The 56,891-nt window shown below is 52.0% G+C and carries 53 protein-coding genes and 1 riboswitch; of the genes, 33 read left to right on the forward strand and 20 right to left on the reverse strand.

Annotated features, from left to right (window positions below):
* Nucleotides 1–103: 103 nt before the first annotated feature.
* Nucleotides 104–988: a CDP-diacylglycerol--serine O-phosphatidyltransferase gene (gene pssA / locus BM185_RS14160; protein WP_091965111.1), complete on the reverse strand. Its 885-nt coding sequence runs from the start codon at nucleotides 986–988 to the stop codon at nucleotides 104–106.
* Nucleotides 989–1,118: 130 nt separating this feature from the next.
* Nucleotides 1,119–2,135, reverse strand: a complete 1,017-nt coding sequence (gene ilvC, locus BM185_RS14165; protein ID WP_091965201.1) for a ketol-acid reductoisomerase — start codon at nucleotides 2,133–2,135, stop codon at nucleotides 1,119–1,121.
* Nucleotides 2,136–2,253: 118 nt separating this feature from the next.
* Here ilvC and ilvY point away from each other — a divergent pair, with 118 nt between their 5' ends.
* Nucleotides 2,254–3,138: an HTH-type transcriptional activator IlvY gene (gene ilvY, locus BM185_RS14170; protein ID WP_091965113.1), complete on the forward strand. Its 885-nt coding sequence runs from the start codon at nucleotides 2,254–2,256 to the stop codon at nucleotides 3,136–3,138.
* 56 nt (nucleotides 3,139–3,194) lie between these two features.
* Here the strand turns inward: ilvY and ilvN are convergent, their stop codons facing one another.
* The 5 genes from ilvN to rluD all read right to left on the reverse strand — a co-directional run bounded on the left by ilvN (nucleotide 3,195) and on the right by rluD (nucleotide 10,242).
* Nucleotides 3,195–3,686: an acetolactate synthase small subunit gene (ilvN, locus tag BM185_RS14175; protein WP_091965115.1), complete on the reverse strand. Its 492-nt coding sequence runs from the start codon at nucleotides 3,684–3,686 to the stop codon at nucleotides 3,195–3,197.
* 2 nt (nucleotides 3,687–3,688) lie between these two features.
* Nucleotides 3,689–5,410: an acetolactate synthase 3 large subunit gene (locus BM185_RS14180; RefSeq protein ID WP_091965117.1), complete on the reverse strand. Its 1,722-nt coding sequence runs from the start codon at nucleotides 5,408–5,410 to the stop codon at nucleotides 3,689–3,691.
* 407 nt (nucleotides 5,411–5,817) lie between these two features.
* Nucleotides 5,818–8,397, reverse strand: a complete 2,580-nt coding sequence (gene clpB, locus BM185_RS14185; RefSeq protein ID WP_091965119.1) for an ATP-dependent chaperone ClpB — start codon at nucleotides 8,395–8,397, stop codon at nucleotides 5,818–5,820.
* Nucleotides 8,398–8,521: 124 nt separating this feature from the next.
* Nucleotides 8,522–9,283 carry a peptidoglycan editing factor PgeF gene (pgeF, locus tag BM185_RS14190; RefSeq protein ID WP_091965121.1) on the reverse strand — a complete coding sequence of 254 codons (762 nt, stop codon included), beginning with the start codon at nucleotides 9,281–9,283 and terminating at the stop codon, nucleotides 8,522–8,524.
* Nucleotides 9,280–10,242, reverse strand: a complete 963-nt coding sequence (rluD, locus tag BM185_RS14195) for a 23S rRNA pseudouridine(1911/1915/1917) synthase RluD (protein WP_091965123.1) — start codon at nucleotides 10,240–10,242, stop codon at nucleotides 9,280–9,282. Before rluD ends, pgeF begins: the two co-directional genes overlap by 4 nt.
* A 165-nt stretch (nucleotides 10,243–10,407) precedes the next feature.
* Here rluD and BM185_RS14200 point away from each other — a divergent pair, with 165 nt between their 5' ends.
* Both BM185_RS14200 and BM185_RS14205 read left to right on the forward strand, forming a co-directional pair.
* A complete protein-coding gene (locus BM185_RS14200; RefSeq protein WP_091965203.1) occupies nucleotides 10,408–11,244 on the forward strand; it encodes an outer membrane protein assembly factor BamD in 837 nt (278 codons plus the stop codon).
* Between the two features lie 3 nt (nucleotides 11,245–11,247).
* Nucleotides 11,248–12,972, forward strand: a complete 1,725-nt coding sequence (locus BM185_RS14205; RefSeq protein ID WP_091965125.1) for a protein adenylyltransferase SelO — start codon at nucleotides 11,248–11,250, stop codon at nucleotides 12,970–12,972.
* A gap of 27 nt (nucleotides 12,973–12,999) precedes the next feature.
* Here the strand turns inward: BM185_RS14205 and BM185_RS14210 are convergent, their stop codons facing one another.
* Nucleotides 13,000–14,622 (reverse strand): NAD+ synthase, encoded by a 1,623-nt coding sequence (locus BM185_RS14210; RefSeq protein ID WP_091965127.1) that lies wholly within the window; start codon nucleotides 14,620–14,622, stop codon nucleotides 13,000–13,002.
* Nucleotides 14,623–14,735: 113 nt separating this feature from the next.
* Between BM185_RS14210 and BM185_RS14215 the strand changes: the two genes are divergently transcribed.
* Nucleotides 14,736–15,002, forward strand: coding sequence for a PP0621 family protein (locus BM185_RS14215; protein WP_091965129.1), 267 nt, complete (start codon nucleotides 14,736–14,738; stop codon nucleotides 15,000–15,002).
* Here BM185_RS14215 and thiO read toward each other — a convergent pair.
* The gene (thiO, locus tag BM185_RS14220; protein ID WP_091965131.1) at nucleotides 14,999–16,099 is read right to left on the reverse strand and encodes a glycine oxidase ThiO; all 1,101 of its coding nucleotides are present in this window, start codon (nucleotides 16,097–16,099) and stop codon (nucleotides 14,999–15,001) included. The genes BM185_RS14215 and thiO overlap by 4 nt on opposite strands.
* A 17-nt stretch (nucleotides 16,100–16,116) precedes the next feature.
* Nucleotides 16,117–16,290: a hypothetical protein gene (locus BM185_RS14700; RefSeq protein WP_177203580.1), complete on the reverse strand. Its 174-nt coding sequence runs from the start codon at nucleotides 16,288–16,290 to the stop codon at nucleotides 16,117–16,119.
* A gap of 92 nt (nucleotides 16,291–16,382) precedes the next feature.
* Between BM185_RS14700 and BM185_RS14225 the strand changes: the two genes are divergently transcribed.
* Nucleotides 16,383–16,724 carry a HopJ type III effector protein gene (locus BM185_RS14225; protein WP_091965133.1) on the forward strand — a complete coding sequence of 114 codons (342 nt, stop codon included), beginning with the start codon at nucleotides 16,383–16,385 and terminating at the stop codon, nucleotides 16,722–16,724.
* 42 nt (nucleotides 16,725–16,766) lie between these two features.
* Here the strand turns inward: BM185_RS14225 and thiC are convergent, their stop codons facing one another.
* Entirely contained in the window at nucleotides 16,767–18,668 is a 1,902-nt protein-coding gene (gene thiC, locus BM185_RS14230; protein ID WP_091965135.1) for a phosphomethylpyrimidine synthase ThiC, read from the reverse strand.
* A gap of 77 nt (nucleotides 18,669–18,745) precedes the next feature.
* Nucleotides 18,746–18,847: riboswitch (TPP riboswitch) on the reverse strand.
* A gap of 132 nt (nucleotides 18,848–18,979) precedes the next feature.
* On the opposite strand from thiC, the gene BM185_RS14235 reads away from it, so the two are divergent.
* Nucleotides 18,980–19,504 (forward strand): hypothetical protein, encoded by a 525-nt coding sequence (locus tag BM185_RS14235; protein ID WP_091965137.1) that lies wholly within the window; start codon nucleotides 18,980–18,982, stop codon nucleotides 19,502–19,504.
* Here the strand turns inward: BM185_RS14235 and BM185_RS14240 are convergent.
* Both BM185_RS14240 and BM185_RS14245 read right to left on the reverse strand, forming a co-directional pair.
* Entirely contained in the window at nucleotides 19,501–21,588 is a 2,088-nt protein-coding gene (locus tag BM185_RS14240; protein ID WP_091965139.1) for a sensor histidine kinase, read from the reverse strand. The genes BM185_RS14235 and BM185_RS14240 overlap by 4 nt on opposite strands.
* Nucleotides 21,585–22,979 (reverse strand): sigma-54-dependent transcriptional regulator, encoded by a 1,395-nt coding sequence (locus BM185_RS14245; RefSeq protein ID WP_091965140.1) that lies wholly within the window; start codon nucleotides 22,977–22,979, stop codon nucleotides 21,585–21,587. The genes BM185_RS14240 and BM185_RS14245 overlap by 4 nt, the downstream gene beginning before the upstream one ends.
* 228 nt (nucleotides 22,980–23,207) lie before the next feature.
* Between BM185_RS14245 and BM185_RS14250 the strand changes: the two genes are divergently transcribed.
* The 25 genes from BM185_RS14250 (at nucleotide 23,208) to BM185_RS14370 (ending at nucleotide 46,738) form a co-directional block, all read left to right on the forward strand.
* Nucleotides 23,208–24,014, forward strand: coding sequence for an ABC transporter substrate-binding protein (locus BM185_RS14250; protein WP_218149458.1), 807 nt, complete (start codon nucleotides 23,208–23,210; stop codon nucleotides 24,012–24,014).
* 2 nt (nucleotides 24,015–24,016) lie between these two features.
* Entirely contained in the window at nucleotides 24,017–24,724 is a 708-nt protein-coding gene (locus BM185_RS14255) for an ABC transporter permease (protein WP_091965142.1), read from the forward strand.
* Entirely contained in the window at nucleotides 24,724–25,368 is a 645-nt protein-coding gene (locus BM185_RS14260) for an ABC transporter ATP-binding protein (RefSeq protein ID WP_091965145.1), read from the forward strand. The genes BM185_RS14255 and BM185_RS14260 overlap by 1 nt, the downstream gene beginning before the upstream one ends.
* A gap of 14 nt (nucleotides 25,369–25,382) precedes the next feature.
* On the forward strand, nucleotides 25,383–25,955 hold the full coding sequence (mobA, locus tag BM185_RS14265; protein ID WP_177203581.1) for a molybdenum cofactor guanylyltransferase MobA: 573 nt from the start codon (nucleotides 25,383–25,385) through the stop codon (nucleotides 25,953–25,955).
* Nucleotides 25,956–26,121: 166 nt separating this feature from the next.
* The gene (gene mobB, locus BM185_RS14270; protein ID WP_245751777.1) at nucleotides 26,122–26,673 is read left to right on the forward strand and encodes a molybdopterin-guanine dinucleotide biosynthesis protein B; all 552 of its coding nucleotides are present in this window, start codon (nucleotides 26,122–26,124) and stop codon (nucleotides 26,671–26,673) included.
* Nucleotides 26,670–27,959: a molybdopterin molybdotransferase MoeA gene (gene moeA / locus BM185_RS14275; RefSeq protein ID WP_091965151.1), complete on the forward strand. Its 1,290-nt coding sequence runs from the start codon at nucleotides 26,670–26,672 to the stop codon at nucleotides 27,957–27,959. The genes mobB and moeA overlap by 4 nt, the downstream gene beginning before the upstream one ends.
* Nucleotides 27,956–28,753: a cyclic pyranopterin monophosphate synthase MoaC gene (moaC, locus tag BM185_RS14280; protein ID WP_091965153.1), complete on the forward strand. Its 798-nt coding sequence runs from the start codon at nucleotides 27,956–27,958 to the stop codon at nucleotides 28,751–28,753. The genes moeA and moaC overlap by 4 nt, the downstream gene beginning before the upstream one ends.
* Nucleotides 28,754–28,755: 2 nt before the next feature.
* Nucleotides 28,756–29,220 (forward strand): molybdopterin synthase catalytic subunit MoaE, encoded by a 465-nt coding sequence (gene moaE / locus BM185_RS14285; RefSeq protein WP_091965156.1) that lies wholly within the window; start codon nucleotides 28,756–28,758, stop codon nucleotides 29,218–29,220.
* 2 nt (nucleotides 29,221–29,222) lie between these two features.
* Entirely contained in the window at nucleotides 29,223–30,227 is a 1,005-nt protein-coding gene (moaA, locus tag BM185_RS14290) for a GTP 3',8-cyclase MoaA (protein WP_091965158.1), read from the forward strand.
* A complete protein-coding gene (locus tag BM185_RS14295; RefSeq protein WP_091965160.1) occupies nucleotides 30,228–31,007 on the forward strand; it encodes a DUF2868 domain-containing protein in 780 nt (259 codons plus the stop codon). It begins immediately after the preceding gene.
* A 107-nt stretch (nucleotides 31,008–31,114) separates the two neighbouring features.
* Nucleotides 31,115–31,351 (forward strand): thioredoxin family protein, encoded by a 237-nt coding sequence (locus BM185_RS14300; RefSeq protein WP_091965162.1) that lies wholly within the window; start codon nucleotides 31,115–31,117, stop codon nucleotides 31,349–31,351.
* 101 nt (nucleotides 31,352–31,452) lie between these two features.
* Nucleotides 31,453–32,235 (forward strand): universal stress protein, encoded by a 783-nt coding sequence (locus BM185_RS14305; RefSeq protein ID WP_091965164.1) that lies wholly within the window; start codon nucleotides 31,453–31,455, stop codon nucleotides 32,233–32,235.
* Nucleotides 32,236–32,311: 76 nt separating this feature from the next.
* Nucleotides 32,312–33,379: an ACR3 family arsenite efflux transporter gene (arsB, locus tag BM185_RS14310; RefSeq protein WP_091965166.1), complete on the forward strand. Its 1,068-nt coding sequence runs from the start codon at nucleotides 32,312–32,314 to the stop codon at nucleotides 33,377–33,379.
* 146 nt (nucleotides 33,380–33,525) lie between these two features.
* Nucleotides 33,526–35,484: a methyl-accepting chemotaxis protein gene (locus tag BM185_RS14975; protein WP_091965168.1), complete on the forward strand. Its 1,959-nt coding sequence runs from the start codon at nucleotides 33,526–33,528 to the stop codon at nucleotides 35,482–35,484.
* Between the two features lie 214 nt (nucleotides 35,485–35,698).
* Nucleotides 35,699–36,808, forward strand: coding sequence for a 4Fe-4S dicluster domain-containing protein (locus BM185_RS14320; RefSeq protein ID WP_091965170.1), 1,110 nt, complete (start codon nucleotides 35,699–35,701; stop codon nucleotides 36,806–36,808).
* A gap of 125 nt (nucleotides 36,809–36,933) precedes the next feature.
* Nucleotides 36,934–39,417, forward strand: a complete 2,484-nt coding sequence (locus BM185_RS14325) for a molybdopterin-dependent oxidoreductase (protein ID WP_091965171.1) — start codon at nucleotides 36,934–36,936, stop codon at nucleotides 39,415–39,417.
* Between the two features lie 28 nt (nucleotides 39,418–39,445).
* Entirely contained in the window at nucleotides 39,446–40,207 is a 762-nt protein-coding gene (locus tag BM185_RS14330) for a 4Fe-4S dicluster domain-containing protein (RefSeq protein WP_218149459.1), read from the forward strand.
* Nucleotides 40,204–41,397, forward strand: coding sequence for an NrfD/PsrC family molybdoenzyme membrane anchor subunit (gene nrfD, locus BM185_RS14335; protein ID WP_091965173.1), 1,194 nt, complete (start codon nucleotides 40,204–40,206; stop codon nucleotides 41,395–41,397). The genes BM185_RS14330 and nrfD overlap by 4 nt, the downstream gene beginning before the upstream one ends.
* A gap of 82 nt (nucleotides 41,398–41,479) precedes the next feature.
* On the forward strand, nucleotides 41,480–42,400 hold the full coding sequence (locus BM185_RS14340; protein ID WP_177203582.1) for a TorD/DmsD family molecular chaperone: 921 nt from the start codon (nucleotides 41,480–41,482) through the stop codon (nucleotides 42,398–42,400).
* A gap of 5 nt (nucleotides 42,401–42,405) precedes the next feature.
* Nucleotides 42,406–42,945: a hypothetical protein gene (locus BM185_RS14345; protein ID WP_091965177.1), complete on the forward strand. Its 540-nt coding sequence runs from the start codon at nucleotides 42,406–42,408 to the stop codon at nucleotides 42,943–42,945.
* A gap of 5 nt (nucleotides 42,946–42,950) precedes the next feature.
* On the forward strand, nucleotides 42,951–43,436 hold the full coding sequence (locus BM185_RS14350) for an FKBP-type peptidyl-prolyl cis-trans isomerase (RefSeq protein ID WP_091965179.1): 486 nt from the start codon (nucleotides 42,951–42,953) through the stop codon (nucleotides 43,434–43,436).
* On the forward strand, nucleotides 43,429–44,187 hold the full coding sequence (gene modA, locus BM185_RS14355; protein WP_091965181.1) for a molybdate ABC transporter substrate-binding protein: 759 nt from the start codon (nucleotides 43,429–43,431) through the stop codon (nucleotides 44,185–44,187). Before BM185_RS14350 ends, modA begins: the two co-directional genes overlap by 8 nt.
* Nucleotides 44,188–44,868: a molybdate ABC transporter permease subunit gene (gene modB / locus BM185_RS14360; protein ID WP_091965183.1), complete on the forward strand. Its 681-nt coding sequence runs from the start codon at nucleotides 44,188–44,190 to the stop codon at nucleotides 44,866–44,868.
* Nucleotides 44,865–45,965: an ABC transporter ATP-binding protein gene (locus BM185_RS14365; protein ID WP_091965185.1), complete on the forward strand. Its 1,101-nt coding sequence runs from the start codon at nucleotides 44,865–44,867 to the stop codon at nucleotides 45,963–45,965. The genes modB and BM185_RS14365 overlap by 4 nt, the downstream gene beginning before the upstream one ends.
* A 149-nt stretch (nucleotides 45,966–46,114) precedes the next feature.
* A complete protein-coding gene (locus BM185_RS14370; RefSeq protein WP_091965209.1) occupies nucleotides 46,115–46,738 on the forward strand; it encodes an alternative oxidase in 624 nt (207 codons plus the stop codon).
* A 17-nt stretch (nucleotides 46,739–46,755) separates the two neighbouring features.
* Here BM185_RS14370 and BM185_RS14375 read toward each other — a convergent pair whose 3' ends face one another.
* The 4 genes from BM185_RS14375 to BM185_RS14390 form a co-directional block, all read right to left on the reverse strand.
* Entirely contained in the window at nucleotides 46,756–47,307 is a 552-nt protein-coding gene (locus BM185_RS14375; protein ID WP_218149460.1) for a DUF2231 domain-containing protein, read from the reverse strand.
* Nucleotides 47,304–48,749, reverse strand: coding sequence for an ethylbenzene dehydrogenase-related protein (locus BM185_RS14380; RefSeq protein WP_091965189.1), 1,446 nt, complete (start codon nucleotides 48,747–48,749; stop codon nucleotides 47,304–47,306). The genes BM185_RS14375 and BM185_RS14380 overlap by 4 nt, the downstream gene beginning before the upstream one ends.
* 87 nt (nucleotides 48,750–48,836) lie before the next feature.
* Complete coding sequence (locus BM185_RS14385; protein WP_177203583.1) at nucleotides 48,837–49,997, reverse strand: MalY/PatB family protein; 1,161 nt, start codon at nucleotides 49,995–49,997, stop codon at nucleotides 48,837–48,839.
* Nucleotides 49,998–49,999: 2 nt separating this feature from the next.
* Entirely contained in the window at nucleotides 50,000–51,628 is a 1,629-nt protein-coding gene (locus tag BM185_RS14390) for a methyl-accepting chemotaxis protein (RefSeq protein WP_091965193.1), read from the reverse strand.
* 141 nt (nucleotides 51,629–51,769) lie between these two features.
* Between BM185_RS14390 and BM185_RS14395 the strand changes: the two genes are divergently transcribed.
* Nucleotides 51,770–52,171, forward strand: coding sequence for an acyl-CoA thioesterase (locus tag BM185_RS14395; protein WP_091965195.1), 402 nt, complete (start codon nucleotides 51,770–51,772; stop codon nucleotides 52,169–52,171).
* Here BM185_RS14395 and BM185_RS14400 read toward each other — a convergent pair.
* Both BM185_RS14400 and BM185_RS14405 read right to left on the reverse strand, forming a co-directional pair.
* Nucleotides 52,168–52,647 (reverse strand): hypothetical protein, encoded by a 480-nt coding sequence (locus BM185_RS14400; protein WP_091965197.1) that lies wholly within the window; start codon nucleotides 52,645–52,647, stop codon nucleotides 52,168–52,170. The genes BM185_RS14395 and BM185_RS14400 overlap by 4 nt on opposite strands.
* Nucleotides 52,648–52,721: 74 nt before the next feature.
* Entirely contained in the window at nucleotides 52,722–54,908 is a 2,187-nt protein-coding gene (locus BM185_RS14405; protein WP_177203584.1) for a tRNA(Met) cytidine acetyltransferase TmcA, read from the reverse strand.
* 207 nt (nucleotides 54,909–55,115) lie between these two features.
* Here BM185_RS14405 and thpD point away from each other — a divergent pair, with 207 nt between their 5' ends.
* Nucleotides 55,116–56,030, forward strand: a complete 915-nt coding sequence (gene thpD / locus BM185_RS14410; RefSeq protein WP_245751778.1) for an ectoine hydroxylase — start codon at nucleotides 55,116–55,118, stop codon at nucleotides 56,028–56,030.
* 77 nt (nucleotides 56,031–56,107) lie between these two features.
* Here the strand turns inward: thpD and BM185_RS14415 are convergent.
* Nucleotides 56,108–56,891 (reverse strand): AMP-binding enzyme (locus BM185_RS14415; protein WP_425434222.1); only part of this gene is annotated, 784 nt, incomplete at its 5' end.

Raw genomic sequence — 56,891 nt, forward strand, 5'->3', positions numbered from 1 at the left:
CTTCCTTGCCTTCCCTTGCCAAGCGCTTTTTCAAGACCTCCCCGACAAGAGAGGCGTATTATAGGCACAATTCTTACAGATGCAAGACCTTGAAGAAAAAAAATTACAATCCAGATTTTTTCGTGGCCAACACTCTTTTTCTAAACAGGGCGCGCAAAGGACCAGAGGCGCCATAAGCCAGGAAAATACCAAGTAATATCAGGGGGGGCTCCATGGCAATAATGGCAATCACTAGCACCAGCGCCAGCAGCACCATGAAAGGTACTCGACTTTTAAGGTCAATATCCTTAAAGCTGTAATAGCGGACATTACTGACCATCAGCAAGCCTACAGCAGCAATCACCAGAGCTACCAATACCTTGGCGGCCATCCACTCAAAATCAAAGTCATGCAGCACCCAAATAAGGGCTGCAACTATCGCTGCAGCTGACGGGCTGGGCAGACCGATAAACCATTTTTTATCGACATCGCCGATCTGCACATTGAAACGTGCCAAGCGTAGGGCAGCACCAGCCACATAAACAAAGGCTGCAATCCAGCCGAACTGCCCAAGGTCCTGTAGCATCCAAGTGAAGGCAACCAAAGCGGGCGCCACACCAAAGGACACCATATCGGCTAAGCTATCATATTCAGCACCGAAAGCACTTTGGGTATTGGTCATTCGAGCAACACGGCCATCCAGGCCATCCAAAACCATAGCGACAAAAATCGCCACAGCAGCATGTCCAAAATCGCCATTCATCCCAGCGACTATGGCATAAAAACCTGAAAAGAGTGCGGCGGTAGTAAATAGGTTGGGTAGTAAGTAGATCCCTTTGTGGCGTACTTTTTCACCATTGATCTCCGCTTCCTCCACCACCTCTTCAATGACGTCACCAACCATTTTTTGGGCGCGGGTGGTAAACTCTTCTTCTTTCTTATTGGTATCAGAAGAAGTTTCTGGTTTTTCTGGCTGGTTCGATTCAGCTTCTTGCTTGTCAACTGACATGGATACTACCTGTATTAGTGATAATCAATCACTTTCATTCTACACTCTCTGCCCTTCCCTGCTAAGTTTCTATCCGGAAATAAAAAAAAGCGCAGCCGAAGCCGCGCTTTTTAATGAACTGCCTAACTAATCAGTTCTTGTCTTTGTCGACCAGCTTATTGGCAGCAATCCAGGGCATCATGCCACGCAGTTTCTCACCAACGACTTCAATTTCGTGAGCAGCATTGTTACGACGACGTGCCGTCATGGAAGGATAGTTAGCAGCACCTTCCTGGATAAACATCTTGGCATATTCACCGTCCTGAATGCGCTTCAGGGCGTTGCGCATGGCTTCACGCGACTGCTCGTTGATCACTTCAGGGCCAGTTACGTACTCACCATACTCGGCATTATTAGAGATGGAGTAGTTCATGTTGGCAATACCGCCTTCGTACATCAGGTCAACAATCAGTTTTAGCTCATGCAGACATTCGAAGTAGGCCATTTCAGGTGCATAACCGGCTTCAGTCAGGGTTTCAAAACCGGCTTTAACCAGCTCAACTGCACCACCACAAAGAACTGCCTGCTCACCGAAAAGGTCGGTTTCAGTTTCATCTTTGAAGGTGGTTTCAATGATACCTGAACGACCACCACCAACGCCTGAAGCGTAGGACAGAGCAACTTCTTTCGCCTTGCCAGAAACATCCTGGAAAACAGCAATCAGATCAGGAATACCACCACCCTTCACAAATTCAGAACGCACTGTGTGGCCAGGTGCTTTAGGGGCGATCATGATGACATCCAGGTCTTTACGTGGAACCACCTGGTTGTAGTGAATGGAGAAACCATGAGCAAAAGCCAGAGTTGCACCCTGCTTGATGTTAGGCTCAATTTCTTCTTGATACAGCTGGCCCTGGAACTCATCTGGAGTCAGGATCATAACCAAATCAGCGGCAGCAACCGCCTCGGGCACATCAGCAACTTTCAGTCCGTGGGCTTCTGCCTTGGCACGCGAAGAAGAACCAGCACGTAAACCAACAGTCACATCAACGCCCGAGTCTTTTAGGTTACAAGCGTGAGCGTGCCCCTGAGAACCGTAACCAATGATGGCTACCTTTTTGCTTTTGATGATTGAAAGGTCACAGTCTTTATCGTAGTAAACAGTCATTGCCATGAGTGGTATCTCCTAATTTGAACGGATGTTTGCAATGCAGGCAGATTAATAGATTCACTTTGTTGCGTAAACTGATATATTTTCAATACAGCATTGCATAGAGCGCAACACTATGGACATACGTCTACTCAAACACTTCTTAACTCTGGCAGAAACCCTGCATTATGGGCGAGCTGCTGACCTTTGCCATCTCAGTCCTTCCGCGCTGAGTCGCAGTATCAAGCAGTTAGAAGCGACTCTGGCCGTCACTCTCTTCAACCGCGACAACCGACATGTTGAACTGACCGCTGAAGGACGAATTTTCCAAAAATATGCACGCGAGAGCCTCAGCCAGTGGGACAGCTTAAGAAACACCCTCCTCAGTGAAGCACAAGAACTGCAAGGTGAAGTCAGTGTTTACTGTTCTGTCACAGCCAGCTATAGCTTTCTCTATGACCTGCTGCGGCAGTTTCGCAGTCAGCACCCACGCATTGAAATCAAGTTGCATACCGGCGACCCAGCAGCAGCCATCAGCCAGGTATTGAAAGGGGAAGAAGATATAGCCATTGCTGCTCGTCCCAACCAGCTTCCAGCAGGACTAGCCTTTCGTTCCATCGGCTTATCACCCCTGGTTTTTATCGCACCGCAACAGGATCCCTGGATTTCTCCTTTGCTGGAACCTGATTTGGAAGCCATTGATTGGTCAGCCATTCCCATGATCCTTTCGGAGCGTGGTTTGGCCAGAGAAAGAGTTGATGAGTGGTTTCGTCAAAAAGCCATCAAGCCCAATATCTATGCGCAGGTCAGTGGCAACGAAGCTATTGTCAGCATGGTGAGTCTGGGTCTGGGCGTTGGCGTCGTACCCAAAATCGTCCTCGACAACAGCCCCTTGGCTGACCGGGTGCAATTGCTGGATATCACCCCCCGATTGGCCGCCTATGATGTGGGTGTTTGTGCTTTGGAAAGAAAATTACGCAGCCCTTTGATTCAGGCCTTTTGGTCGCAGATCCAGACCTAAAAAAACCCTGCACAACCGCAAAAGCTGGCAGGGTTTGATTACGGTGGGCTTAGTGATTAAAGGCTTAGCACCTTCTCACCACGGGCAATACCAGAAACACCCGTGCGCACCACTTCCAGCAGAGTATTGCTACCCAGTGCATTAATGAAGGCATCCAGTTTCCCGGCATCACCAGCCAACTGGATAGTGTAGATGCTAGGCGTCACATCAATGATTTGTCCGCGGAAAATTTCCGTTGTACGTTTCACTTCCGCACGCTGAGCACCTACAGCCTTAACCTTAACCAACAGCATTTCACGCTCGATATGCTGACCTTCAGTCAGGTCCACCAGCTTGACCACATCAATCAGCTTGTTGAGCTGTTTGGTGATCTGCTCGATGATCCGGTCATCGCCTACAGTCGTCACCGTCAAGCGCGACAGCGTAGGATCATCGGTTGGAGCCACGTTCAGAGTTTCAATATTGAAATTACGCTGAGAAAAGAGACCTACCACCCGCGACAGGGCACCGGCCTCGTTCTCCATCAGAATCGAGATGATGTGTCGCATGATTAGGTCCTCTCCGTTTTAGAAAGCAACATATCCTTCATGGAACCCTGGGGAACCTGCATCGGATAAACGTGCTCGCGTGGATCAACATAAACATCAACAAATACCAGCTTGTCTTTCAGAGCAAAGGCTTTTTCCAAAACAGCGTCCAGGTCGTCTGCTTTATCAATCTTCATGGCAACATGGCCGTAAGATTCCACTAGCTTCTGAAAGTCAGGCAAGGACTCAACATAAGACTGAGCATGGCGGGATGCATAGTTCAAATCCTGCCACTGGCGAACCATGCCCAAAGACTGGTTATTGAGATTAATGATTTTAACCGGAATACCATACTGACTACAGGTCGACAGCTCCTGCATCATCATCTGGAAACTGCCTTCACCGGTAATCAGCACCACCTCTTCATCTGGTTTATTCAGCTTAACGCCCATGGCGGCAGGGAGGCCAAAGCCCATGGTGCCCAGGCCGCCAGAAGTAATCCAGCGATTGGGTTTGTCGAACAGATAGTACTGAGCAGCAAACATCTGATGCTGGCCAACATCGGTCACCACATAAGCCTGACCTTTAGTGACTTTCCAAACAGCTTCGACAACCTGCTGAGGCTTCATGGCTTCGTTTTCTTCAGCCGGCTCATAAAGACGCCCGGTGCGGCTGGCATGCCAGTCTTCGATCTGTTTCCACCACTCGCTCAGATCAGGACGCTCACCCTCTACTTCATCAAGCAAAGAGAGCATATCTTCCAAAACGCTCTTGGCTGTTCCTACGATGGGAACATCAACGCGTATGGTTTTACCGATGGATGACGGGTCCACATCAACATGGACGATCTTGGCTGTTGGGCAGAACTTAGCCGTATTATTGGTTGCCCGGTCATCAAAGCGTGCACCGATACAAACCACTAGATCACTGTGATGCATTGCTTGGTTGGCTTCAAAACTGCCATGCATGCCCAGCCAGCCAATAGACTGCTTATCCGTTTGTGGATAGGCACCGATTCCCATCAAGGAAGTGGTGACCGGGAAGTTGAGCTTTTTAGCCAGCTGCTGGAAAAGCTCGGTACTTTCACCCAGGACCAAACCGCCGCCACCGAAAAGAATTGGGCGCTTGGCTTTTTGCATCAAGTCCACTGCTTTCTTGATCTGACCGCTGTGACCACGACCAACCGGCGTGTAAGAACGCATTTTAACTTTCTTGGGATAGACATACTCATACTTTTCAGTAGGAGCAGTCATATCCTTGGGAATATCCACAACCACAGGACCAGGACGCCCTGTTGTTGCAATATGAAAGGCTTTCTTCAGCACCATGGGAATATCCGCAGGATGCTTGATTGAAAAGCTATGCTTAACAATGGGACGGGTGACACCAATAATATCCGTCTCTTGGAAGGCGTCTTCACCAATCAAGTGGCTCATAACCTGACCACAAAGGACCACCATGGGAATAGAGTCCATGTAAGCTGTAGCTATGCCGGTAACTGCGTTGGTGGCACCTGGCCCCGAAGTAACCAGCACCACGCCTGGTTTGCCTGTGGCCCGAGCATAACCATCCGCCATATGGGTGGCTGCCTGTTCATGGCGCACCAGTACGTGGTGCACCTTGTCCTGGCGGTGAATAGCGTCATAGATATGCAACGCAGCACCACCAGGATAACCATACATATATTCAACACCCTCATCCGCTAGGAATCGGGTAATCATGTCTGCGCCTGAGAGTAATTCCACTTTCGTGAACCCCCTGAAAAACGATTCGAGTGCGTGAAACCGGTCGCTAGTGCCGGTTTCGGTTTAAGATCCGAACGTTAAAAATGAACACCCATTCGGATTTGCTTAACAGCTCAGCTGTTAGCACCTGATGCCTTGCCGTGTCTGGGCAAACGAGACCCGGTTGGGGTCTGCACTCTAGTCGCATCGATAATATGCGATATGGGGCTTGACCTGAGCAGAGGATATACAGGTCTGGAAGTCCTTGATGGAGAGCCTTCAGTGTTGCTGAAGTTGCTCATCATGCGGCTGTCGGGGGGTCGCCCCAAGGTTTCCACGCCCGCTATCAGGAAGGCGCAAGACTCTTATAAAAGGCGGGAATTGTCAAGCAGCCTTCCCTGGCTTTTGCTTGTTTTTCAGAAGACTTTTCAGGCTTTTGCCGAAAATACAGTCTTATCTTCTTCACTGTTAACCAGAATTGTCTGGCCAGGAATAAACTTGCCAGCCAGAATTTCCTGGGCTAGAGGGTTCTCCAGCATCCGCTGTACCGCCCGTTTCAGTGGACGTGCTCCATAAACCGGATCATAGCCCTGCTCGACCAGCTTATGCATAAAGTCCTCAGACAGCTCCAAGTTCAGCTCACGTTCGGCTAAGCGTTCACGCAAGCGATCCAGCTGAATCGCGGCTATGCCACGGATCTGATCCTTGCGCAGCTGGTGGAAAACCACCACTTCATCAATCCGGTTAATCACTTCAGGTCGAAAGTGAGTACCGACCACATCCATGACCTGAGCTTTCATGCTTTCGTACTCTTCGGGCCCACTCATCCGCTGAATCAAATCCGAGCCCAGGTTGGAGGTCATGACGATGACGGTATTTTTGAAGTCCACCGTCCGGCCCTGACCATCGGTCAGGCGGCCATCTTCCAGCACCTGAAGCAGAATATTAAAGACATCAGGATGCGCTTTTTCCACTTCGTCCAGTAGCAACACCGAATAGGGGCGGCGACGCACGGCTTCAGTCAGGTAGCCGCCGGATTCATAACCCACATAACCGGGAGGTGCGCCTATCAAACGTGCTACCGAGTGCTTCTCCATGAATTCACTCATGTCGATACGTACCATGGCCTCTTCGGTATCAAACAGATAACGCGCCAGCGATTTGCACAGTTCGGTTTTACCCACCCCAGTCGGGCCGAGGAAGAGGAAAGAGCCACTGGGTCGATTGGGGTCCGACAAGCCTGCACGTGAACGGCGTACGGCATTGGCAACAGCCAACACCGCCTCATCCTGGCCGATGACACTCTCATGCAGAGCCTCTTCCATACGCAGCAGTTTTTCCTTCTCGGACTCCAGCATCTTGCTGACGGGAATGCCCGTCCAGCGCGCCACCACCTCGGCAATTTCCTCATCGGTAACGCGATTACGTAAGAGCTGGTGTTCCACGTTATCCAGTTGATCCGCCATCTGCATACTGCGTTCCAGGTCGGGAATGATGCCATATTGAATTTCTGACATTCGCCCCAGATCACCTTTACGGCGGGCTGCTTCCAGGTCAATGCGGGCCTGTTCTAGCTGCTGCTTGATCTGCTGAGCGCCATGCAGACTGGATTTTTCAGTTTTCCAGATTTCTTCCAAGTCGGCATACTGACGTCCGAGCCGGTCGATTTCTTCTTGCAAATGCTCCAAACGCTTTTTGGAACCCGCATCGGTTTCCTTCTTCAAGGCTTCCTTTTCAATTTTCAGCTGAATCAGGCGTCTTTCCAGTTTATCCATTTCTTCCGGCTTGGAATCAATTTCCATACGAATCCGGCTGGCCGCCTCATCCATCAAATCAATCGCCTTATCTGGCAGCTGGCGGTCAGAAATATAACGATTGGACAGCTTGGCAGCGGCTATCACTGCACTGTCTGTAATCTCTACACCATGGTGAACTTCATAGCGCTCTTTAAGACCGCGCAGGATGGCAATGGCATCTTCTTCAGTAGGCTCATTAACCAGTACCTTCTGGAAGCGCCGCTCCAGAGCCGCATCTTTTTCAATATATTGACGGTACTCATCCAGAGTGGTCGCACCCACGCAATGCAACTCACCTCGCGCCAGGGCAGGCTTGAGCATATTCCCGGCATCCATGGAACCTTCACCCTTACCGGCACCGACCATGGTATGCAGCTCATCAATAAACAGGATGACCTGCCCTTCTTCTCTGGAAAGTTCTTTAAGCACCCCTTTTAGACGCTCTTCAAACTCACCGCGGAATTTGGCCCCGGCAATCAACGAACCCATATCCAGCGACAAGACACGCTTGTCTTTCAGGCCTTCAGGCACTTCGCCATTAACGATGCGCTGGGCCAGGCCTTCAACAATGGCGGTTTTACCCACACCAGGCTCACCAATCAACACAGGGTTATTTTTGGTACGACGCTGGAGTACCTGAATGGTGCGGCGTATCTCATCATCACGGCCAATCACCGGGTCCAGCTTGCCATCCAGGGCGCGGGCGGTCAGATCAATGGTGAACTTTTCCAGGGCCTGACGGTTTTCTTCGGCATTAGGGTCATCGACCGCTTCGCCGCCGCGGATCTGCTCAATGGCGGCCTGAACCCGGTCTTTTTTAAGGCCTGCTTTTTCAAGCGCCTTGGCTGTAGCATCAGCCAGCTCCAGAGCCGCCAACAGTACCAGTTCGCTGGAAATATATTGATCGCCTCTTTGCTGACAATCACGATCAGCAAGATTCAGCAGCCGCCCTAAGGATTGGGAAACTTGAATATTGCCATCATGCTGGCTGACCGTGGCCAGGCTTTCCAAAACCTGCTTCAGTTCCTGGCGAACACGTGAGGGGTCACTGCCTGCCTGCTTAATAAGAGGCTTTAAAGAGCCCCCCTGCTGATCAAGCAAAGATAGGAGTAGGTGAACGGGAGCAATTTCATTATGGCTTTGACCGACCGCCATAGACTGGGCATCGGCAAAGGCATTTTGCATTTTACTGGTCAGGCGATCGATACGCATGAAAAGAACCTCTTGAATCAAAAAAATCGGAGTTAACCACTAGATGGGGGAGGCTCAAGAGGTATTCAAGGGTCGACCACAAAAAAATGACTAATTTTTTATGTTTGGTCACAAGAAATTTAGCCTAATCCTCTAACCAAATCACACTCGCCATTCTGCCAGTCTGACCATCACGGCGATAAGAATAAAATCTTTCCCGATCAGACAGGGTACAAAAATTACCACCAAACACCTGCTCAACACCAACCGCCTCAAGGCGCTGGCGTGCCAACCGGTAGAGATCTGCCATATAGTGTTTCAAACGAAAAGGGCTGGGGACAAAAGCAGTGGCAGCCTCCGGGTGACCATCAAGAAAAGCCTGACGAACTTCTGGGCCCACCTCAAAAACCCGGGCCCCTATGGCAGGGCCCAACCAAACCAACAGCTCTTCCGGTGCAACCCCCAGGGCCTCTACGGTATTTTCCAGCACCCCGGCAGCCAATCCCCGCCAACCGGCATGAGCAACACCAACGCGTGTGCCCTGACGATCACAGAAAAATACCGGCAGACAGTCCGCAGTCAGTACGACACAGGCATAATCGCCAGTAGTTGCCACCGCGGCATCAGCTTCGGCATCAAGTGAAAACTCGGTTACAACACGGTTTCCATGCACCTGTTTCAACCAGTTTAAGGGGCGGTTTCCGGTTGCCTGCAAAAGCTGGCGGCGGCAACTGGCCACAATTTCCGGATCATCGCCAACCGTGGATGCAGGATTGAAATGAGCAAAAGCCCCCTGACTGGGGCCTTGTTCACGAGTCGTCACCCAGGCTCTGACCCTGCCTGGAGCAGGCCATTGCGGGCAAAGCAAAGCGGGTCTTTGACTGGCATCCTTTTGATCTAATGTCATCTGGCTTCTCGCATATCCTCATCAAGCAGTGTTAAAAGTAGTTGCATATCCTCAGGTAAATCAACCTGCCATCCCATGCGTTGATCTGTTTCCGGGTGCAGTAACTCCAGGCTTCTAGCGTGCAATGCCTGACGGGGGAAGGCACGTAAAAACTCCTTTAGCTCTTCACCGGCACCTGCTGGCAATTTCAAACGCCCACCATAAACGGGATCACCCACCAGAGGGTAGCGCAAATGGGCCAGATGCACGCGAATCTGATGAGTGCGCCCAGTTTCCAGCTTACAGCGGACATGAGTATGGGCACGAAAGCGTTCAACCACACGATAATGAGTCACTGCAGGCTTACCACCGGAAACTACCACTGCCTGGCGCTTGCGATCTTTCGGGTGGCGGCCTATGGGGGCGTCGACAGTGCCGCCGCTGGTCATTTTGCCTAGAGCAATAGCATCATATTCCCGCCCCATACTGCGATCCTGCAACTGAGCAACCAGAGCTGCCTGGGCTTTGAGGGTTTTGGCGACGACCATCAGTCCGGAGGTATCCTTATCCAAACGATGAACTATGCCCGCACGAGGCAAATCCTCCAATTGTGGGCAGTGGTATAAAACGGCATTCAGCAGGGTTCCGTCGGCATGTCCTGCCGCCGGATGCACCACCATACCGGCTGGCTTATTGATGACCAGTAGCGACTCATCTTCAAAAATGATCTCCAGATCCAAATCCTGGGGGCGGTCATTAACCTGTTGCTCCTGCTCTGCGAGCAATAACAACTGATCCCCTATCTGTGCCTTATCCTTGGGTTTGACTGCCTGTCCATTGCTGGTCAGCAAACCTTCCTTCAGCCACTGTTGAAGCTTGGCTCTGGAAAAGTCTGAGAAAAGCTCGGCTGCCGCCTGATCAATTCGTTTGCCCGCCTGCTCAGCGGTTACTTCGGCTTGTTGTTCAATTCGCTGGGTCATGGAATTACTTGTAAAATTAAAAGTCAGATACACTCGAATTCAAGTGCCCTTTTCGCTATTCTAGCACCCGCACTTGTGACCAGGCAGCGTATCCTGATCCCAGCCTGGGATTGTGATCTTATATTTTTCAGGAGTTACCCTAACACCATGCCGGATTTTGCCAGAATGAAAACCCTTATCACGCTGTTATTGACTGGCAGTCTCTTTGCATTAGTGCTAACCGGCTGTGCCGGGCGCGTGTCTGATGACGACAAAAGCGAACAGCAACTCTACCAGGAAGCGCAAGAAGCCCTGGACCGCAATCGCTACACCACAGCCATCACTCGCTTGCAAGCACTGGAAACCCGCTTCCCTTTTGGCGAATACGGCGAACAAGCACAGCTTGAACTCATTTACGCCTACCACCGCAGCAACCAGCATGAAGCAGCCCGGGCAGCAGCCAATCGTTTTATTCGCCTTAACCCTGATCATCCCCAGGTCGACTATGCTCTTTACCTACGCGGCCTTGCAGCCTGGGATGGTGGCCGCCATGCGTTGGAAGGCTTGAAGCTCAGTGATATTTCCAAACGCGATCCTGGCGCAACTCGCGAAGCCTATGCCGACTTCCGCCGCTTGATCAGTGATTATCCTGACAGCCAGTATGCCCCAGATGCCGCACAACGCCTACGTTATCTGAAAAACCTTTTGGCTGAACAGGAAGTTTATGTGGGTCAGTTCTACTTGAGACGCGGCGCCCCAGTAGCAGCCATCAACCGGGGTCGTGAAGTGGTCGAAGGCTACAGAGATACTCCCTCGGTACCTGATGCCCTGGCAGTGATGATTGAAGGCTATCTGCACCTCAATGATCAAGAAGAAGCTGAACGCCTCAAACAACTTCTGATCGAGCTGGACCCCGATCACCCACAACTGGGGCGCGGCCAGCAATTCGTACAACTCCACCCAGCTGACCGCCCAGATAAAACTCTGTTGCAAATTTTAAGCTTTGATTTATTGAGGTTTTAAGCCATGAGCCAACCACAGCAAGCTGAATCAATGGACATCACCAACCTTGAACAGCTTGCCCGGCGGGCCGATTACTCTTTAAGAAAAACCCTCAAGTGCGACCCGGATGCCACCCATGACGGGGGCGACCACCGGCCTCGCCAAGTCTTTTCCGGGCATTATGTGCCCGTTAAGCCCACCCCCATCGACCAGCCTCACTACCTGGCTCACAGCCACACCTTCTTTCGTGAGCTGGGTCTTGCCGATGGCCTGGCGCACTCACCTGACTTTATCCGCTTTTTCTCCGGTGACCTGAACAACCCACCTGAACCCCTGCTGGATACAGGCTGGGCCTGCGGCTATGCACTGTCCATCTATGGCACTGAATACACCCAACAATGCCCCTTTGGCACCGGCAATGGCTATGGTGATGGTCGTGCCCTCTCCGTTCTGGAAGTCGTTCTTCAGAGTCAGCGTTGGGAGATGCAACTCAAAGGTGCCGGGCAAACCCCCTACTGTCGTGGTGCCGATGGTCGCGCCGTCCTGCGCTCCAGCGTGCGCGAATTCCTCGCTCAGGAATCTATGCACGCTCTGGGTGTGCCGACTTCTCGCTCGCTTTGCCTCTATGCCTCTGCCACCGAAAAGGTTAAGCGACCCTGGTACTCAGCAAACTCTCGCTCCCTGGACCCTGATCAGCTCATCTTGGAGCCTGTCGCCATCACCACCCGGGTTGCCCCCTCTTTTATTCGCGTGGGTCAGCTGGAGCTTTTTGCCCGCCGTGCCCGAAGCAAGGCACACCCTCAGGCGATGGAAGAGCTGGAGCAACTGGTTATGCATTTGATTGAACGCGAATACGCTGGAGAAATCGACCCCAGCCTCAGTCGCGAACAACAACTGCTGGAACTCGCTCGCCTATTCAGAGAGCGACTCACCACGCTGATCGCCAACTGGGTTCGGGTGGGTTACTGCCAAGGGAATTTCAACAGCGACAACTGTGCCGCGGGCGGCTTTACCCTCGACTATGGGCCTTTTGGGTTTTGTGAAGTTTTCGACCCCTATTACCAGCCCTGGACGGGCGGTGGTCGGCACTTTTGCTTCTTCAACCAACCCGCCGCTGCAGAACGTAATTTTAGAAGCTTCTGCAGCGCCTTAAGCCCCCTGCTGGCAGAACACCCGGATTCGCTGCATGAACTGGATAGCATTCAAACCCACTTCACCCCTGTGATGCAGCAAAAAATGGAGCAGATGTGGGCCGCCAAACTCGGACTCAACCGCTTTGACTATAAGCTTTATGATGAGCTAATCAAACTGATGACGGACACACCTGTTGATTACACCTGTTTCTTCCGTGAACTGTCCAAACTGCCGGATGACATCCACGCACTGGAAGCCAGCTTTTACCCAAGCAACCAGCCCCAAAAACAACTTGAAGAAAGAAGCCAGCGCTGGACTGCCTGGCTAGACCAGTGGAGAGAGCAGGTCATCAACGACAACCCTGAGCGCTCATTAGAAGAAATTTCTGAGCAGCTGCTGGCCACCAACCCCAAATACATCCCAAGAGAAAGGTTTCTAGCTACAGCCTACCAACAGGCAGCAGAAGGCAGCACCGACTTACTGCACGAGCTGCAAGAAGTGATCACCCAACCCTATGCCGAACAATCGGCGGCCATTGCAGAAAAATACGACCGGCTCAAACCGCTTGAGCACTTCGGTGTCGGTGGGCTATCGCATTACAGCTGCTCGTCTTAGACGAGAAGCTCTGACTTTCATTGAGGTTTAAAAAACCGGCCACCTGTTAACCAGCGGGTAGCGCCGGTCTTTGCCAAACCCTCGGTAGGTGACTCGGACTCCCGGTGCGGCCTGGTAGCGTTTGTATTCATTGCGATCCACCAGGCCGATGACCCGGCGCACGTCTTCTTCGCTGAAGCCTTCGGCCAGCAAATCAGCCGCTGATTGATCCAGTTCGATATAGCCTTCCAACAGACGATCCAGAACGGGATAGGCTGGCAGGGAGTCTTCATCCTTTTGATCCGGGGCCAGTTCAGCCGAAGGTGGTCGATCAATCACCCGCTGGGGAATCACTTGGCCTTGCTGGTTGCGCCACTCAGCCAGTTGGAAGACCAGCGTCTTGTAGACATCCTTGATGGCGTTATAGCCACCGACCATATCGCCATAGAGGGTGCAGTAGCCCACGGCCACTTCACTTTTATTGCCGGTGCTGAGTACCATCAAGCCCAGCTTGTTGGACAGGGCCATCAGCAGGGTGCCACGGCAGCGTGCCTGAAGGTTTTCTTCGGTGGTGTCTCTTTGCGTACCGGCAAAGGCTTTTTCCAGGCCGGTCATAAAGCTATCCACCATAGGGGCGATGGGATAGACCTGATAATCAATGCCCAGCAGACGAGCTTCTGCTTCGGCATCTTCCAGGCTCATGCTGGAGGTATAGTGATAGGGCAGCATCACGCCAGTCACGCGCTCCTTGCCCAGGGCATCAACGGCAATGGCAGCAGAGAGGGCAGAATCTATACCGCCGGACATACCCAGCACCACGCCTTTAAAACCACTCTTGTTGACGTAATCCTGAAGGCCCAGCACCAGAGCACCATAGAGGTAGGCCAAAGGCTCCGGCCAGATCGCTTTGTTGCCAGGCAAAAGTATTACACCTGAAGCCTGCTTTTCCAGCACCGTGATCAGACCGGCTTCTTCCAGAGCCGGAGCTGAAGCCTGAAGCTCTCCCTGAGCGTTGACCGCAAAGGAAGCACCATCAAACAGCAATTCATCCTGGCCGCCCACCAGATTGCAATAAATCAGAGGGACTTGCAGGGGCTCTACCCTTTGCCGCGCCAGCTGAACCCGTTCATGTTGCTTACCCTGGTGCCAGGGCGAAGCATTCAAGACCAGCAGAGCTTCGGCACCGGCATCTACGGCAGCCTTGGCCGGGCCAGGGTGCCAAAGGTCTTCACAGATCAACAACCCCAGGTGCATATCTTTTAGTTTGATCACACAGGGCTGTTCGCCAGGGGCAAAATAGCGTTTTTCGTCAAACACCTGATCATTGGGCAGGCAGGCTTTAAAGTATTCGCCCATCCACTGGCCCTGGTGCAGAATACCTGCGGCATTATAGAGCTGACCTTCGTAGCGAACCGGATAACCTACCACCAGGGTTATGTCGGTGACCTGGCTGGCCAGATAGTCCAGTTGCTCTTGAACTCTTTCCTGCAAAGCAGGCCGAAAGAGAAGGTCTTCCGGCGGATAGCCGGTCAGCGCCATTTCCGGGGTTAGCAGCAGATCTGCTTGCTGCTCCCTGGCTTCTTGAACGGCGGCCAGGATCTTCTGGGCATTGCCTGCAAAATCGCCAACAATTGGGTTGATTTGTGCTGAGTAAATACGAAGAGTCGACAAGCTGAAGCTCCAATAATATAAAAACCGGGGGCACGAAAACTGTTAGAATGGCGGCTATTTTGATAAAAGGGTAGTCAAATAGCAAAGACTTCCCAAGCTGACGGAGAGATTCAATGAGCCTGTTAATTATTCGACTGCTGGTTTTCGTTCTGGTGTTTTGGGCCGGCTGGCGTCTCTGGCAGTATTGGCAAGGCTTTCAAAATCAGCGTGTTGAAGATCAAAATGGCAAGGAAGGCCATGAGAGCATGGTGCGCTGCGCCCATTGCGGCCTTCACCTGCCTTCCAGTGAAGCACTGAAATCCGGTGATCATTATTTTTGTTGTAAAGAGCACCGTGAAGAATTCAACTCCCCAGATTCACAAGACGACGATAAAAACTAAGGGGCTGCCAGGCGTTTTTTCGGCTGATAAGGCTCAGGGTCTATGACAGGTGAACGGCCCAACAACTGGTCAGCCAGCAGGCGTGTCGCTGCTGGTGCCAGAACCAAGCCGTTACGAAAATGGCCAGCACTGACAAACAGGTTGCGGTAGCCCGGCACTTCACCCATATAAGGGATACCATCCTTACTACCAGGTCTTAAACCCGCCCAATGATGTTCCACTTCACAGTTCTTCAAAGCAGGCAGCAGCTGACAAGCTGTTTGCTTGAGGGAATAGAGGGCATCCTCGGTGGTGTGCTTATCAAAACCCACGTACTCAAGGGTAGAGCCAGCCAGAATTCGGCCATCCTTACGGGGAATCAAATAGCGGCCATCCATAAGTACAACCCGGTTCAACAAACCGGGCTCAGCTTTGAAGACAATCATTTGCCCGCGTACGGGTTTAATTGAAGTATCCAGACCCAAGTCCTGCATCAAGGGACCACTCCAGGCACCCGCACAGATAATAGTGCGCCGTGCGGCGAAAACCATTTGCTTACCCTTAACGCCAAGAACCTCACCTTCCTCATGAAAAATTCCGGTGACTTCGGTGTCTTCTAGCAAGCGAATGTTTTTGCGTTGCTGCACTGAAGCTCTCAGCGCCTGACCTAAACGTGGATTACGAACACTGGCAACCTTGGGCATCCAAAGAGCCTGATCAAAACCCGGTGCCACATCCGGTTCTTTTTCGTAAAGGAAAGCCGAGTCCACCTTTTCCACATTACGACCTTCTCGTTCCGCCCAAGCCAAGGCTGCTTCTTGATCCGCAACACGAAGCATCAACAGGCCATGCGGTGAAAACTCTGGATCTATTCCGGTTTCTTCTAATAATTCCTCAGCCAAGCTTGGATAAAAATCCTGGGCATAGTTAGCCAAAGCGGTGACTTCTGGCGGGTAACGCCAGGGGTAAAGCGGAGAAACGATGCCGCCGCCAGCCCAACTGGATTCTTGGGCACACTGGTTACGTTCCACCAGGGTTACGTCTGCACCCGCATCCGACAGTTCACGGGCGAGCATCATGCCAATCACACCACCACCCAGTACCAGAAAGTCACTCATGCAATTTCAAACCTCGATTAACTGTCGCACAAGCCCAGGTCCAAGTCCGGTTCCTCATAGGGAACAAAAACGGGCTTTTCCTGAGCTTCTTTAGCTGGCTCACTTTCTTCAGACTCATCAGCCAGAAGTGGTAAACTAAGTGCAAGATAAATTCCGGCTGCCAGCAGGGCTGCTAACTTTAGTGTCTTCATTAAATGACTCCTTCAAACAGGATGATTTATTAAGACATACTAATAAGCAGAAATGGCAGCGTCTATTCAAACCTTTAATATTTTGGAAGCCTATGAATACTCAGCAACTGATCCTTGCACTCAATGAAGGCCCCGTCGAGTTTCAGCAAGTGATGGCCGTTATTGACCAGGACTATGATTTTACGCCAACACGCTTTACCAATGGCAGCCAGGTCAACGAAGCCAATACCAATAACGGCTCCTGCAAAATTTTTGCTTTTGGGTTACATAATCAACTTAGCGAGCAGGCAACGCTGAATGCCTTTGGTGATTTTTACACTCAGGATGTATTACAAAACCCTGAAGGCACAGACCACCAAAACATCCGCAACTTCATCAAAACTGGCTGGGCCAGTGTTCAGTTTGACGGCCAGGCTCTGGCAGCTAAGGCCTAAAAAAGATCAGTAGTAAGGGGAGGCTGAGCCTCCCCACTGAATTCAAGCCTTGTGATAAAGAGCTGCACCCTGTTCACGAAACTCCTTGGATTTTTCCTGCATCCCTGCTTCCATTTCAGCCGCATCCACTGCTTCTTGATCCGCCGCGTATTCCCGAACTTCCTGGCTGATTTTCATCGAGCAGAATTTCGGGCCACACATGGAGCAGAAGTGCGCGACCTTGGCGGAGTCCTTGGGTAGGGTTTCATCATGAAATTCCCGCGCTGTGTCTGGGTCCAGTCCCAGGTTGAACTGGTCTTCCCAGCGGAATTCAAAACGCGCCTTGGACAGAGCATTGTCGCGGCGCTGGGCAGCAGGATGTCCCTTGGCCAGATCCGCAGCATGAGCGGCAATCTTGTAGGTAATAATGCCGGTTTTAACGTCATCCTTGTTGGGCAGGCCCAGATGCTCCTTAGGGGTGACATAGCAGAGCATGGCACAGCCGTACCAGCCGATCATCGCAGCACCAATACCTGAGGTGATGTGGTCATAGCCAGGGGCGATATCGGTGGTCAGCGGGCCAAGGGTATAGAAAGGTGCTTCGTCACAGCATTCCAGCTGCTTATCCATGTTCTCTTTGATCAGGTGCATGGGCACATGGCCAGGGCCTTCGATCATGCACTGGACATCATGCTTCCAGGCAATTTTGGTCAGCTCACCCAGGGTCTCCAACTCACCGAACTGGGCTTCATCGTTGGCATCAGCGATAGAGCCTGGGCGCAGGCCATCACCCAGGGAGAAGGACACATCATACTGTTTGCAGATTTCGCAGATGTCCTCAAAGTGGGTGTAGAGGAAGTTTTCCTTGTGATGTGCCAGACACCATTTCGCCATAATGGAGCCACCACGCGAAACTATGCCGGTGACCCGCTTGGCGGTCATGGGCACATGATGCAGACGTACACCGGCATGAATCGTAAAATAGTCCACACCCTGTTCGGCTTGCTCAATCAAAGTGTCTCTAAAAATTTCCCAGGTTAGATCTTCAGCCGCACCATTCACCTTTTCCAGTGCCTGATAAATGGGTACGGTGCCTACGGGAACTGGTGAATTACGGATAATCCATTCACGGGTTTCATGAATATGCTTACCAGTGGATAGATCCATGATGGTGTCCGAACCCCAGCGAATCCCCCAGGTCATCTTGGCGACTTCTTCTTCAATGGAAGAGCCCAGCGCAGAGTTGCCGATATTGCCGTTAATTTTCACCAGGAAGTTGCGCCCGATGATCATCGGCTCGCTTTCTGGATGGTTGATATTGCAGGGAATAATCGCCCGACCACGCGCCACTTCTTCACGCACAAATTCCGGCGTAATTTCGTCGGGAATTTTGGCTCCAAAGCCCTGACCGGCATGTTGCTGTTGCAAGATAGCTTCTACCGCTTCGCTACCCAACTCCAGGCGTTTCTGGTTTTCACGAATGGCAATGAACTCCATCTCTGGAGTAATCACACCCTGACGGGCATAGTGCATCTGGCTGACATTCTTACCTGGCTTGGCACGGCGCGGTTTGCGTTTGAGATCAAAGCGCAGTTGCTCAAGAGTCGGATCATTATAACGGCGCTGACCGAATTCGCTGGTGGGGCCCTCCAAAAGCTCAGTATCGCCTCTTTCTTCAATCCAGGCGGTTCTCAGAGCAGGCAGACCCTTGCGAATATCAATTTCAGCTTCGGGGTCGGTATAAATACCTGAAGTGTCATAGACCAAAATATCCGGGTTCTTCTCAACACCAAACTGGGCTGAGGTATCATCTTGGCTGATGGCACGCATGGGTACACGAAGATCAGGACGCGAGCCCTGAATATAAATCTTTCTAGAGTTGGGCAAAGGCTGCACACTGGCGGCGTCGACCTGGGCCTTTTCTCTTAAAAACTGGCTGGAAAAATTAGTTTCTGGCTGGTTCATTGCTTGCTCCCACGAATCATATCAAGTAGTGCGGGAACCGGCAGGGCGGGAAAAACGAGCTGTGCTGAGTCTAGGTGCAGTGCAGGTATCTCGATTCCTACGCCGGTGCTAACCGGTTCAGGTTCAACGGGTATTATCTCAGCCTGGGCTTGTCAGCCTGGGCACCCCGTCAAGATGTCGCAGTCAGTGTAGCAACAGCACGCAATTGACGAAAGACAAAGTTTTTTAATTTTAGAGTTAAAGTTATTGTCCCAACCGCCGAAAACACATTCAAGGTTATCTCTACTGCCTACAGGGGTCAGCAAACAGCCATGCGTATTGAAAATGCGTTTAATCATTCACTCGAAGCTCAGGAAAGCCTGAACACCTCGCTGAACACAGCGCAGGGTGCCCAGTTTTCTTTAATGCTGAGCTTGATGATGGCTCCGGTTTATTCCCCTGACTTGCCAGGCATCTACAACACTCTGCCTAGCTATGCGCCTCAACCCATCCACCCGGCCCATATACCCACTAAATATGATCCGCCTGGGTTAACCAACTACACCAACCGCCCTCCTAACCACCATGATATCGTTTTGGTGGAGGACACCTATAGCCGTAAATTGGCCCGTCAGATTCAAAGCGGTATGGGTGAAGCCTTGGTTTATGGTAATGCAGGCCATTTCAGCTGGTTGCGTGCCCTGACGGAAGAATACCCCAAGCTTCAATATGTCACGACTATGAAGCCAGCTCAGGCACCTGAACCCAAGAAGGTTGCTGCGGCCTATGCTGCTCAAGCCAAGCCGGACACCGAGACACTGCTGAAAGAACTCAGCAACTTGCAGACGGCTGCTTAAACCACACCCAAACCTGAAAGCAACTGGCGCATAATGGCTTCATCTTCATCGTTGATCTGGGCTTCCTGCAAGAGATAAACACTAAAGCAGCTTCCCTTGCCCAGCTCTGAATCAACTTCGATATCCCCACCATAGCGGCGTATCAGGCTGCGGCTGATTGACAGACCCAAACCATTGCCGCCTTCACGCGTGGTAAAGAAGGGTTCAAAGATTTGCGCTTTAATTTCCGGCGCCATTCCCTTGCCTTCATCCCGAATTCGGATTTCCACCCCTGGTTTAGCTTCAGAACTCTGCCAAGGATGAGTGGACAGATAAATTTTTCCAGGCTCCCCTTCCAGTGCATTGCCAGCATTAATCAACAAGTTAACCAATACCTGCTGAATTTGCTGGCGATTCCCCTGAACGCTCACCACTTCTTGATAGGTCTGAATCACTTCCACATCCTGTTTATCCAGGGCATGGCGAACCAAAGCCAGGGTATCGCGCGTCACTGCATTAATATCCAGGGTATCCAGTTGATCCAGGTGCTGGCCGGGGCGGGTGTATTGCAAGAGGTTGTTGATAATTGCGCGAATCCGATAAACCTGTTCAACGACCGTATCGATTTCCTGCTGCACGGGTAAAGCAGCCTCCCCCAGTTCAGCTTGCAGCAAATCCATGTGCCCCAAAATAACTGCTGCCGGATTATTGATTTCATGGGCAATACCCGCCGTCAGTTCACCCAGAACGGCCAACTTTTCCTTGGTAAACAATTGCTCCCGAGTCGCCTTCAAGAGTTCAATGTGCTTCTCCAAATCCTGGGTTTTTTGCTGAAGGCTGAGGGTTCTCTGCTCAACTTTACGCTCCAGCTGCTCGGCCGCCGCTTTAATCGTTTGCTGGCGAGAATCCAGCTCATCCAGCATGGCATCAAACTGGTGGGCCAAGTCTCTCATCTCATCCTTGGATTCTATCTCACCAATGCGTGCATCTTTTTGACCCAGGCGAACAGCCATCACCGAATCATGAATACGTTTGACGGGTGCAAAAAGCCGATTACTGCCCTGCCAGACAAAAAAAGCAGATACCGCCAACACACTGAGTAGGGCAACACCCAGCTCAGCCAGTGTTTTTAAGTATTGAGTAAAAAAGGGACCTTCGGAAAAACCGGCATAGAGCACTCCAACCAGATCACCACGCAAATCATAGAGCGGTTCGTAAGCACTGATAAACCAGTCATAAACCACGAAGGCACGATCCAACCAGATCAGCTCTTCACCCAGCACCCGATCGCTGACTTCAGCAGAAATACGGGTACCTATGGCTCGTTGAGCGCTGGCTCCTACTTCGCTGATCAAACCCGGCACATTGGTGGTGATGCGCACATCATCCAAAAACAGGGTCACTGTGCCCAGACCTTCAGCAGGCAAGGCCCCTGGCCCATAGACCAGCTCACGAATGGTATCGACAAACTCCAGATTATGGTTAAGCAGCAGACCACCATCTAACAGAAAGGTAATTTCCCCCTCTGCATTAGTAATCGGATGCAGGCTGCGAACCAACATCGCCCTATTTTCAACTGTTTTATCGGTAGGTCTAGCCCTAGGTGTGACTAAAATATCCACCCTGGCCTTATCAACCAAGCCTGGATGCCAGAGTTCCATTTCATCTGCTGACATGATTGATAGGCCGGTCAGGCTGTCACCTGCAAGCACACGCCTGGTCAAACCTGCCAAACTGGGCTGGGTGGCTTCAATCTTTTCCAGCTCATCAACGGGCAACAAGCGCAGAAAATCAAAACCATGATTATCCCTGATTCTGGCAACCAGCTCTTCCAGGCGCTCTGGGTCCTGATGAAAAATGTCATCATGCACCTGCCAGGCGTTACTGAGCTGCACCAGGCGCTCTAACTGGCGGTCCTGCATCATGTCCAGGGTGCCCTGGGCCACAGCCAGATCTGCTGCCACCTTCATGTAAAGTTGGCGATCCGTGTAATTGGAGGTCCAGTAAGCGGTTAGCAGAGCCAAAACACCCAGAGTCAGTAAAATAGGGAAGAGAGTCAGAGCCAGCAGCTTCCCTTTGATGGAGTAGGCCCAGGGAAAGGTCATTCACTCGCCTCGGGGCTAATCACCCCCTGCTCTTCCCAGGCGGTTAATTTACGATCCAGGGTTTTACGGGCAATCCCCAACTGCCGGGCTGCTGCCGATTTATTGTTTTCACTAGCTGCCAGCACTTGCAGGATGTGCTTTCTTTCCACTTCTTCCAATGGCCAGCAACTGGGATAACCACCGCCACTTCCGGTTGAAGCTTGTTGATCTTGGGTACGTAAATCCTCAAGCGGCAAACGACCCAGAAGGATGCAGCGTTCAATAAAGTTTTTCAGCTCGCGAATATTGCCTGTCCAGGGATGTTTTTCCATGGCCTGAAGGTCATCATGGCTAAAAGGAATAGGCTCCAACCCCAACTCCTGGGACAGCTTGCGAGAAAAGTAATGGGCCAACTGGGGAATATCTTCACTGCGCTCACGCAAGGGTGGCAAGGTCAGGGTGAGGACATTTAATCGAAAATACAGGTCTTCACGAAAGCGGCCGGCTTTGACTTCCTCATCCAGCTTGCGGTTGGTTGCAGCCAGGATGCGCACATCCACTTTCACTTCCTGTTCGCTTCCCACCGGGCGCACTGCTTTTTCTTCCAAAGCTCTTAACAGCTTGGCCTGCATACCCAAGGGCAGCTCACCGATTTCATCAAGAAACAAAGTACCGCCACTGGCATAGCTGAACAGCCCATCCCGAGCCCGGTTGGCTCCAGTAAAAGCGCCCTTGGTGTGCCCAAAAAGCTCTGCTTCCAAAAGATCAGGGGCTATAGCGCCGCAGTTAACAGGCACATAAGGGCCTTCCCGGCCTGATTTTTGATGCAAGGCTCTGGCGACCAGGTCTTTACCTGTTCCTGACTCGCCCTCAATCAGAACAGCCGAGGGTGTTGGCGCGACCCTTTGCAGGACGTTTTCCAAACGCTGCATAGAGGCACTGGTTCCCACCATGGCATTGTCAGCTTCCAAAAACTGACGCACTTCCCGCTTCAGCAAAAAGTTTTCACGGCTCAAGCGCCGCCTTTTCAGCACCCGCATCACTGCATTCATCATCTGCTCAAGGCGAAAGGGCTTGAGGATAAAGTCTGCAGCGCCCACTCTCAGAGCCTGGATGGCCGTATCCAGCTCTGCATAAGCAGTCATAAAAATCACATCGGAATGGCGATTAGGGTCTTTCAGCGCCTCATGCCATTCAATGCCTGAACGCCCCGGCAATTTGACATCCAGAATCATCAGATCAAAGTGGCAACGCTGACGAAGAGCTTCGGCATGATCTATACTGCCTGCGGTTTCAACCAGTCCAAAATGCTTGCCCAATGCCTTTTCCAAAAACTGGCGCATCCCTGGCTCATCATCCACTACCAAAACGGAAGCAGAACGACACAGGTGCAAGTCGGGCATAGCTGTCATATATAAATGACCTCTCTTGTGGACAAAAGGTACTTTATCGGACACTAAGTGTAGCATTTTGACGCAACCTACAAACACTTTTTGTCTATACCCAGGGTTTATAGCGTCCATCAAAAAGGGCTCTGCCCCTTTCATAGCAAGTGTTTGGACACCCTCAAGCAAAAAGCTGGCATTCTACCTGCATGAATTCAGTAACTTGCGAACACCCGCTACTGGAGATCTATTCAAGTGGTTTACCCAATCAAGTCCCTTCTTCTCGCTCTTGGCCTGGCTTTTGTTTCCAATTCCATCTTGGCAGCAGACCCTGTACGTGTGGCAACGACGACGAGCACTTATAATTCAGGGCTGCTGGATTACCTGCTGCCCGAGTTTGAAAAGGAAACCGGCCTAAGAGTTCAAGTGCTTTCCGTAGGTACAGGGCAAGCTTTGCGCCTTGGACAGGATGGTGATGTTGATCTGGTGATCACCCATGCCCCTGAAGCTGAAGAAGCGTTTGTCGAATTAGGCCATGGAGTTGACCCCAGAGGTTTGATGTACAACGACTATATCTTGGTTGGCCCCCGCCCTGATCGCCTTAACCTTTACGAAGCCGAAGGTATTCTGGATGCTTTGGAAAAAATTCATCGAAGAAATGCCCCCTTTATTTCCCGTGGTGATGATTCAGGAACCTATAATAAGGAAAAGGAACTTTGGGAACGCAGTGGCCTAAAACCCAACTTTTCACGCTATCAAGCTGTCGGCCAGGGTATGGGGCGTGTGCTTATCATGAGCAATGAACTGCAAGCCTACACGCTGGCTGATCGGGGCACCTGGTTGGCCATGCAAAGCAGGCTGAAGATGCAGATTGTTTATGAAGGCGGCATCGATCTCGCTAACCCTTATCAGGTTATTCTGGTGAACCCGGCCCGTCATACAAGCCTTAACCATCAGGAAGCCAAAAAACTCAGGGACTGGCTGGTGTCCCCCCGAGGCCAGAGTTTGATTAACAATTTCACTATTGAAGGTGAGCAGCTCTTCTTTGGAGATGCCGAATAGCCATGGATTCAATTGGCACAGCGACACTCCAGGCATTACAACTACTGACTTCAGGCGACCGTGAACTCTGGAGTATTATCTGGCTGTCGTTTCGGGTTTCCATGACTGCTTTGCTGCTTGCTCTTCCCCTGGCCCTGTTTGCAGGCTTTGCCTTGGCTTTCTGGCGTTTTCCGGGCCACTGGCTGCTGGTTACCCTGAACAACACCCTACTGGCTGTGCCTACTGTTGTGATCGGTCTGGTCTTGTTTTTACTTTTATCCCGTTCCGGCCCCCTGGGTGATTTGCGCCTACTCTTCAGCCAACCAGCGATGATTATCGGTCAATGGCTGATGTGTTTGCCCATCTTAATTGCCATGAGCCATACCGCTTACCAGGCCATTTCACGCCATGCCTGGGAAACCACACGCAGCCTGGGGCTGTCTCGGCTGCGTAGCCTTTGGCTGATCACTCTGGAGGTTCGCTTTTCCTTGTTGGCCGCAGTTATTCTGGCTTTTGGACGCATCATTGCCGAAGTCGGCTGTGCCATGATGGTTGGCGGCAATATTGCGGGCCATACGCGAACCATCACCACCGCCATTGCCCTGGAAACCTCACGGGGAGCTTACGTTCAGGGTATCGCTCTGGGCATCGTACTCTTGGTTCTGGCCCTGGTGCTGAATCTGCTGGTGGGTTATTTTCGCGGCAATGCTGTTCAGGGGAGTGCTCACTAATGAAGGCCACCGTTCGCATGCAGCTTTTGGCTGAACAACTGGAACTCAAGTACCAGCGCCAGCCCATCTGGAAAATCGATCAGCTGTTCTGGTCTCAAGGGCAGAGCATTTGGCTACAAGGTAAAAATGGTAGCGGCAAGACCAGTCTGCTCAAGGTGCTGGCAGGCTTACAAAAACCCAGCCGGGGCCGGGTTCACCTTCAAACCACCCACACCAACCCACTGGAAGCCTGCTGTTACCTCCATCAGCATCCTTATATGTTTAACACCAGTGTTCGTAACAATTTAAAAATTGCCGCCCAAGGCCAAACAGCCGCAAAGCAAAATAAAGCAACCCGTATTACCGAGGCCCTGGCTTGGGCACAACTGGAATCCAAGGCTGACCAGGCCGCGCAAACCCTTTCCGGTGGTGAGCGCCAGCGTTTAGCTCTGGCTCGCGCCTGGCTGGTCCAACCTCGTTTCTGGTTGCTCGATGAGCCCACAGCCAGTCTGGATACCGAGGCCGTAGAAGAGTTAGCCTACTTAATCCAAGATTTGCAAAAACAAGGCTGTGGACTTTTAGTTACCAGCCATCAAGATAACCCCGTCACAGCCCTTTGCAGTGAACACTGGTTGCTGAATAATGGCAGCCTGAAAACCAGCTAATAGGAAAACTGCTCGTGAATCAAAGCACCCTACCCATCAGTGGCATTATTCTGGCTGGAGGCGAAGGCCGCCGTATGGGGGGCCAGGATAAAGGCTGGGTTGAATACCAGGGCCGCCCTTTAATTGAATGCGTACTGGAACGGCTTGCTCCCCAAGTCAGCGAGCTTTTGATCAATGCCAACCGCAATCAAGAAGCTTATCAGGCCCTGGGTTATCCAGTTGTCAGTGATCTTGAATCCGGCTTCCAGGGCCCCTTAATGGGCATACTGACCGGGCTGCAAACAGCTTCCCAACCCTGGGTGCTTTTTGCTCCCTGTGATGGCCCCTTTTTATCTGCTGACCTCGCCCAAAAGCTTTACCTGGCCGCAGAAGCAAGCGGCAAACCCATTGCCGTAGCCAGCGATGGCCAACGCTTGCAACCGGTTGTTGTGTTAATCAAAAAAGAGCTTTTAACGGCTCTTAAAACGGCTATGCAGAAAGGCGAGCGCAAACCTGATCGCTGGTATGCCAGCCAGGGGATGGTTGAAGTTGAATTTGCAGCAACCAGTTTGAGGAACTTCAACCGCCCCGAAGAAATCAAGGATTAATGGGCATGAAGCTAATCCTGATCAATATACGCGCATGCGAATTTATGGCATATTGAATGTTTTAGCCTCCAGGATGGAGGTTTTTCAGTTATTTGTTAGTTAATTCCTTGGCATCAGGGAACGCGCCTTGCTCATTATAATACTAATGAAAGGAGCAAGAGAGATTATGATCCAGTTTCCCCTGCCCGTTCTCGGCTTTGCAGCCTGGAGTGGCACTGGAAAAACCACCCTGCTGAAAGCCCTGCTGCCGCGCTTGCGCCAGCGGGGGCTTCGCATTGGTTGTATCAAACATGCCCACCATGACTTTGATGTCGACACCCCCGGCAAGGATAGCTATGAACTGCGCCATGCGGGTGCTGAACAAATGCTAATCGCGTCACATAAGCGCTGGGCCCTAATGGTGGAAGATGTCCGCGATGAACCCCCCGAACTCGCTGAACTCCTGCAGCAACTGGACACCACTAAGCTGGACCTTATTTTAATTGAAGGTTTTAAAGCCGAAGCCTTTCCCAAACTGGAACTCAATCGTCCCAGTGTCGGCAAGCCCTGGCGCTTTCGTGACGACCCTCATATCTTTGCTGTCGCCACTGACGAACCTAAAGCCTTACCTGCTGACTGCCAACTACCCTGTCTGAATCTGAACGACCTGGATGCCCTGGAAGACTTTGTCTGGCACTTCTGTCAACAGCATTCGGTAAGTCGCAAGGAGTTCGCATGAGTCTTTCCTGTTTTGACTTTGCTGAAGGCAAGGCCCAATTAACACTAGAGGAAGCCCAGCAGGCTCTTCTGGAAACGGCCACTGAAATCACGCCAGCCCAAGAACGCCCTCTGCAAGAAAGCCTTGGACTCCACCTTGCAGAGGCGATCCGGGCACCCCTTCCAGTGCCTCAAAACACCAATTCAGCAATGGATGGCTATGCCCTCAGGGGCAGCGAACTCGGCCAGCATTCTGCTTGGAAACTAGCTGGCGAATGCTTGGCCGGGCAAGGCTATGACCAACCGCTACAAGCAGGCGAATGCGTCTATATCACTACTGGTGCTCCGCTACCGGAGGGTGCAGACACAGTAATCATGCTCGAACAAGCCCAGTTGAAAGGTGACCAGGTCAGCTTTCAGCTAGGCGACAAACCCTTGCAAACCGGCAGCAATGTCCGTCTGGCTGGTGAAGATATTCAACAGGACCAACCTGTAATGGCCGCAGGTCAACTGCTGGGCAGCGTCCAACTCGGCTTATTGGCTTCCTTGGGCCTGTCACGCATCCAGGTCCACCAACCCCTCAAGGTAGCTATTTTTTCCACCGGTGATGAAGTAACCGCTCCTGGACTTCCTCTGCACAAAGCAGGCATCTATGACGCCAACCGCTTCAGCCTCTTGGGACTTTTAAAGGGACTTGGCTGTCAAATTACTGACTTGGGCATCCTTCCCGATGATTTGAATGCAATCACCCAAGCCTTGCGTACAGCCGCCCAGGACCATCAGTTGGTACTAACTTCCGGCGGTGTTTCTGTGGGTGATGCCGATTTTGTCAAACAGGCTTTGCACCAGCTAGGAGAAACCCGTTTTTGGCGCCTGGCTCTACGTCCAGGCCGCCCTTTTGCATTCGGGCACTTGGGTCAAAACCGGCAGGGTCAAACCTGTCTCTTTGCTGGCTTACCAGGAAACCCGGTTGCTGTGATGGTGATCTTTATGCTGCTTGTACAGCCGCTGATTCGCAAGCTTCAAGGCGGACACCAGAACCTTGCCAACACCTGGATCGCCCTGGCTGAAGAACCCATGAAAAGCCGTCGGGGACGCAGTGATTTTCATCGTGGCATCTATACTTTTAATAGCCAGGGACAACTCACAGTGACCAGCACCGGAGCCCAAGGTTCGGGAATACTCACCTCCATGCACCTGGCCAACTGCCTGATTCGAATCCGCGATGACCAAGCCGAAGTTGCAGTCGGCCAACCCGTTGCCATCTACCCTTTTCATCTGTGGCTACCTGAACAGAGATGCTTATGAACACCCTGACACACCTAAACGCCAAGGGCGAAGCCCGCATGGTTGATGTATCTGAAAAGCAAACCACCCAGCGTACGGCTACAGCAACGGCCAGTGTGGAAATGCATGCAAGCACCCTGGACATGATTATCCAGGGCGGACACCCCAAGGGCGATGTTCTTGCGACTGCGCGCATTGCCGGCATCATGGCCGCCAAGCGGACTCCTGAACTCATTCCTCTATGCCATCCACTAATGCTCAGCAAAGTGGAAGTGGATCTTGAGGCCGATGCCCAGCTACCCGGCGTTCGTATTCGTGCGACCTGCAAACTGGCCGGTCAAACAGGTGTCGAAATGGAAGCCCTCACCGCTGCCTCGGTAGCTGCCCTGACGGTTTATGACATGTGTAAAGCAGTCGACAAACGCATGGTCATTAGTAACACCTATGTGGAAGAAAAAACGGGTGGGAAATCCGGTGACTGGAGCTTTGACAACTTGGCCACTGACCCCAGCCAGCAACCTCAGGCGAGCCAGTCTTCTCAACCAACAACCTCCGCAAATGCGCTTAACCTGCACTTTTTTGCCGAGCTGCGCGAGCAACTGGGTGTGGATAACTTGCAGGTCGCTCTTGATGCCTTGCCGAACCCAACTCTGCAAGAGTTGGTTAACTACCTGCAAAGCCAGGATTCCAAGTGGGACACCGCATTGAAAAGCCCCAATCTGCTGATGGCCGTCAACCAGCAAATGGCCAAGCCCACCCAAAAGCTAAAAGCGGGTGACGAAGTGGCCTTCTTTCCACCGGTTACCGGAGGTTAGTTATGGATTCCTGCTTTATTCGTGTACAACAGGAAAGTTTTGATACCGGCAAAGAAGTGCAAGCCCTGGCAAGTCAGCGCACCGATATAGGTGCGGTAGTCAGCTTTACCGGCTATGTACGCGATTTTAATGAAAAGCCGGAAGTCACTGCGCTAACCCTTGAACACTACCCAGGCATGACTGAGCAGGCCTTGGAACAAATTGTCCATGACGCCGAAGAGCGCTGGGCACTCAAGGGGACACGTATTATCCATCGTATCGGACGTATGGAACCCGGTGATCCTATTGTCTTGGTGGTTACCGCTTCGGCGCATCGGCAGGATGCCTTTGATGCCTGCAACTTCATTATGGATTTTCTGAAAACCCGAGCTCCTTTCTGGAAAAAAGAACACACCGCCAGTGGTGATTACTGGGTGAGTGCCCGTACCAGTGACACCCAGGCGGCAGAACGCTGGGAGAACAATTAAAAATGAACACGCCGGCAAAACTACCCCGTTTGGTCGATAACTTTGGTCGCCAGGTTACCTATGTGCGCATCTCCGTCACCGACCGCTGTGATTTTCGCTGTGTCTACTGCATGAGCGAAGAGATGACCTTTCTACCACGCAGTGAAATCCTTAGCCTGGAAGAACTGGGCCGGATCGCTCAAGCCTTCACTGAACTGGGGGTGGAAAAAATACGCCTCACCGGCGGTGAACCTCTGGTACGCCGTGACCTTCCTGAACTGGTTGACTTTATTGGTACCCTGGGGCTGAAAGATTTTGCCATGACCACCAACGGCAGCCAGCTACCCCGCTATGCCGAAGCCTTGAAAGCAGGCGGCCTTAAACGCCTGAATATCAGCCTGGACTCCCTGGACCCTGAAAAATTCCGCCGCATTACCCGCACCGGTGATCTACAGAAGGTTTTGGATGGCCTGGATGCCGCTATTGAAGCCGGTTTCGAAGGCATCAAGCTCAATGCCGTGATCATGCATGGTCGCAATGAAGATGAAGTCCTGGATCTGGTTGAACTGGCCCGCAACAAGGGCATAGACATCAGCTTTATCGAAGAAATGCCTTTGGGCGACGTCTCTGACCATCAGCGCGGCGAAACCTATTGCTCCAGTGATGAAGTCCGTGAAATCATTGAAACCCGCTATCCACTCACCGCTTCCAACAGTGAAACGGCTGGGCCTTCACGCTACTTCAACATGGCCGACAGCAAAAGCCGTATTGGTTTTATTTCACCCCACTCCCACAACTTCTGTGGTGACTGTAACCGGGTCCGCGTCACCGTTGAAGGGCGGCTACTCCTCTGCCTGGGTAATGACCATTCCATGGATCTGCGCCCTTTTTTACGTGAACATCCAGATACTAACGAGCCTCTGAAAGCAGCTATCATTGAAGCCATGGGTCTTAAACCCGAACAACACCATTTCACCAATGATGGCGATGTACAAATCGTACGCTTCATGAATATGACTGGAGGCTAATTGCAGAGGTCATCCACTCGCTTGAAACTGCCCTGGTGGCTTTGGCTGCTTGCTTTTCTCGCGGGTAGCCTTCTGGGAGCTGCGGCTCTTAGCTATACACCTGAAGGACGCACCAACCTGCTCTGGGTCTGGTTGCTTTGGGCGGGCCTGCCTTTTCTGGGTAGCCTGCTGGCTTTGCTGGCCCTGGTGCGTCCACCAGTCCGCCCTTGGGTGACTCGTTTTCAATCCTCACTTTCAGCCTACTGGCAGCCTCAGCCTCACCAGCTCTGGTGGCTACTCGGCCAGATCAATGCTCTTTGGGTGGTCTTTGCTCTGGGGCTACTGGGCGTCTTTTTACTCCTCCTGCTGTTTTCAGATTTGGCCTTTGGTTGGAGTTCCACCCTGTTAACGGATGGCAAACAGCTCACCCAATGGCTGACTGCCCTAAGTCTCCCCTGGCAAGCCTTCTGGCCTCAGGCCGTACCTGATCTGTATTTGATTGAACAAACCCGTTTTGCACGTATTGAATCCAGTGACACGGCTTTTGCTCTGGCCAGTCGCTGGTGGCCTTTTTTACTGGCCAGCCTGCTTTTTTACAACCTGTTGCCCCGCCTGGTGCTAACCAGCCTTTGCCACTGGCGAGCCAGACGTTTACAAGCCGGAAAGTTACAGATCCAAAGCAGTCAGACAGCCAGTGACAACCCCAATTCCACAGCTCCCCTTAATCAGGGCAAGGCTGCTGACTGGCCCTGCTTTATCCCTGCCCAATATGCTGGTGATTCGCACGATTCTGGGCACTGAAAAAACCCTGGTTTACTGTGCTCTGGTAGTGGTTATGGCGAGCATCAGCGGTTTTATCTATGGTAACTGGTGGTAAACCCTTAACAATAAATGCAGGAGATGAAATTATGAAATTTACGATCTACGGTAGCGGCTGCGCCAAATGCAACCAGCTTACGGCCAATGTTGAGGAGGCCGCCAAAGCTAAAGGCTTGGACTATGAGGTGGAAAAGGTCACGGACACCAATGCCATTATTGATGCAGGCATTATGCGCACGCCTGCTCTGGCTATGAATGATGAAATCGTCATCGAAGGCAAGGTTGCCAATACTAAAGAGCTTGAAAGCCTTCTAGGATCACTTTGATATCTAAAGTTTGCGATAGCCAAACCCCCAGAAAAGCACAGGGCTTAAAGAACTGCTAGGCTTACCAGTAGAGTGACTCGCAGCTATCGAAGGAGCCGCAAATGTTTAAGCACCTGATTGTAGGTATTGATTTCCCTTTTGAGGAAGATACGTTTATTGAGGAAATTGCTACCCTCCAGCCCTTGATAGGATTGGAAGAGTTAACACTAGCCCATGTCACCTTAAACCCAAATGAAATCCCAGAGATTCAAGCTGAACTGGACAAGCATGCCAGTGTTATTAAAGGCCGGTTAGGGTTAAAGGCTGCGGATGCCCAGGCCTTGAGTGGTTTACCCACTGAAGAGCTAAATCGCTTAACCAGCCGTAAAGATGCCCAAGGCATAGCTCTGCTATTTCATCACCACTCCAAAACCTATGAATTTTTTCTAGGCAGCGTTGCCTTGGATATGGCCAGAAGCACCCGTCACCCGCTATTTTTCTTGAACCAACAGCCAGATCCAAGTTCCGGTGCCCTAATGCTGGCTTCGGATGGCTCCTTAGCGGCTAAAGCTGCGGAAAAACTCTTTGCCCAACTCAAACCCCTGGCCAAAAAGGCCATGATTATTAATGTACCCAGTGATAAAGATGAGCCTGAACATCAGCAAGCAGTACAAAAATTAAAAGCCACCTTTTCCGAAGACGCAGCAGTCGAAATCTTAAGTGGCGAAGGCGATCCTGCAAAGGCTATCGTTCAAGCCAGTAATAGCAAGAAAGCAGACCTGCTAATCCTTGGCAAACGAGGGCAAAACCCGTTAAAACAACTCATGTTTGGCAGTACGGCAGAACAAATATGCCGTCAAATCCATCGCCCGGTATTAATCGTACCGCCCGAGCTAGGTGACTAACCCTCTATCTTGACAAGCTTCCAGACAAGGCGCAGGATATGCGCCTTTTCATATATAAATTACAGGAAGCTCACGCATGGCTGACCCAACGCAAATGCAGGATACTCCCTCTACGGAAAGCATGGGCCTTTTTGGGCGTTTTCTATCCGTCTGGGTCGCCCTAGCCATCATTGGCGGAATTCTGATTGGCCAGTTTGCACCGGCCATTCCTGAAACCCTGGCGGCTTATGAGTATGCCCAGGTCTCCATTCCTGTTGCCATCCTCATCTGGGGGATGATCTTCCCGATGATGGTGCAAATTGATTTTGCAGCGATTCTTGGGGTGCGCAAAGAGCCCAAGGGCCTGTTCATTACTACCACGGTTAACTGGTTAATCAAGCCCTTCAGCATGTTTGCGATCAGCTGGTTTTTCTTGCTGGTGGTTTTTAAACCCTTTATCCCGGAAGCCCTAGCCTATGAGTATCTGGCCGGTGCCATTCTGCTAGGTGCAGCGCCCTGTACTGCCATGGTGTTTGTCTGGAGTTATCTGACCCGTGGCGATGCCGCCTACACCCTGGTGCAGGTGTCACTGAACAACATCATTATGCTGTTTGCCTTTGCCCCCATCGTGGTGCTGCTGCTGGGGATTTCCAATATTCCAGTGCCCTGGGATACCGTCGCTCTATCAGTATTCCTTTACATCGTTATTCCCCTGGGAGCGGGTTATATCACTCGCACGACCCTGATTAAGCACAAGGGCCTGGAGTGGTTTGACCAGGTGTTTATGCCCAAAATTGGTTCGGTCACTCCCGTTGCCCTGATCATCACTCTATTGTTGCTGTTTGCTTTTCAGGGCGAAGTCATTCTCGCCAATCCCCTTCATATCGGCCTGATCGCTGTGCCGCTGATTATTCAGACGGTGCTGATTTTCCTGCTGGCCTACTACTGGGCGAAAAGTTGGAAGGTGCCGCACCGTATTGCTGCCCCCGGGGCCATGATCGGTGCCAGCAACTTCTTTGAACTGGCCGTGGCAGCCGCTATTGCGTTGTTCGGCCTGCAGTCCGGCGCAGCCCTGGCTACGGTGGTCGGTGTACTGGTTGAAGTGCCCCTGATGCTAGCCCTGGTGAAGTATGCCAATCGCACGCGAAATCAGTTTAGCCAATAAATAACCCTACAAAATATCCGATAAAAGTTATGCGCCCCTACAGATATATGCTAGCCTAAATGTGGGCTTGATCTTTTGGACAAGCCAAGCACATGAACCTTTAGCCCAGCCAAGTGCTGGGCTTTTTTTAAAATCCAGGTCTTAGCATGAATCTCAAAAAACAGATAACCAGCCTGGCTCTACTTGCTACCCTGGTCCCTTTGATTGCAGTAGGTAGTTTTGTTTACCTGGGCCAGAAAGAGCAGATGGAAGATGGTTTGAGCAATCTGCTGGAAGAAGTCGGTCAGTCAACCACCCAGTTGATGGATAACTATATTATGAATCGTGCTCAGGACTTGAGCCTGGTCGTGGGCTCCAGCACCTTGAGGAATACCCCGGAAAGTGCCGAATATGGCCTGAACCGTTATCTGAGCAATTTTGAAGAATTCGATTCTTTGGTGTTTATAGATACTGCACAGAATCATGTCGCTCATGCAGGCAATCCACTTCTTTCCAAGGGTGAACGCAACCTCAACCAGGCTATTCAACGCTGGCGAGGCGAACTGGACTCTAGTCAACCTACCATTATTGACGTCATTCCTGATCAGGGTGATTTTACCCGCTATCTTGCTTTTGCCCGCCCGGTCCGGCATGAAGGTGAGTTTTATGGCTGGGTTATCGGTCAGGTCAACAGTGAAAAAATTGCTGCCTTCTCTAATTCCGTTAGGGTTGGTGATACTGGGCGAGCAACCCTTTTTAACAAAAACGGCATTCTGATTGGTCATCCCAATCGGAGTCGTTACGGCTTTGATATGAGCCACTACCCCATCATGCAAGAACCCGTTTATGAAGACCGAGGCAACCCAGGCGAGTTTTTTCTAAGTGGTGATGGCGACACCAAGTGGGGGATGACTCTGCTACTTGAAGACACTCTGGAAACCTATGGCCTCAAGTGGGGGATTATCGTTGACCAGGTCGACAATGAACTCTATGCCCCTGTGATTAATCTGGCCCGCACCATTATCCTGGGTTCTCTGGCCGGGGTGATTATCTTCTCAATTATTGGTTACCTGGTGGCCCTGCGTATTTCCAAGCCAGCCGGGACAATTCAAAAAGAAATAGAAACCATTGCCCGAGAGCTTAACCTCACCCTCAAACCCAGCGTGAACTCCAAGGATGAGTTTGGTGATATTGCACGCAGCTTTACCAGCTTAATTGAGCGCTTTCACACCCTGGTGGCCGATATCAAGCTGTCTGTTGCCGCTATTACCACGGCCTCCAAGGAAATTGCAGCAGGCAACACCGATCTTTCTCAGCGTACTGAAGAGCAAGCCTCCAGCCTGGAAGAAACCGCTTCCAGTCTTGAAGAACTAACCGCGACCGTTAAACAAAATGCTGAAAATGCCAAGCAAGCCAATCAGTTGGCACAAGGAGCTAGTCAAACAGCAGAGGAAGGCGGGCACAAATCCCAACGTGCTGTAGCAACGATGGAAGCCATTAGCGAAAGCTCAGGCAAAATTGCCGAAATCACCAACATGATTGATAGCATCGCCTTTCAGACCAACATTCTGGCGTTAAATGCGGCCGTTGAAGCCGCCAGAGCAGGTGAGCAAGGACGTGGTTTTGCCGTAGTGGCCAGTGAAGTGCGATCCCTCGCCCAACGCTCGGCTGCTGCCGCCAAAGAAATTAAAGAGCTGATCAATGCTTCCGTTTCGACCATTGAAGAGGGTCGTCAGCTAGTCTCAGATACCGGGACCACCATTAATGAGGTGGTCGTCTCAGTCAGGCGTGTTGCCGACATTATGGCTGAAATTACCGCTGCTTCTGATGAGCAGAGCCAGGGTATTGAGCAGGTTAATCAAGCCGTTATTCAGATGGATGACGTGACTCAGCAAAATGCTGCCTTGGTCGAAGAAGCTGCTGCTGCAGCTGAGTCCCTGGAAGAACAGGCTGAGACCTTGGCTACCGGGGTTGCTGTCTTCAAAGTCACTGATGACCAACCACAAAAATCCATAGCTCAGCCTGTGCGTAAGGCAGTTTCAGAAAAAAAGGCGCCTTCAGTCAAAAAAGCCTCTAAGTTGCCGCCACCCAAGCGTCAAAGTGATAATGAATGGGAGGAGTTTTAACCCTTAAATTCTGCAACTGAATTGATGCAGATCATTGCAGAAAAAGCCCCCATCATAAACCCTGGAAAGCGAGTTGATACTTTGGTAGCAATTCGCTTTTTTAACCCACAAACTCCTTGATGAAATAAGCCCAAACTGCGACACTTAGTCACGTATATACGTTTCTTCGCATGTGCGAAATGAAACTCATACAAATACAAAGAAGACGTGATCTATGAACAGCTCTCTGACCTACGCTCAAGCTTTAGCGTTAACCCAACCTGCCGCTGCAGCTTTAGGCTGGGTCAATAGCCGTTGTCTTCAGGCACACCCCTATCGTCAAGCCTGCAGTCTTTGTTTGGATGCCTGTCCTGCCCAGGCCCTGGCTTTTGATGAAACCGACAGCCAAGCAGATACTTTTACCACAGGCGATGCTCGTAGTGATGCCTACCAAAGTCTGCGCCTGCTCGCCTCTGATGCTTGCCATGGCTGCGGACAGTGTGTTGCCGCCTGTCCAACCGAAGCCCTGCTCAGTAGCGAACACCAGCAACTAACAACCCAGCTTCAGCACCTTGAACTTGAGCCTGAGCAATCACTTGCATTGAACTGTCACCGCAGTGAAGCCAGTGCACAAAGCGTACAAGTCCATTGCCTGCTAAGCCTGGCCGAAGACCAGTTGATGGCCTGGCAGAATCTTCATCCTGAGAATCCACTGGAACTCCAGCTTCCCAAAGATTGTGCTCAATGCCCAGCACAGCCAAGTAGCCGTCAACCCTTATCACCCCCTGTTTGGGTAGCTCAACATCACACCCAGGCCAGACAAAACTATCAAGCTGCTGCTGCCCCCAGATTAAGTCGTCGCCAGCTTTTTACCGGCGCATCCAAAGCCAGCAAGCCCAGCTATTCAATTGAAGATCAGCGCCCTGCGCCCCGGCGCTTACACCGTCACTATGCTGCACGCCAACGGCTGACACATCTGCCAGACGTCCAACTACCAGATTTGCGGCTCAATACCCAGGCCTGTGATGCCCAGGGGCTCTGCTCAAGGCTTTGCCCCAGTCAAGCACTGACCACTCGGGATGATGGCAGCCTGATGTTCAATCGCCTGCAGTGCCTGGGTTGCAATCAGTGCGTTCAGGCTTGTCCTGAGCAAGCACTGCAGTTGAATTCCACCGCCTCCGCTGCTGAGCCCCTGGTGGTGGAGTTACGCGCCAGCCGTAAAGAGCGCTGTTTTGACTGTGGGCGTGAGTTCACTTTAGCACCGAATAATTCCTCCCCTGTTTGTCCGGCCTGCCGTAAAGACAAGGCCTTGATGCAGGGAGGGTTTGCCAGTCTCTTTGGTTAACGGCCAGGCAAATGATTTGCCTACGCAACCAAAGACCAGTAAGACCTCCAAGGATTAGGCTGCACGGATGTTCTTTAAGGAAGAGGCGATAACAACAACCAGCCCTAGATGAGGAGAAAGTGGCAATGAAAATCTTTCAGGCCATGATGAGCAGAAGGCGTTTCCTGCAAGCTAGTGGTACCGCAGGTGCAGTGGGTGCAACCGCTGCCGGTATTACCGGTTTGACAGGCTTGACGCAAGCGAAAGAAGCACGGGCTTCCCGCCCGCGGGGTGAAACCAAGATCACCAAAAATATCTGCCACCAGTGCCCCGCGCGCTGCGGTATTGATGTCTACACCACTGATGGCCGTGTTCATGCCATCTATGGCGATACTGGCAACCCGATTGCCAATGGCAAGCTGTGCCCCAAGGGTCACCTGGGCTCCTACTTCCTGTATGATCCGGATCGCTTCAAGGGTCCCATGAAGCGCACCAACCCCAACAAAGGTCGCAATGAAGACCCAGGATTTGTGCCCATTTCCTGGGATGAAGCTTTCGATACCATCGCTGCACGCTTGAATAACCTACGTGAGCGTGGAGAATCGCATCGTTTTGCGCACTTCTACGGACGCGGCTGGGGTGCTTCCGATGCGGGTCTTTATGGTGATTTCGGTAAGCTTTACGGCACACCGAATGCGGCTATCGGTCATGCCTCCATGTGTGCAGAAGGTTCCAAGCGGGCCAAGCGCGCTACCGATGGTAATGATTCCTACAACTCACATGACCTGCGTAAAACCAACTACCTGCTGATTATGGGTGCCAGCTTCCTGGAAGCCTTCCGCCCCTATAACAATATGATGCAGATGTGGGGCGAAATGCGCAGCAAGAGCCCAAAAACCCGTGTCACCACCGTGGATGTTCGTATGAACCCCACTATGGCGGCCTCGGATCGTGCTCTTTACATCAAACCCGCCACTGACGGTGCCTTTGCTCTGGCTGTTGCTCATGTCATTCTGACCGAGGGCCTCTGGGAAAGAGACTTTGTTGGTGACTTCACCAATGGTCGCAATCAGTTTGAAGCCGGAAAAACCCTAAGCAAAGACGCTTTCAATGAGAAATGGGTTCACGGTCTAATCGACTGGTGGAACGAAGAGTTGAAGGATCGCACACCTGAGTGGGCGGAGCAGATCACCACCATTGCTGCTAAGGACATTCGCCAAACCGCCATTGAGTTCGGCTCTACGCGTCCAGCCATGGCTATTTTTGAACGCGGCCCCACCGGCCACACCAACGGCACCTACAACGGCATGGCCATTCACTCGCTGAATGCCCTGGTCGGCTCGCTGTTTGCTGAAGGTGGTCTGGGCTATCAAATGGGCCCTGCCTATGGTGCTCTGCCTGTTAATTCAGATGACTATCTGGATGACTATGCGCGCAATGGTGCCTGGAAAAACCAGCCACGTATCGACATGGCACGGACAGAACGCTGGCCCATGACCAGCCATATGATGCAGGAAGCAGGCCCCAACCATCTTAAAGGCGACCCCTACAAGATGGACACGGCCATGTTCTACAGCACCAACCCCATCTGGACAGCACCGAACCCCAAAGCCTGGGAAGAAGCCCTCAAGGATGTCTTCATCATTGATACTTCGCCCTTCCCCGGTGAAACGGCCATGTTTGCCGATATCGTGTTGCCGGAGTCCACCTACCTGGAGCGGCTGCAGGATTCACCCACCTATCCGTTTGAAGGCTGGCCCATGACCGCCCTGCGCGTTCCCGCCATCGATCCGATTTATGACACCAAGCACTTTGGTGACATGCTGATCGAAATCGGCAAGCGCATTAACGGCCCTACCGGTGAGTTTTATAAAAAGCTGGATAATATCGAAAATGTCTTGCGCCACCGTGCCGCTGGCTTTGCCAATGCACCGGGTGACAATGGTGTTAACGACTTTGAAAGCTGGAAAGAAAAAGGTGTTTGGTATCGCAAGCCTTATCACTGGCGTCAGATTCGTGGTGAATTCTACGAGTGGGAAGGTGAAAGCTACAGCAAGCGCATGACCCCCGCAGAAGTCAAAGAAAAACTGCTGCGTACGCCTTCCGGCAAGTTTGAATTCAAATCCGGCTTCCTGGAGCAGCATGCCGACTACATCAACCGTGAAATGGGCATTCCCAAAGAGCGGGTCGGCTATGTGCAGTGGGTTGAGCCCAAGCACACTGGAGGTAACCGGGATCTCTACTTCGTGACCCCGAAAACCCCCATGCACGCCGAAGGTCGCGGCGCCAATATTCCCCATGCCATTTCCATTCACCAGCCAATTGCTGGCGGCCGGGATACCGTCTATCTGGAAGTCAATCCAGAAACGGCCAAGGCACGCGGTATTCGTAATGGTGACAGGGTGCGCATTACCTCTGATCTGGGCAGCATCGAAGCGGAATGCCGCTACGTCGCCGCTCACCGTCCCGACACTCTGGTGCTGCCATTTGAATTTGGCCACTGGGCACAGGGCCGCTGGGCCAAAGATCGTGGTCCCGGACACTCAGGCGAAATTACCGCCAATGTTTCCGACCCCATCTCAGGGCTTGCCAGCTACTACACCGGCAAGGTCTCCCTGGAACGCGCCTAACACTAACGAATATTGAGGAGTAACCATCATGGCAAAATGGGGAATGGTCATTGACCTGGATAAGTGTACCGGCTGCCAAGCCTGTACCACCGCCTGCGCTATGGAGAATAGCACCCTGCCCGGCGAAACCTGGCAGGACGTTCTGTTTTATCACGAGGGCGAATATCCCAACGCACAAATGAAGTGGCTGCCAAGGCCCTGCATGCAGTGCGAAAGCCCGTCCTGTGTCCACGTCTGTCCGACGCGCGCCACCTACAAGGATGAAGAAGCTGGCGGTATCGTTTTTGTCGACTGGAACAAGTGTATCGGCTGTAAATACTGCATGATCGCCTGCCCTTACGGCGTGCGCTTCTATGTGGATGAAAAGCCCCTGCTGGAACCGGATCTGCGTGAGATTTTCCCTGGCGAAAATCAGCAGCTGTGGAGCCCACCCTATCAGGGACCGGATGAAGACTGGAGCAAAGGCATCGGTGTTCAGCCTCCTGGCGTGGTGTCCAAGTGTACCTTCTGTCACCACAAGGTCAGCAAGGCGCCTGAAGGCACCGTGGACCTGGATGAAGACAACCCTGCGGTCAAGGAATATGTACCCGCTTGTGTTCGCACCTGCGCACCCAAGGCACGCTACTTTGGCGATCTGGATGAACCCACCAGTCAGGTCAATCAGTTGATCGGTGACAAGCATGGTGTTCGCCTGAAAGACCATACCGGTAACAAACCACAGGTTTACTACCTGGGTGCCGGTGCAGGTGTACCCGCCTTCCAGCCTTCGGATAAAGGGGATAAATCATGAATGAGAACAACATTATGAAAGGCAAGGCCGGCTCAGGCCTGCTGGTGATTTCTGGGGTGGTCTTTCTGGCCAGCCTGATCTTTGCCATCATTCAGCTGAGCAGTCAGGGGCATGCCTCTTTCAATACCTCCTCCAACCTGCCTTGGGGACAACCCATTGCCACCTACCTGTATTTCGCCCTGGCGTCTTCAGGTCTGGGGCTGTTGGCTTCCCTGCCGCTGGTTTTTGGCTTCAAGCAGTATTACCCGGTTGCCAAGCGCTGCATCTTCCTTGCCTTCATCATACTGATTTCCGGTATGCTGGTTCTGGCTCTGGAGCTGGGCAATGTATTCCGTATGCTTTGGGCGATTCCGCTGAACTTCCAAACTCAGTCAGCGATGTTCTGGATGGGTATCTTCTATGCCCTGGACTTGCTCTTCCTGCTGTGGAAATTCCGCAAAATGGAAAGCGGCGAGTGGGACAGCAAAACCAGCAAGCAGGTGGGCATCGCCTCCTTCATTCTGGTGCTGCTGGCCAGTGGTAACCTGGCGCTGATCTTCGGCATGATGAGCATGCGTCCCTTCTGGTTCGACGCCCTGCTGCCAATCTACTTCTACTTCACTGCGGTGACCAGTGGTATGGCAGCGCTGGTGTTCTTTGCTTATCTGGCCTATGGCTTCAAGCGTGAGAACATGAGCCAGCCGATGCAGGACCTAATGACCGGCGCCCTGCCCAAGCTGTTTGCAGCGCTGATTGGTGGTACGCTGCTGTTTATTGCTGTACGGGCCATTACCGGGCTCTACACCAACAATCCGGAAATCAGTCTGGTGTGGACCGACTATCTGTTTGCTTCACCGCTCTACCACCTGTCGCTTTGGGTGGGTCTGCTGCTACCCTTTATTATCATGCTAAAGAGCAGTCTGCGTAACCAGTTGAACATGCAGGTACTGGCTTCAGTACTGGTCTTCCTGGGTCTGTTTGCCGAGCGTTTCTACTTCGTTATCGGCGGTCAGGTGGTTCCCCTGTTCAAGGGCACCTGGTATCCAGACCTGCTGACCTACACGCCTTCAGCAACCGAGTGGGCACTGAGTATCATGGGCTGGTCCCTGGCTTTCCTGCTCTATGTGTTGGGTGAAAAGTTCTTCAACCTTTCAGCCATGCCGGATGCAATAACCAACACTGCTGGTAACCAGCAAGCTGCTGCTAGCTGATCGTTAAGAGCGTTTCAGTTCGCACCTCAGGGGATTCTGTTACGGCAGAATCCCCTGCCTTATGAATACCGGAGCAAAAACCATGAATGCCCAAGTACCCCAACTGCCTTCGCTGATGCCCCGCGCTGAATTTTATCTGTGCATGGCACATGTTTTTCTGGCAACCCAACAAGGGTTAACCAAAACACAGCTCAAGGAAGACCTACTCGCTGACCTTCACGCCTTGTCAGAGGAGTTACCAGGTATTCAGGAATCTCAACTCAAAGCACTTACCGCTGCTCTTGATGAGCTGTCCGATGAACAGGATCTCATTAAAGAATACAGTCGCCTTTTTGTGACCCCACCAACACCAGCACCTCTGAATCTGGGCTACTACCTGGATGGTGGCATCATGGGCACTTCCACCCATGCCATGGAAATCTACTATCTGCGCTACCAGCTGGAAAAGGATAACGCCTTTCACGATCTGCCAGACCATCTGGCTTTGAATTTGCAATGGCTGGCCTGGGTGCTTGCCCAGTTACTGGAAGAAGGTGGTGATCAACCCGCTTTTCAAAAACAGGCAGTGCAGGACATCGGCAGTTTTATCAACCACTACACCCTGCCGGGTATCCAACAACTTTTGGCTAAAACCCGTGCCGCTAACAAAGAATACGCCTTATCATCCACCTGGCTGCTGCTGGTTGAAATGACCGCAAACCAGTTACAAGCAGACCTGGATGCCCTAAAAGCCTGGTTGCCACAAGAAGCTGTCAAAACCACACCGAAACCCGCACCCGAGTATCGCGAAGCAGTCACTGATGCCCAGCCCAATGAGCTAATCACCTGTAATGCCTGTGGTGTTGAGTTTACTGCCGGCGAAGCCCTGGCCGAAATGATCAGCCGCCTGAAAACAGCCGGTGTGACCTATGACCACCTGCTGATTTGCTCCAACTGCCGTGAAACCTCCCTGGACCAGGGACGGATGACACCTCCCGGCAGCAAAATCAAACACAAGGGTTAAAGGGTATGAAGTCTGGCCTTGCCTCTGTTTGTCTGCTCTATGGGCTACTGGTCGCTCAACCGGCCTGGTCAGGCTTGGATATCGACCAGTACCTTCCACCTCAAGAGACCGACCTGAGCCCTGAGGAGCAGCGTCAGCAAAGAGAAGCGGTGCAGCGTCAAATAGAAGAAGCCAGACAAAGGGAAGCTCAGCGCGCACAAAAAGCCGAACAAGCACGTCAAGCTGAAGCTGAACGCTTGGCAGCACGCCCTTACCCAGTGCGCTTGACTGAAAAGCGTTGCCTGACCTGCCATTCAATAAATAATTTGGAAGAAAACCCACAAACCCGCCTGGGTTGGGAGTTAACCGTTCTACGTATGGACTGGTTCCAGGGTGCCCAACTGGAAAGAGGTGACCGCAAGGTTTTGGCTCAGTATCTGGCCACCACCTACCCTGCCAGAGGTTTGCGTAGTTACCTGGAATACTTATTACTGGGTTTGGCACTCTTTTTGCCTGTATTTGCTGGTTATCAACTTCGTCAACGTCACCAGAAGATGAAAAATTAATTCTTATGAATATCTCCGTATCCACTCAAGTTACTGCCAACTATCGTCTCTTTAACGAAGAAGGCCTGTGTCTTAACCCTGAAGCTGCAGAGCAAACCCTGCATTTTCAACCCGGTAAGGGCCAGGCCCTGCCAGCGCTGGAAGAACAACTCCTGGGCTGTTCTGTCGGTGACCACAAAAGAATCACCCTGGAAGCAAATCAGGCCTTTGGTCCCCATCGGCCGGAATTGGTTTTTGAGGCCATCAAGGACCACTTGCCGCCAGGTGATATTCAGCCAGGAATGACCTTTTCACCAGGAGGACAACAGGGTAAATTTTCTTTAAGAGTCGTCAAACTCACTGAACAGGGCGCACTCTTGGATGGCAACCATCCTCTGGCTGGACAAACCCTGACTTGGGAGGTCACCATTGAAAAAGTGGAACCCGCTGCGATGGACCCGCAAAGCAGTAATGATCACCAACCCCTGCAATGGAAGCCCCTGAATGGCTAAGCACTCCTCTCTGCTGTTTCTTCTCATCCTACTGCTGTTTTTCAGCAGCCAGACTCTGGCCCGAGAAACCAGCAGAGTTGCAGCCGCTGCAGACCTTCAGGTAGCTCTACCCAAAATTCAACAGGCCTTTGAGGCCCAGTATCCAGAATATCGTCTGCAAATCACCTATGGTTCTTCTGGCGTCTTTGCCAGCCAGTTACGCCAGGGTGCGCCCTTTGAGCTTTATTTTTCTGCCAATGCCGATTATGTGCGTATCCTGCATGAAGCCGGACTCACCCAGGATGCCGGAACCGACTATGCCCAGGGCAAGCTGGCCTTTTATTCACTCCAACCTTTGAAGGCTGAGACAGCTGAAGAAGCTTTAAAGCTTTGGCTGGAAGCCAACCCCCAAGGCAAGCTATCCATTGCCAACCCCAGTCATGCTCCCTACGGCGTTGCTGCTATCGGCTGGCTGGAGCACCTGGAACTGTCTTTGCCCAGTTCACGCCTGGTACGTGGTGAAAATGCTGCTCAATCAGTGCAGTTTGTCCTGTCCGGGGCAGCCTCCGCAGGCATTGTCGCCTGGCCATTGATCTACCCACGTGATTTAAGTGGCCAAGCCTGGCTGATTCCCGAAGAAGATCACCCTCCTTTGCAGCAACGCATGGTATTGATGAACACTGCTGGCCCCGCCGCTGCAGCCTTCTATGCCTACCTGCAAGAGCCTGAAGTGATTGCAAAACTACAAAGCTTTGGCTTCGGAGCACCCTAAATGGAATGGCAGGCACTGGAAATTTCCCTGCGTCTGGCCCTCTTCACCAGCCTACTGTTATTACCAGTAGGAATTTTTCTGGGTCGTGCTCTGGCCTGGAAAAAATTACCCGCCAGTAACTGGATTCAAAGCCTGGTGTTTCTGCCCCTGGTTCTGCCGCCCACCGTTCTGGGTTATTACTTTCTGGTTGCGGTATCCGGTGAAGCACCTTTCGGGCAACTCTGGTACAGCCTGTTTGGCAGCCAGCTGGCCTTTACCTTTGAAGGCCTGCTGCTGGCCTGCATCCTTGCCAACCTACCCTTTGCCGTGCAGCCTTTAATGCATGCCTTTGGCAATATCGACCCGGAAATCCGTGATGCTGCCAGGGTTTGTGGCCTAAATCCCTGGCAGGCTTTGATACGCATTGAACTACCCCTGGTTTGGCCCGGCTTGCTGGGAGCCTTCCTGCTCACTTTCACCCATACCCTGGGAGAGTTTGGTGTTGTACTCATGGTGGGTGGCAACCTGGAAGGTGAAACCCGCACCCTGGCCATAGCCATCTATGATCAGGTGCAAGCCTTTAATATGCAGGCTGCCGGGCAAATGGCCCTACTCTTGCTGGCTCTGGCCTTTTTCAGCCTTTTGCTTTTGCAGTGGCTGGGGCAGTTGAAAGTCAGACGTCAAAGGGCAGGTGAACCATGAGCGAGCACCTGGATCTGCGCTTTCAACTTAAAGCCCAGGGTGATATTCCGCTGGATGTGGAACTTCACTGCCAGCCAGGCGAGCTGCTGGCTTTGCTGGGACCTTCAGGCAGTGGTAAAACCACCCTCCTGCGCAGTCTGGCCGGGCTTTATACCCAGGTGAAGGGGGAAATCTATTCCGGCGACTCCTGTTGGCAGAGCACGGATTCCGGCATTCAGCTGGCACCGGAAAAGCGCCAACTGGGCATGGTCTTTCAAAGCTATGCGCTCTTCCCTCATCTAACGGCTCTGGATAACCTGCTGATTCCTCTGCAAGGTCTGCCCAAAAAACAAGCCACCCAACTGGCCCGTCAATGGCTGGAGAGGGTACATCTTAAGGGCTTAGAAAGACGCAAACCCAGCGAGCTATCCGGCGGTCAACGCCAACGTGTGGCCCTGGCCCGTGCATTGATTGCCCGACCCCGTGCACTCCTGTTGGACGAGCCCTTTTCCGCCGTGGATCAGGCCACCCGCCAAAAACTGAGGCGTGAACTGGCCCTGCTGCGCCAGGAAATTGCCGTACCCACCCTGCTGGTTACTCATGATTTGGAAGAAGCCCTGCAACTGGCTGATCGCATCTGCGTACTCCATCGTGGTCAGCTACTCCAGGTGGCCCAGCCCGAATGCCTGATGCAGCGCCCAGCCAGCCCTACTGTGGCCCGGCTACTGGGCATGCAAAATCTTTTTACTGGTCAAATCCTCGGCAATAGCCAGGAAGAAGGCCTGCGTCTGGACTGGCAGGGCCAGCAACTGACCCTACCCTTCAAAGAAGGCTTCACTACTGGGCAGGAAGTGACCTGGATGGCCCCACCCCATAGCCTGATCATGCACCGCCCCGACCGCCCGGTTACTGGCGACCGGGAAAATCCCATCAAAGGGAAAATTGAAGAACTCATCACCCTGGGCCCCCATGCCAGCCTGGCTATTCGTCCCCAACACGCCCCGCAATGGCCCTTGCGTTTTTATGTGCCTCAGCACTTTGTTCAGCGCCAACAACTGGCCCAAGGCATGCAAGTCAGCCTTAGCCTGATGGGGAAGGGTCTGCATCTTTTTCAATAACCTCTCACCCAGCTTTTTAGATGCAATCCAGCCTGAGTCTCTAACGCTGATCGAAAAAGACGCCGGATCACCAGCAGCCAGCATATTTGGAACTGAACTGGGTAATCATTGATCAGATACTTGAACACTTGTTTCTCAAGGGGAAGCTCATGCAAGACACGACCGATTTACATCAGCACACACCGCCAAAAGGGTTACGCGATCGTTTTGCTTATGGTTTAACCAAGTTTTTACGTTTTTTTGCTGATACCTTTTTCGCAGGCCGCTATGGCCACCGTGCTGTTGTCTTGGAAACGGTTGCAGGCGTTCCGGGAATGGTTGGAGCCACGCTTCAGCACTTGCGGGCCTTAAGAAACATGGAGGGTGATCGAGGTTGGATTCGAACCCTGATGGATGAAGCCGAGAATGAACGCATGCACTTGATGACCTTCATTCATATTGCCAAGCCCAACCGCTTTGAAAGGCTACTCATCCTGCTTGTACAGGGTATCTTTTATAATGCTTTCTTTCTGCTCTATCTACTCTCACCCAAGACAGCTCATCGTTTTGTGGGTTATCTCGAAGAAGAAGCTGTTTACAGTTACACCCAATATCTAGAGGGCGTGGATGAAGGCAGGTATGAAAATGTACCTGCCCCCAAAATCGCCATCGATTATTGGCAACTGGACCAGGATGCCCGACTAAGAGATGTAATCCTTGCTGTACGTGCCGATGAGGCTGAACACAGGGATGTTAATCATGGCTTTGCCAATCATCTCAGTCAGGCATCCTGATTTGCCGGTGCCTGCGTTTAGCTTCTTGTCTTGGCTGTAAAGCCAGCAACAGCACTAGCAACAGCCAGGATCAGAATAACGACCAGCACCCAGTCTGGCACATAGAAGGTTTCATAAACCGTCCAGCCCCCAGCCCCGAGTAAATCCGAAAAGGGCGTGGGGCTGCCTGCCAGATGACCACCGAGAGTACCGCTAATAGCAAAGAAGAGCCCGCCCATCAGCGCCAAAACCAGCATCGCCCAGCGAAAGGCCCCTTCAAACACCAGATCACGGTAGCGCCAAACCAAAGCTGTCACTACGGCATAAATACCAAAAGCCCAGAAGGACATCAGCAGATGGTTGCGCGTGAGCGGGCTATAGAGATTGGCATCGGCTGGCCAAACCAGCCAGCCGCTCACCATCCCTGCAATGCCGCCAAGCAAGCCCAAAATCAGTACGGGCAAAAGGCCTGCTTTAGCCAATTGAGCCCAGTGCCCTTGCATCAAGGCCCCAACAATAATCATTAGGCTGGCCAATGCCCAGAAGGCAATTGGAAAGTGAACCAGCATGGCATGAATTCCACTCATCATGCACCTCCTTGGGTTTTTCTAACCACATAAACCTGCAGCAAACGATCCAGACCAAACCAGATCCCCAGCATCAAAAACAAACCCAACACCAGGGTTTTACACCACTGGCTGATGATTTCATCATTGAATTGGATTTCGACACCATAGATAGCTAATTGCTTTTCACTGTGGCGAGGCTTCACCGGTTTGCCTGCTTCTATATCCGGCGCACCGGCATGAGCATCACTAACCAGCAAGGGCCAATTAACCTGGCCGGGATAGAAAAGCGTCATTTCTGTCCAGTCGTCGGACCAATCCGGCTGTTCACCATTAAAGTGATGGGCGGTTACTTCGGTATCCTCCCGGCTCAAGCCCAGTTGGTAGGGGTGAGAAACATAATGCCAGCGACTACCGGTGGAATCCCGATGAACCGCAATACCCAGAGTGTATTCGCCCTGAGTTTTAAACATTTTGTCATCCAGCGGATAACCTGTGTCCAAGGCTCTTTGCAGGGTCACGTCCCAATAACCCTCCTGCCAGCGGGCCGGGCCTCCAGCAACACTGATCGCCCCTCTGGAACCTGAAGGTTCACGCAACATGCGGCGCGGAATCACGTCACCCTCCTGCCATTCATGATCGGGATCAAAAGGCTTGGCAAAGCTTTCTGCCAGATAGTAGAGACCATCAAAATCAAAACGGTTGGCTTGAATGTCATCCCAATTCAACGCATCAATACCCACCTGTTCAGAATCAAACATCCATGCTGGCTGATTGTTTTCACTATCCCAGTTGGTGGTATAAGGGCCACGGCCAGAATCACCCAGGCGGTGCTCAGCAATCAACTGGTCGTCAGAAGCAGCTATCGCATTGGAACGTCCAGCACGCCAGTGCCAGAGGTCCAAAAAGTAACCGGCTTCGCGCTGCTGCTGGAGGGTCTCTTCATCTTTAACCCCTCGCCAATCAGCAATATCCATACGGGTCTGGGGTAGGTATTTACGCACATCGGAAGCGCCCAGCTTTTCACCCAGATGGGGATGCTGCCTTACTTCTGAAGCTGCAGCCGTATCGGTAAAGTAGCGCGGGTTGGCACCAACGGTAATATAGCCGCCGTAGCGAGCAAATTCGGGAACCTTGCCGTCATCAACCAGCATGGTCACCCTGTCTTCATAGGTATTGTTGGGATCTCGCCCTATGGGTGGGCTGCCGTAACGGACCCACTGGCCACCTTCATAGCGCAGCATATCGTGGTAAACATAGGCTGCTTCAGCAGGCCAGCGATAACGAAAGAAAATTTTCTCATCGTTATAAGCCACCTGGATTTTTAGTGGCATGGTCAGTTCATCGGGAATGGCAATATTGCGTTCCGGGTCATCCTGAACAACCCCCGTGCCTTGGGTGAACCACATCAGGACCCAGGCAATGAGCAGGGAACCCAGAATCAGTCCGATTCTCGGTAAGAACATAGGGCTTACTCCTTGGCTTATTTTGTCTTTGTTATTTATGCAACTAACAGCTTAGCCTAAAACCCTACTTTTAATGTTATTTCTTGTTTAACCAATAACCTGGTGCATTCTTTCCAAAGCCGCTTCCAACTGGGCAGCCGGGCAACCAAAATTCAAGCGCAGATAGTGATCATCACCAAAAGCCTCTCCTGGTGACAGGGCTACACCGGCATCCAGAAAGGCCTGCCAGGGGTTTTCCAGCTCCAAGCGGCTGACATCCAGCCAGGCCACAAAGGTCGCTTCCGGGCGACAGTAACCGATTAACTGACGACGCGGGTGGTCTGGGTTCTGCAACCAGGCTTCCAGAAGATCCAGATTATTATTCAGATGCTGTTTAAGATCCTGCAGCCAGGCCGCACCCTTTGTCCAAGCCGCTTCTGCAGCCAGAATTCCCATATAGTTCATATCCGGCATCAAGCCGCGCATGGCTTTGCGAAAAGGCTCACGCAATTCCGGATTGGGAATAATCGCCACGGCACAGGACAAGCCCGCCACATTGAAGGTTTTGCTCGGCGCCATCAACGTAATCGAATGCTGAGCAGCCTCGTTACTCACTGCCGGATAAGGCAAATGCCGGGCTTCAGGTTTCAGCAACAAGTCAGCCCAGATTTCATCACTGATAACCAGCAGCTTTTTGGCTGCAGCCAAGCGCGCCAGTTCCTTGAGCTCTTCAGGGGAATAGCAGCGCCCCGTCGGATTTTGGGGGTTACACAAAACCAGAGCACTTGTTTTGTCTTCCAAAGCAGCAGCCAGTTGCTCCACCTGGAGCGACCACTGGCTTTCCCCTTCGCTGGGAGGCTTTAAGGGTAAATCCTGCTGGGCACGCTGACGCAGTTTGCCCAGTACTCGAATCGGTGGATAAACCGGGGTTTGCACCAGGATCTGATCATCGGCTTTAGTGAGGGCTTCAACCGCCAGGTTGAATCCAGGAACCACGCCGGGCAACCAGACCAACTCTTCGGGCATAGGTTGCCAGCCATACTGCTGCTGGCACCAGTTCAGAAAAGCATCTACCAGTCTTGGTGGTACTTCACCATAGCCCAAGGCACCCAACTCAACTGCCTTTCCCAAGGCTTCGCGAACCGCTTGGGGTGCCGGCAAGTCCATATCCGCCACCCACATGGGAATCACATCCTGTTGTTCATAACGCTGCCATTTTAAGCTAGCTCTACCCTTGCGATCCTGAAGCCTTGTAAACTCTTCTGTCATCATCAAACCTTGAATTGCCCCACCAGGCGCTGTAACTGTTCGGCCAGCTCCGTCAGGTTGCTACTCGCGGACTGGGTTTGCCCGGTCGCATCACTGCTTTCAACACAGAGGTTCACCAGGTTGGTGATATTCTGATTGATTTCTTCAGCAACTGCAGCCTGTTGTTCTGCTGCCGTGGCCATTTGATGATTCATATCGCGAATCCGTTCAACGGCGGTGGCAATGGAATTCAGTGAAGTACCTGCTTTCTCGGCTGCCTTAACAGTGGCTTCGGTTTCCTTGATACTGGTATCCATAACCTTCACCGCCTGGCCGGTTCCATCCTGCAAATCAGTGATCATGCGATGGATTTCCTGAGTGCTCTCCTGAGTTCGGCTAGCCAGCGAGCGGACCTCATCAGCAACAACCGCAAAACCACGCCCGGCATCACCTGCCCGCGCAGCCTCAATGGCAGCATTCAATGCCAGCAGATTGGTCTGTTCGGCAACCCCATTAATCACATCCAAAACCGTGCCTATGTTCTCAGTATCTTTACTAAGCTTATGAATCACCTCGGTTGAGCGGCGCACCTGATCGGCAAGACGATTAATGGCTTGAGTCGCCTCATCAACACTGGAGCTACCTTCCTGAGCAGCAATATCCATTTCATTGGCTGCCCCGGAAGCTTCAGTAGCATTCTTGGCAACATCGACAAAACTGGTGCTCATTTCATTCATGGCCGTGGCAACCAGATCCGTCTCCTGGGTTTGCTGCTGTTGGGTGGAGTGCCCTTGTTCAGAAACCCGGGAGAGCTGCTCGGCTGCAGAAGCAACTGAGCCCACAGAAGAATGAACTTCTTTTACCAGCTCATTAATTTTGCCGACAAAGCTATTAAAGTGGTGAGCCACTTCCGCTACTTCATCTTTACCCTTTTCAGGCAGGCGCACGGTCAAATCACCATCACCCTTGCTGATATTGGCCATTGCCGAAGCGGTTTTTTCCAAGGGCAAAATAATTGAACGCGATATCAAGGCCCCTGCACCCAGCAAAATCACCAATACCCCAAGGGAAATGCTGCCCAACTGCCAAAGACTGCTCGTAAACTGGTCATCTATGTCATCAACATAAACGCCCGTAGCAACCAGCCAGTCCCACTCGGGGTAGTAGCGCACATAGGAAAGCTTGGGAACGGGCACATCATCACCTGGACGGTTCCAGTAATAGGGCATGATGGATTCACCCGTCTCCAAGGCTTCCTCATTCAGCATACGAAAGAAAGGCTTGCCGTTAACGTCTTCCAGGTTTGCCAGATTACGTCCACGCAAATCAGCACTAGGGTGAGCCAACATGTTCATTTCCGCATCATGCACCCAAACATAGTCATTATATTCGCCATAAATCATGGCACTGACCCTATCCAGAGCTTCAGCCTGGGCTTCTTCCCGGGTGAGCTGGCCAGCTTCTGCTCGCTGCTGGTAATCCTTAACGATGCCTTCAGCAACATCCACAAGGTGGCGGATTTCCTGAAGTTTTAGGCTTTCCATTTCGCTGTACTGGCGATTTACAGCGACCAGTAGGATGATTAGCATGCCAATGACAGCAAGCAAGTTGATCATCCAGATGCGGTGCTGAATACGGAGGTTTCTGAGCATAGCGTTCTCACACCTTTTTGATTGAATTGTTATTCTAGTTGCCACAGATCAATTTTGCATTGACGCTTACGTCAACGGCAAGAGTAAAATGCCTTTTCTTGTTTCCTTTATGTAATTTTAATTCTAACCCAGAGAGATATCATGTTTATCTATAAGCTAACACCAGGTTTCACCGATACCGATGCCCTCGGTCACATCAACAATACCCGACTGCCGGTATGGTTTGAGTTGGCACGCAATGATGTTTTCAGGCTTTTTACACCCGACCTGGACCCCAAAAAATGGCAATTGATTTTGGCCCGCATTGAAGTAGATTTTGTCGGTGAGCTTTTTTATGGAGAAAATGTTGAAATCAAAACCTTTATTGAGCGTATCGGCAAAAGTTCTTTTACGGTCGGTCAGGAAGCTTGGCAGGGCGGCACTCTGGGGGCCAAGGGCCAAGCTACTCTAGTGCACTACAGCTTTGAGCAGAAAAAGCCCCAAGTGCTGGAAGGTGAACTCAGAAAATCCCTGGAAGCTCACCTCAGACCACAAGATGCTTAGAAGTGAAAGAGCAGACCCAGATGGGGACGAAACAGAATGTCTCCATCTTTGCCAGTGGTGGGATGATCAACTCCATAAACAGCACTCACTGCTGCTGAAGCTACCAGATGGCGAGTTAAAGGAAGCTCATAACCCAAGCGAACATCAAATGCCAAATCGGAGCTATTAACATCACCGCGCCAGTAGGCGGCACCCAGTTGGAAGAAGGTGCCGCTTAGGTATTTTTCGTTATAGCGCTTAAAACCCGCCTCATAGACCTGGTAATCATCGCCCCAAGCACCAGTCAATGCCAAAGCAGAACGCCGGCCAACAGAAATCTGATACGAAAGGTTGTACTGGCCGTCATCAACGGATTTATCCAGCAGCCTGAGACCATCGACACCAAAAGCATGGCTGGTTGCAGCAACGGCCTGAGAACTCCACCCCAGACTCAACCCCAGGGTGAGCAGCAAGGCAACCAGAAAACGCTTGGACATGAACTTCTCCTAGATGGAAAACCAAAATAATCAAGGGTGGCATCTTAAAATAAAAGCCTGCGTCTGCCTACTCTTTAGCGTGAAGACAGGGACTTGAAACTGGATCTTAACCAGGCACCCAGGTGTTTTTTGCCGGGCAAACCCAAATAGTCAACCAGTTCACTCACCGACCACTGGTGATACAAAAGTCCTTGCCAGGCAAGGACCTCAAATTCCGTTTCTTTAATCTGCGGCTTTTCCAGACAAAGCGCCAGCCACTTTTTTAAAGCCGTCAAGGTCAACAACCAGGGTCTATGACCCTCAGCAAAGGCATCCAGTTCTCGCTTATCAGCTGAGTTGAGTGCTTTTTTTCTAGTCTGCTGATTGGCAACAGCCTGAACCTCCCCACGGGTGAGCAGCTCAATCACTTCGTTAGGCAAGCGCTGCAAGGGCCCTGCCAGTAAATCCGACAGGGTTTCCAAAAAGCGTTCGTGCATTGCTCGCTGTAGATTTTCAGCAGACTCACTCAACGCCTGAACCAATTGCAGGGTATGCTCGCCACTGGCTGGGTCGCGGGTAATACCCAAGCGTACCGATTGATAGCCCGCAGCCTGCCAAAAGGGCAGCAACTCAGCTGTGGCACCAAAACTGGTACCCAAAAAATCCGGTGCTTCACTTGCTTTACTTCTGGCTTGAGTTGCTATCCAGTTGAGTAAGCGACTCCCCCAGCCCTGACGCTGGGCCTGAGGGTGGACCAGAATACGCTGAAGACGCCACCAACGTAACTGGGCTGCTTCGGGAAAACCACCATGAAAACACAGCGACTGCGCCAGTAAATGGCCTTGAGGCCGCCGCCTGCCATAAAACACTTCTTCAGCGAGCGCCTTATCCATCCCCCCTTCCTCCTGAATCCAGGCCAAAGCAAGGGGTTTAGATCCAGCAAAGACAGCCGCCAACCGAACTCCCGGCGTATCCAACAGCTGCCGCAAATCATCGGGTGAAGTCCGGTAATGAGCCAAGACCAGCAGCCCAAACACCTGGGCCAAGAGCTCTTCCTGCTGGGCCAGCTGATCACGATCCAGCCATACAAAATGATAGTCGTCATTTGCCTGCCCTGGCTCAGGGGGTTCAGCATCCAAAAGCAGCAGGCGATTCACCTGCTTTTCAAGTGGGTCTTCTGGCGCCCAACGTATGGGTTCTTGCAGCTGCTGATGGGACCAGCCAGGGGTTTGTTGATCGAGATGCCGAAAAAAACGCAGTGCAAAGCCTCGTCCATTACCCTCATAACCCTGCTGAGTGGTGGCAAAAGTACAGCGTGGATAGGCCGCTAAAAGCTGGGCCAGCAAGGGCACAGGTATCGCTGCAGCTTCATCCACCAACAAAAGGTCGGCTGCTGGCTGCTCTTGCAGGAGGGCATCGGGTGCTTTGAAATCCAGCTGGCCAGTTAAGGTTTCAGCTTGCAGGAACTTCAACCTTGCATGAAATTGCTGAAAAAGTGACTGACAAGCCAGCTGGGTAGGTGCAGTAACCAGAAGCCGAGCCTCGGGGTGGGCATATAACCAATCAGCGGCAGCCAGGCCTAAAGCACTGCTTTTACCTCGTCCCCGATTGGCCGTGACAACTTGGGGCAGTTGCGGTTTAAGCTGCCAGTTTTTCAATAAAGCTTGCACCAGACGCTGCTGATCTTGAGTAGCTGCTCCCGATGCCAGAGCAGGAGCCAGGGCAGTTTCAGAGCCTGAAGGTAACTGCGGATAAATGCTTGCTTGGCCCTGAACAGCCTGTAAAACCTCTGCATTTTCTAACAATCGTTGGCAACGGGTCAAAAAGCGCTTGGGTAACTGTTCAGCCTGCCAGGGCCAGGGCGCCAAACGCTGATAATCAGGGTCATCAAAGGATGTCCAGTTGTCAGGCGTCAGTAAAAACAGCAAGCCACCGGCTTGCACACAGCCTGACAAGGCACCCAAAGCATCAGGACTAAAACCGGTAAAAGCATCCACGACCAGGCAGGGCTGCTCACTACCCAAGAGTTTACGACTGGTCTGAGCTGGAAGCTGATGAAACCCAGCAGGCAAACCCCAGGCCTGGAGAGGCAAGGGTTCAGTACTGGCTGCGACCCAGAAGCCCTGCTGCCAGCCTGCAACCTGAATTCTTTGCACAGCCTGCTGTCGGCACCAGTCTGCCTCCCCCTGTAACCAGCAGAGATGCCGATGACGCTGGGCGTGCAGTCTTTGCAGAAAGTTTTTCAGTTCCCAGGCCTTGAAATTGATTTTTTTAACCCTCACTTTGGTATTGCAGTAACTTTTCTGGCGACTTTTCTGTCTGCCACTTTCTATCCGGCCTTTCCGGGCTGAACACGTATTTTGACACAAAACAGGGTTTTAACGCCTCTTCGGTCAGGTCGATGATGCCTGTCTGTAAGAAGCGCTGAAACCTTCATATTTCAATCAACCGGAGAAAACCTAACAAAAAATCATCAGGAGGTAGTCACCATGGATATGCAAGTGAAAGATCTCTACCCTTCCCGCACCGGTGGTGAAGCCCGCTGGTTACCCCGAGTCGATCCCGTTGTCTGGGGTGAAGCTGACCAACCTGGAGACTTTGCGCTCAATCAACAACAGCTCGACAGCTTTGATGAAAACGGTTTTATTATTCTGGAAGGCGCTGTTGAGGACCTGGTTGCACCCATCCAGAAAGAACTGGAAGCGATGAAAGAACAGCTGCTGGGCCGCGAAGAGCTGGTTATCGAACCCGACAGCAAGGAACTTCGTTCCATCTTCCAGCCGCATTTTTTCAGTGAATATATTAAGAAGGTTGCCCGGGATCCACGCCTGCTGGATATTGCCCGCCAGTTGCTGGGTGATGACGTCTACCTGCATCAGTCCCGTGTCAACGTCAAACCCGGCATGAAGGGCCGCTCCTTCCCCTGGCATTCCGATTTTGAAACCTGGCATGTGGAAGATGGTATGCCTCAAATGCGCGCGGTGACTGGCTGGATCATGCTGACCGAAAATGATCCTTTCAACGGCCCGCTGTTTTTGATTCCCGGCTCCCACAAGCACTATTTATCCTGTGCTGGCACCACCCCAGAAGACAACTACAAACAATCACTGCGTAAACAGGAAGCAGGGACCCCTGATCTTGCCAGCCTGGATTGGTTGATCCAAGAAGGGGGAGGCCTTGCCGGTGCCTTTGGCAAACCCGGCACCCTGGTCTTTCATGAGTGCAACATCATGCACGGCTCACCCGACAATCTAGCCAGCTATCCACGCACCAATCTTTTCTTTGTTTACAACAGCATCAAAAATGGCTGCAAAGCGCCTTTTAGTGGACAAAAGCCACGGCCCGCCTTCCTGGCCAGCCGAGACACCCAACCTCTGGAGCCCTTAAAAGAGCCTCTTAAATAACCCCAACAAAAAAGGCCGCTGAATCGAGGGAGTAGATTCAGCGGCCAAGGGGCAACACAAGGGAGAAACAAAGACTTTTAACCTTCCTCCAGCTCTGGCAAACCTGAAAATAACTGCAGGGCTTCAGGATTAGCCAGCGCATCCTGGTTCTTGACCGGGCGACCATGAATCACTTCCCGAACAGCCAGCTCAACGATCTTGCCGGAGAGGGTGCGGGGAATATCAGCCACCTGGATAATTTTGGCGGGCACATGGCGGGGCGTGGTTTCCGCACGAATGGTTTCCCGAATACGCTTTTTCAATTCTTCCGTCAGCTCCTTGCCTTCTTTAAGCCGCACAAAAAGCACGACTCGCACGTCATCCTTCCAGTCCTGGCCGACACACAGGGCTTCCAACACTTCATCCACCTTTTCCACCTGGCGGTAGATTTCTGCCGTGCCGATACGTACCCCACCAGGATTGAGAACCGCATCGGAGCGACCGTGAATAATCAGGCCGTCTTCCGGGGTGATTTCGGCATAGTCGCCATGCGCCCAGACGTTATCGAAGCGATCAAAATAGGCGGCGTGATAGCGTTGCCCATCATCATCCTTCCAAAAGCCAATCGGCATGGATGGGAAGGGTTGGACACAAACCAGCTCACCTTTTTCACCGACAACCGGTTGGCCCTGGTCGTTATAGACCTGTACATCCATCCCCAAGCCCCGGCACTGCAATTGGCCGCGATACACGGGGCGTATTGGGCAGCCCAAAGCAAAGCAGGAAATAATGTCGGTGCCCCCGGAAATCGATGCCAGCAAGAGGTCTTCCTTGATTTCGCGGTAGACATAATCAAAGGATTCATGGGATAGAGGAGAGCCG

The organism is Marinospirillum celere (assembly GCF_900112235.1).
In the GTDB taxonomy this organism is placed as follows: Bacteria; Pseudomonadota; Gammaproteobacteria; order Pseudomonadales; family Halomonadaceae; genus Marinospirillum; species Marinospirillum celere.

Excerpts from the sequence above, each read along its gene's own strand:
- pssA (WP_091965111.1), bottom strand. The coding sequence starts at position 988 with ATGTCAGTTGACAAGCAAGAAGCTGAATCGAACCAGCCAGAAAAACCA.
- ilvC (WP_091965201.1), bottom strand. The coding sequence starts at position 2,135 with ATGACTGTTTACTACGATAAAGACTGTGACCTTTCAATCATCAAAAGC.
- ilvY (WP_091965113.1), top strand. The coding sequence starts at position 2,254 with ATGGACATACGTCTACTCAAACACTTCTTAACTCTGGCAGAAACCCTG.
- ilvN (WP_091965115.1), bottom strand. The coding sequence starts at position 3,686 with ATGCGACACATCATCTCGATTCTGATGGAGAACGAGGCCGGTGCCCTG.
- clpB (WP_091965119.1), bottom strand. The coding sequence starts at position 8,397 with ATGCGTATCGATCGCCTGACCAGTAAAATGCAAAATGCCTTTGCCGAT.
- pgeF (WP_091965121.1), bottom strand. The coding sequence starts at position 9,283 with ATGACATTAGATCAAAAGGATGCCAGTCAAAGACCCGCTTTGCTTTGC.
- rluD (WP_091965123.1), bottom strand. The coding sequence starts at position 10,242 with ATGACCCAGCGAATTGAACAACAAGCCGAAGTAACCGCTGAGCAGGCG.
- BM185_RS14200 (WP_091965203.1), top strand. The coding sequence starts at position 10,408 with ATGAAAACCCTTATCACGCTGTTATTGACTGGCAGTCTCTTTGCATTA.
- BM185_RS14205 (WP_091965125.1), top strand. The coding sequence starts at position 11,248 with ATGAGCCAACCACAGCAAGCTGAATCAATGGACATCACCAACCTTGAA.
- BM185_RS14215 (WP_091965129.1), top strand. The coding sequence starts at position 14,736 with ATGAGCCTGTTAATTATTCGACTGCTGGTTTTCGTTCTGGTGTTTTGG.
- thiO (WP_091965131.1), bottom strand. The coding sequence starts at position 16,099 with ATGAGTGACTTTCTGGTACTGGGTGGTGGTGTGATTGGCATGATGCTC.
- BM185_RS14700 (WP_177203580.1), bottom strand. The coding sequence starts at position 16,290 with ATGAAGACACTAAAGTTAGCAGCCCTGCTGGCAGCCGGAATTTATCTT.
- BM185_RS14225 (WP_091965133.1), top strand. The coding sequence starts at position 16,383 with ATGAATACTCAGCAACTGATCCTTGCACTCAATGAAGGCCCCGTCGAG.
- thiC (WP_091965135.1), bottom strand. The coding sequence starts at position 18,668 with ATGAACCAGCCAGAAACTAATTTTTCCAGCCAGTTTTTAAGAGAAAAG.
- BM185_RS14235 (WP_091965137.1), top strand. The coding sequence starts at position 18,980 with ATGCGTATTGAAAATGCGTTTAATCATTCACTCGAAGCTCAGGAAAGC.
- BM185_RS14240 (WP_091965139.1), bottom strand. The coding sequence starts at position 21,588 with ATGACCTTTCCCTGGGCCTACTCCATCAAAGGGAAGCTGCTGGCTCTG.
- BM185_RS14245 (WP_091965140.1), bottom strand. The coding sequence starts at position 22,979 with ATGACAGCTATGCCCGACTTGCACCTGTGTCGTTCTGCTTCCGTTTTG.
- BM185_RS14255 (WP_091965142.1), top strand. The coding sequence starts at position 24,017 with ATGGATTCAATTGGCACAGCGACACTCCAGGCATTACAACTACTGACT.
- BM185_RS14260 (WP_091965145.1), top strand. The coding sequence starts at position 24,724 with ATGAAGGCCACCGTTCGCATGCAGCTTTTGGCTGAACAACTGGAACTC.
- mobB (WP_245751777.1), top strand. The coding sequence starts at position 26,122 with ATGATCCAGTTTCCCCTGCCCGTTCTCGGCTTTGCAGCCTGGAGTGGC.
- moeA (WP_091965151.1), top strand. The coding sequence starts at position 26,670 with ATGAGTCTTTCCTGTTTTGACTTTGCTGAAGGCAAGGCCCAATTAACA.
- moaC (WP_091965153.1), top strand. The coding sequence starts at position 27,956 with ATGAACACCCTGACACACCTAAACGCCAAGGGCGAAGCCCGCATGGTT.
- moaE (WP_091965156.1), top strand. The coding sequence starts at position 28,756 with ATGGATTCCTGCTTTATTCGTGTACAACAGGAAAGTTTTGATACCGGC.
- moaA (WP_091965158.1), top strand. The coding sequence starts at position 29,223 with ATGAACACGCCGGCAAAACTACCCCGTTTGGTCGATAACTTTGGTCGC.
- BM185_RS14300 (WP_091965162.1), top strand. The coding sequence starts at position 31,115 with ATGAAATTTACGATCTACGGTAGCGGCTGCGCCAAATGCAACCAGCTT.
- BM185_RS14305 (WP_091965164.1), top strand. The coding sequence starts at position 31,453 with ATGTTTAAGCACCTGATTGTAGGTATTGATTTCCCTTTTGAGGAAGAT.
- arsB (WP_091965166.1), top strand. The coding sequence starts at position 32,312 with ATGGCTGACCCAACGCAAATGCAGGATACTCCCTCTACGGAAAGCATG.
- BM185_RS14975 (WP_091965168.1), top strand. The coding sequence starts at position 33,526 with ATGAATCTCAAAAAACAGATAACCAGCCTGGCTCTACTTGCTACCCTG.
- BM185_RS14320 (WP_091965170.1), top strand. The coding sequence starts at position 35,699 with ATGAACAGCTCTCTGACCTACGCTCAAGCTTTAGCGTTAACCCAACCT.
- BM185_RS14325 (WP_091965171.1), top strand. The coding sequence starts at position 36,934 with ATGAAAATCTTTCAGGCCATGATGAGCAGAAGGCGTTTCCTGCAAGCT.
- BM185_RS14330 (WP_218149459.1), top strand. The coding sequence starts at position 39,446 with ATGGCAAAATGGGGAATGGTCATTGACCTGGATAAGTGTACCGGCTGC.
- nrfD (WP_091965173.1), top strand. The coding sequence starts at position 40,204 with ATGAATGAGAACAACATTATGAAAGGCAAGGCCGGCTCAGGCCTGCTG.
- BM185_RS14340 (WP_177203582.1), top strand. The coding sequence starts at position 41,480 with ATGAATGCCCAAGTACCCCAACTGCCTTCGCTGATGCCCCGCGCTGAA.
- BM185_RS14345 (WP_091965177.1), top strand. The coding sequence starts at position 42,406 with ATGAAGTCTGGCCTTGCCTCTGTTTGTCTGCTCTATGGGCTACTGGTC.
- BM185_RS14350 (WP_091965179.1), top strand. The coding sequence starts at position 42,951 with ATGAATATCTCCGTATCCACTCAAGTTACTGCCAACTATCGTCTCTTT.
- modA (WP_091965181.1), top strand. The coding sequence starts at position 43,429 with ATGGCTAAGCACTCCTCTCTGCTGTTTCTTCTCATCCTACTGCTGTTT.
- modB (WP_091965183.1), top strand. The coding sequence starts at position 44,188 with ATGGAATGGCAGGCACTGGAAATTTCCCTGCGTCTGGCCCTCTTCACC.
- BM185_RS14365 (WP_091965185.1), top strand. The coding sequence starts at position 44,865 with ATGAGCGAGCACCTGGATCTGCGCTTTCAACTTAAAGCCCAGGGTGAT.
- BM185_RS14370 (WP_091965209.1), top strand. The coding sequence starts at position 46,115 with ATGCAAGACACGACCGATTTACATCAGCACACACCGCCAAAAGGGTTA.
- BM185_RS14375 (WP_218149460.1), bottom strand. The coding sequence starts at position 47,307 with ATGATGAGTGGAATTCATGCCATGCTGGTTCACTTTCCAATTGCCTTC.
- BM185_RS14380 (WP_091965189.1), bottom strand. The coding sequence starts at position 48,749 with ATGTTCTTACCGAGAATCGGACTGATTCTGGGTTCCCTGCTCATTGCC.
- BM185_RS14385 (WP_177203583.1), bottom strand. The coding sequence starts at position 49,997 with ATGACAGAAGAGTTTACAAGGCTTCAGGATCGCAAGGGTAGAGCTAGC.
- BM185_RS14390 (WP_091965193.1), bottom strand. The coding sequence starts at position 51,628 with ATGCTCAGAAACCTCCGTATTCAGCACCGCATCTGGATGATCAACTTG.
- BM185_RS14395 (WP_091965195.1), top strand. The coding sequence starts at position 51,770 with ATGTTTATCTATAAGCTAACACCAGGTTTCACCGATACCGATGCCCTC.
- BM185_RS14400 (WP_091965197.1), bottom strand. The coding sequence starts at position 52,647 with ATGTCCAAGCGTTTTCTGGTTGCCTTGCTGCTCACCCTGGGGTTGAGT.
- thpD (WP_245751778.1), top strand. The coding sequence starts at position 55,116 with ATGGATATGCAAGTGAAAGATCTCTACCCTTCCCGCACCGGTGGTGAA.